Source organism: Bradyrhizobium sp. S69 (genome assembly GCF_009766005.1).
In the GTDB taxonomy this organism is placed as follows: domain Bacteria; phylum Pseudomonadota; class Alphaproteobacteria; order Rhizobiales; family Xanthobacteraceae; genus Bradyrhizobium.
Genome location: NZ_LMUK01000060.1, coordinates 428,512 through 485,342, shown reverse-complemented (window position 1 = coordinate 485,342; position 56,831 = coordinate 428,512). Strand labels below are relative to the sequence as shown.

Annotated in this window: 53 protein-coding genes and 2 pseudogenes (1 of these 55 running past the window's edge); 42 read left to right on the top strand and 13 right to left on the bottom strand. The window is 62.1% G+C overall.

Going from position 1 to position 56,831, the window contains the following annotated elements; all coding sequences use genetic code 11:
- The 6 genes from GSQ88_RS33960 to mtnK all read left to right on the top strand — a co-directional run.
- Positions 1–350, top strand: partial view of a biotin--[acetyl-CoA-carboxylase] ligase gene (locus GSQ88_RS33960; RefSeq protein WP_159012602.1) — the 3' portion only. The gene continues 463 nt to the left of window position 1, outside the view; 350 of the gene's 813 nt are visible here — the last part of the coding sequence; its start codon lies beyond the left edge, outside the window; the stop codon is at positions 348–350.
- Entirely contained in the window at positions 350–2,020 is a 1,671-nt protein-coding gene (locus tag GSQ88_RS33955) for a ribonuclease J (protein ID WP_159012601.1), read from the top strand. The genes GSQ88_RS33960 and GSQ88_RS33955 overlap by 1 nt, the downstream gene beginning before the upstream one ends.
- Positions 2,021–2,094: 74 nt before the next feature.
- A complete protein-coding gene (gene mce / locus GSQ88_RS33950; protein ID WP_159012600.1) occupies positions 2,095–2,499 on the top strand; it encodes a methylmalonyl-CoA epimerase in 405 nt (134 codons plus the stop codon).
- 4 nt (positions 2,500–2,503) lie between these two features.
- The gene (locus GSQ88_RS33945; protein WP_159012599.1) at positions 2,504–2,779 is read left to right on the top strand and encodes a DUF1467 family protein; all 276 of its coding nucleotides are present in this window, start codon (positions 2,504–2,506) and stop codon (positions 2,777–2,779) included.
- 38 nt (positions 2,780–2,817) lie between these two features.
- Positions 2,818–3,165, top strand: coding sequence for a hypothetical protein (locus GSQ88_RS33940; RefSeq protein WP_159012598.1), 348 nt, complete (start codon positions 2,818–2,820; stop codon positions 3,163–3,165).
- A 42-nt stretch (positions 3,166–3,207) separates the two neighbouring features.
- Positions 3,208–4,518: an S-methyl-5-thioribose kinase gene (gene mtnK / locus GSQ88_RS33935; protein ID WP_159012597.1), complete on the top strand. Its 1,311-nt coding sequence runs from the start codon at positions 3,208–3,210 to the stop codon at positions 4,516–4,518.
- Positions 4,519–4,530: 12 nt separating this feature from the next.
- On the opposite strand, the gene GSQ88_RS33930 is transcribed toward mtnK, so the two are convergent.
- The 4 genes and pseudogenes from GSQ88_RS33930 to GSQ88_RS33915 all read right to left on the bottom strand — a co-directional run bounded on the left by GSQ88_RS33930 (position 4,531) and on the right by GSQ88_RS33915 (position 8,681).
- Positions 4,531–5,556, bottom strand: coding sequence for an ABC transporter permease (locus tag GSQ88_RS33930; protein ID WP_159012596.1), 1,026 nt, complete (start codon positions 5,554–5,556; stop codon positions 4,531–4,533).
- A gap of 12 nt (positions 5,557–5,568) precedes the next feature.
- Positions 5,569–7,062 (bottom strand): sugar ABC transporter ATP-binding protein, encoded by a 1,494-nt coding sequence (locus tag GSQ88_RS33925; RefSeq protein WP_159012595.1) that lies wholly within the window; start codon positions 7,060–7,062, stop codon positions 5,569–5,571.
- A 6-nt stretch (positions 7,063–7,068) separates the two neighbouring features.
- A complete protein-coding gene (locus GSQ88_RS33920) occupies positions 7,069–8,091 on the bottom strand; it encodes a sugar ABC transporter substrate-binding protein (RefSeq protein WP_159012594.1) in 1,023 nt (340 codons plus the stop codon).
- 178 nt (positions 8,092–8,269) lie between these two features.
- Positions 8,270–8,681, bottom strand: a pseudogene (locus GSQ88_RS33915) (globin).
- Positions 8,682–9,268: 587 nt separating this feature from the next.
- On the opposite strand from GSQ88_RS33915, the gene GSQ88_RS33910 reads away from it, so the two are divergent.
- The 8 genes from GSQ88_RS33910 (at position 9,269) to GSQ88_RS33875 (ending at position 18,528) form a co-directional block, all read left to right on the top strand.
- Complete coding sequence (locus tag GSQ88_RS33910; protein WP_159012593.1) at positions 9,269–9,655, top strand: DUF2946 domain-containing protein; 387 nt, start codon at positions 9,269–9,271, stop codon at positions 9,653–9,655.
- 90 nt (positions 9,656–9,745) lie between these two features.
- On the top strand, positions 9,746–12,229 hold the full coding sequence (locus tag GSQ88_RS33905; RefSeq protein WP_159012592.1) for a TonB-dependent receptor: 2,484 nt from the start codon (positions 9,746–9,748) through the stop codon (positions 12,227–12,229).
- Between the two features lie 54 nt (positions 12,230–12,283).
- Positions 12,284–12,814: a copper chaperone PCu(A)C gene (locus tag GSQ88_RS33900; RefSeq protein WP_159012591.1), complete on the top strand. Its 531-nt coding sequence runs from the start codon at positions 12,284–12,286 to the stop codon at positions 12,812–12,814.
- 8 nt (positions 12,815–12,822) lie between these two features.
- Positions 12,823–13,359, top strand: coding sequence for a YcnI family copper-binding membrane protein (locus tag GSQ88_RS33895; RefSeq protein WP_159012590.1), 537 nt, complete (start codon positions 12,823–12,825; stop codon positions 13,357–13,359).
- A gap of 16 nt (positions 13,360–13,375) precedes the next feature.
- Entirely contained in the window at positions 13,376–14,962 is a 1,587-nt protein-coding gene (locus tag GSQ88_RS33890) for a copper resistance CopC/CopD family protein (RefSeq protein WP_159012589.1), read from the top strand.
- A 195-nt stretch (positions 14,963–15,157) separates the two neighbouring features.
- A complete protein-coding gene (proS, locus tag GSQ88_RS33885) occupies positions 15,158–16,477 on the top strand; it encodes a proline--tRNA ligase (protein ID WP_159012588.1) in 1,320 nt (439 codons plus the stop codon).
- A 64-nt stretch (positions 16,478–16,541) separates the two neighbouring features.
- Positions 16,542–17,822, top strand: coding sequence for a lipoprotein-releasing ABC transporter permease subunit (locus GSQ88_RS33880; protein ID WP_159012587.1), 1,281 nt, complete (start codon positions 16,542–16,544; stop codon positions 17,820–17,822).
- A gap of 7 nt (positions 17,823–17,829) precedes the next feature.
- Entirely contained in the window at positions 17,830–18,528 is a 699-nt protein-coding gene (locus GSQ88_RS33875) for an ABC transporter ATP-binding protein (RefSeq protein WP_159012586.1), read from the top strand.
- 113 nt (positions 18,529–18,641) lie between these two features.
- Here the strand turns inward: GSQ88_RS33875 and GSQ88_RS33870 are convergent, their stop codons facing one another.
- The gene (locus GSQ88_RS33870; protein ID WP_159012798.1) at positions 18,642–18,920 is read right to left on the bottom strand and encodes a DUF3551 domain-containing protein; all 279 of its coding nucleotides are present in this window, start codon (positions 18,918–18,920) and stop codon (positions 18,642–18,644) included.
- Between the two features lie 304 nt (positions 18,921–19,224).
- Between GSQ88_RS33870 and GSQ88_RS33865 the strand changes: the two genes are divergently transcribed.
- The 3 genes from GSQ88_RS33865 to dnaE all read left to right on the top strand — a co-directional run bounded on the left by GSQ88_RS33865 (position 19,225) and on the right by dnaE (position 24,170).
- A complete protein-coding gene (locus GSQ88_RS33865; protein WP_159012585.1) occupies positions 19,225–19,422 on the top strand; it encodes a hypothetical protein in 198 nt (65 codons plus the stop codon).
- A gap of 717 nt (positions 19,423–20,139) precedes the next feature.
- Positions 20,140–20,391: a hypothetical protein gene (locus GSQ88_RS33860; protein ID WP_159012584.1), complete on the top strand. Its 252-nt coding sequence runs from the start codon at positions 20,140–20,142 to the stop codon at positions 20,389–20,391.
- 302 nt (positions 20,392–20,693) lie between these two features.
- Positions 20,694–24,170: a DNA polymerase III subunit alpha gene (gene dnaE, locus GSQ88_RS33855; RefSeq protein ID WP_159012797.1), complete on the top strand. Its 3,477-nt coding sequence runs from the start codon at positions 20,694–20,696 to the stop codon at positions 24,168–24,170.
- Between the two features lie 35 nt (positions 24,171–24,205).
- Here the strand turns inward: dnaE and GSQ88_RS33850 are convergent, their stop codons facing one another.
- The 3 genes from GSQ88_RS33850 to GSQ88_RS33840 form a co-directional block, all read right to left on the bottom strand.
- Positions 24,206–24,634: an EVE domain-containing protein gene (locus GSQ88_RS33850; RefSeq protein WP_159012583.1), complete on the bottom strand. Its 429-nt coding sequence runs from the start codon at positions 24,632–24,634 to the stop codon at positions 24,206–24,208.
- Complete coding sequence (locus GSQ88_RS33845; protein ID WP_159012796.1) at positions 24,631–25,002, bottom strand: VOC family protein; 372 nt, start codon at positions 25,000–25,002, stop codon at positions 24,631–24,633. The genes GSQ88_RS33850 and GSQ88_RS33845 overlap by 4 nt, the downstream gene beginning before the upstream one ends.
- A gap of 106 nt (positions 25,003–25,108) precedes the next feature.
- Positions 25,109–25,798 carry a helix-turn-helix transcriptional regulator gene (locus GSQ88_RS33840; protein ID WP_159012582.1) on the bottom strand — a complete coding sequence of 230 codons (690 nt, stop codon included), beginning with the start codon at positions 25,796–25,798 and terminating at the stop codon, positions 25,109–25,111.
- Positions 25,799–26,048: 250 nt separating this feature from the next.
- On the opposite strand from GSQ88_RS33840, the gene GSQ88_RS33835 reads away from it, so the two are divergent.
- The 15 genes from GSQ88_RS33835 (at position 26,049) to lpxB (ending at position 41,646) form a co-directional block, all read left to right on the top strand.
- Positions 26,049–26,573, top strand: coding sequence for a DUF2846 domain-containing protein (locus GSQ88_RS33835; protein ID WP_159012581.1), 525 nt, complete (start codon positions 26,049–26,051; stop codon positions 26,571–26,573).
- Between the two features lie 206 nt (positions 26,574–26,779).
- Positions 26,780–27,781 (top strand): 30S ribosomal protein S2, encoded by a 1,002-nt coding sequence (locus GSQ88_RS33830; RefSeq protein ID WP_159012580.1) that lies wholly within the window; start codon positions 26,780–26,782, stop codon positions 27,779–27,781.
- Positions 27,782–27,907: 126 nt separating this feature from the next.
- Positions 27,908–28,834 (top strand): translation elongation factor Ts, encoded by a 927-nt coding sequence (gene tsf, locus GSQ88_RS33825; protein ID WP_159012579.1) that lies wholly within the window; start codon positions 27,908–27,910, stop codon positions 28,832–28,834.
- 105 nt (positions 28,835–28,939) lie between these two features.
- Positions 28,940–29,656, top strand: a complete 717-nt coding sequence (pyrH, locus tag GSQ88_RS33820) for a UMP kinase (protein ID WP_159012578.1) — start codon at positions 28,940–28,942, stop codon at positions 29,654–29,656.
- A gap of 73 nt (positions 29,657–29,729) precedes the next feature.
- Complete coding sequence (gene frr, locus GSQ88_RS33815) at positions 29,730–30,293, top strand: ribosome recycling factor (RefSeq protein ID WP_159012577.1); 564 nt, start codon at positions 29,730–29,732, stop codon at positions 30,291–30,293.
- A gap of 41 nt (positions 30,294–30,334) precedes the next feature.
- The gene (locus GSQ88_RS33810) at positions 30,335–31,093 is read left to right on the top strand and encodes an isoprenyl transferase (protein WP_159012576.1); all 759 of its coding nucleotides are present in this window, start codon (positions 30,335–30,337) and stop codon (positions 31,091–31,093) included.
- Positions 31,090–31,962, top strand: a complete 873-nt coding sequence (locus GSQ88_RS33805; protein WP_159012575.1) for a phosphatidate cytidylyltransferase — start codon at positions 31,090–31,092, stop codon at positions 31,960–31,962. Before GSQ88_RS33810 ends, GSQ88_RS33805 begins: the two co-directional genes overlap by 4 nt.
- 4 nt (positions 31,963–31,966) lie before the next feature.
- The gene (dxr, locus tag GSQ88_RS33800) at positions 31,967–33,190 is read left to right on the top strand and encodes a 1-deoxy-D-xylulose-5-phosphate reductoisomerase (protein WP_159012574.1); all 1,224 of its coding nucleotides are present in this window, start codon (positions 31,967–31,969) and stop codon (positions 33,188–33,190) included.
- A gap of 42 nt (positions 33,191–33,232) precedes the next feature.
- Positions 33,233–34,384: a M50 family metallopeptidase gene (locus tag GSQ88_RS33795; protein WP_159012573.1), complete on the top strand. Its 1,152-nt coding sequence runs from the start codon at positions 33,233–33,235 to the stop codon at positions 34,382–34,384.
- 173 nt (positions 34,385–34,557) lie between these two features.
- Entirely contained in the window at positions 34,558–37,080 is a 2,523-nt protein-coding gene (gene bamA, locus GSQ88_RS33790; protein ID WP_159012572.1) for an outer membrane protein assembly factor BamA, read from the top strand.
- Between the two features lie 32 nt (positions 37,081–37,112).
- The gene (lpxD, locus tag GSQ88_RS33785; protein WP_159012571.1) at positions 37,113–38,180 is read left to right on the top strand and encodes a UDP-3-O-(3-hydroxymyristoyl)glucosamine N-acyltransferase; all 1,068 of its coding nucleotides are present in this window, start codon (positions 37,113–37,115) and stop codon (positions 38,178–38,180) included.
- Complete coding sequence (gene fabZ / locus GSQ88_RS33780; protein WP_159012795.1) at positions 38,180–38,638, top strand: 3-hydroxyacyl-ACP dehydratase FabZ; 459 nt, start codon at positions 38,180–38,182, stop codon at positions 38,636–38,638. Before lpxD ends, fabZ begins: the two co-directional genes overlap by 1 nt.
- Before the next feature lie 140 nt (positions 38,639–38,778).
- A complete protein-coding gene (lpxA, locus tag GSQ88_RS33775) occupies positions 38,779–39,579 on the top strand; it encodes an acyl-ACP--UDP-N-acetylglucosamine O-acyltransferase (RefSeq protein WP_159012570.1) in 801 nt (266 codons plus the stop codon).
- Between the two features lie 19 nt (positions 39,580–39,598).
- Positions 39,599–40,456, top strand: a complete 858-nt coding sequence (locus GSQ88_RS33770) for an LpxI family protein (protein WP_159012569.1) — start codon at positions 39,599–39,601, stop codon at positions 40,454–40,456.
- Positions 40,456–41,646: a lipid-A-disaccharide synthase gene (lpxB, locus tag GSQ88_RS33765; protein WP_174248176.1), complete on the top strand. Its 1,191-nt coding sequence runs from the start codon at positions 40,456–40,458 to the stop codon at positions 41,644–41,646. Before GSQ88_RS33770 ends, lpxB begins: the two co-directional genes overlap by 1 nt.
- Before the next feature lie 17 nt (positions 41,647–41,663).
- On the opposite strand, the gene GSQ88_RS33760 is transcribed toward lpxB, so the two are convergent.
- The 3 genes from GSQ88_RS33760 to gltX all read right to left on the bottom strand — a co-directional run bounded on the left by GSQ88_RS33760 (position 41,664) and on the right by gltX (position 45,055).
- Positions 41,664–42,068: a GFA family protein gene (locus tag GSQ88_RS33760; protein ID WP_159012567.1), complete on the bottom strand. Its 405-nt coding sequence runs from the start codon at positions 42,066–42,068 to the stop codon at positions 41,664–41,666.
- A 77-nt stretch (positions 42,069–42,145) separates the two neighbouring features.
- Positions 42,146–43,450: a citrate synthase gene (gltA, locus tag GSQ88_RS33755; RefSeq protein WP_159012566.1), complete on the bottom strand. Its 1,305-nt coding sequence runs from the start codon at positions 43,448–43,450 to the stop codon at positions 42,146–42,148.
- 180 nt (positions 43,451–43,630) lie between these two features.
- A complete protein-coding gene (gltX, locus tag GSQ88_RS33750; RefSeq protein ID WP_159012565.1) occupies positions 43,631–45,055 on the bottom strand; it encodes a glutamate--tRNA ligase in 1,425 nt (474 codons plus the stop codon).
- Positions 45,056–45,221: 166 nt separating this feature from the next.
- On the opposite strand from gltX, the gene GSQ88_RS33745 reads away from it, so the two are divergent.
- Entirely contained in the window at positions 45,222–46,904 is a 1,683-nt protein-coding gene (locus tag GSQ88_RS33745; protein WP_159012564.1) for a glutamine--tRNA ligase/YqeY domain fusion protein, read from the top strand.
- Positions 46,905–46,941: 37 nt separating this feature from the next.
- On the opposite strand, the gene GSQ88_RS33740 is transcribed toward GSQ88_RS33745, so the two are convergent.
- Positions 46,942–47,127, bottom strand: coding sequence for a hypothetical protein (locus tag GSQ88_RS33740; protein ID WP_159012563.1), 186 nt, complete (start codon positions 47,125–47,127; stop codon positions 46,942–46,944).
- 142 nt (positions 47,128–47,269) lie between these two features.
- Positions 47,270–47,725 (bottom strand): helix-turn-helix domain-containing protein, encoded by a 456-nt coding sequence (locus GSQ88_RS33735; protein WP_246785194.1) that lies wholly within the window; start codon positions 47,723–47,725, stop codon positions 47,270–47,272.
- A 25-nt stretch (positions 47,726–47,750) separates the two neighbouring features.
- Here GSQ88_RS33735 and GSQ88_RS33730 point away from each other — a divergent pair.
- From GSQ88_RS33730 to GSQ88_RS33690, 9 genes and pseudogenes are all read left to right on the top strand, one after another.
- A pseudogene (locus tag GSQ88_RS33730) lies at positions 47,751–48,965 on the top strand (ComEC/Rec2 family competence protein); the annotation flags it as partial.
- Between the two features lie 1,098 nt (positions 48,966–50,063).
- The gene (locus tag GSQ88_RS33725; protein ID WP_159012561.1) at positions 50,064–52,352 is read left to right on the top strand and encodes a bifunctional DNA primase/polymerase; all 2,289 of its coding nucleotides are present in this window, start codon (positions 50,064–50,066) and stop codon (positions 52,350–52,352) included.
- Positions 52,353–52,597: 245 nt separating this feature from the next.
- A complete protein-coding gene (locus GSQ88_RS33720) occupies positions 52,598–52,768 on the top strand; it encodes a hypothetical protein (RefSeq protein ID WP_159012560.1) in 171 nt (56 codons plus the stop codon).
- A gap of 188 nt (positions 52,769–52,956) precedes the next feature.
- Positions 52,957–53,535, top strand: coding sequence for a hypothetical protein (locus GSQ88_RS33715; protein WP_159012559.1), 579 nt, complete (start codon positions 52,957–52,959; stop codon positions 53,533–53,535).
- Between the two features lie 169 nt (positions 53,536–53,704).
- Entirely contained in the window at positions 53,705–54,253 is a 549-nt protein-coding gene (locus GSQ88_RS33710) for a hypothetical protein (RefSeq protein WP_159012558.1), read from the top strand.
- A gap of 14 nt (positions 54,254–54,267) precedes the next feature.
- Entirely contained in the window at positions 54,268–54,525 is a 258-nt protein-coding gene (locus GSQ88_RS33705; protein WP_159012557.1) for a cold-shock protein, read from the top strand.
- A 30-nt stretch (positions 54,526–54,555) separates the two neighbouring features.
- The gene (locus GSQ88_RS33700; protein ID WP_159012556.1) at positions 54,556–55,341 is read left to right on the top strand and encodes a hypothetical protein; all 786 of its coding nucleotides are present in this window, start codon (positions 54,556–54,558) and stop codon (positions 55,339–55,341) included.
- A gap of 541 nt (positions 55,342–55,882) precedes the next feature.
- Entirely contained in the window at positions 55,883–56,212 is a 330-nt protein-coding gene (locus tag GSQ88_RS33695; protein ID WP_174248175.1) for a P27 family phage terminase small subunit, read from the top strand.
- A 244-nt stretch (positions 56,213–56,456) separates the two neighbouring features.
- Positions 56,457–56,711 (top strand): hypothetical protein, encoded by a 255-nt coding sequence (locus GSQ88_RS33690; protein WP_159012555.1) that lies wholly within the window; start codon positions 56,457–56,459, stop codon positions 56,709–56,711.
- The last annotated feature ends 120 nt before the right edge of the window (positions 56,712–56,831 follow it).

The window sequence follows — 56,831 nt, the reverse complement described above, 5'->3', positions numbered from 1 at the left end:
TCGTCGCAGCTCCTGAGGGGACGCCAACGCCCGCGACGTCGCTGGCCGCGCTCGGCGTCCAGATCGGCGCCGAAGAGCTGTTTGCGGCATTGTCGGACGCCTGGACCGAATTCCGCGGCATCTGGGACAATGGCCGGGGTTTTGGCGACATACGAAAACTCTGGCTCGAGCGCGCGGCCGGGCTCGGCGAGCGGGTTGCGGTCCAGACCGGCAACTCGCTGATCGAGGGTACTTTCGACACCCTGGATGAGACCGGCTGCATGATCGTCCGGGCACCGGACGGCAGGCGCCTGCCGGTTACCGCCGGCGACGTCTATTTTGGCGACGCAGCCTCCGCGAGGGCAGTCTGATGGCGAGGCCGGATGAATTGACCTTTGCGCCGCTCGGCGGCGTCGGCGAGATCGGCATGAACCTGTCGGTCTATGGCTTCGGCAACCGCCATCAGGGCTCGTGGCTGGCGGTCGATCTCGGGGTGTCCTTTGGCGACGAGGAGCATTTGCCCGGCATCGATCTCATCATGCCCGACATCCGCTTTCTGGAAAAAGAGCGCAAGAACCTGGTCGGCCTGGTGCTGACCCACGCTCACGAAGATCATTTCGGCGCCATCATCGATCTCTGGCCGAAGATCAAATGCCCGATCTACGCCACGAAATTCAGCGCCGCGCTGTTCGAGGCCAAATGCGCCTCCGAGCGCAATCCGCCCAAAATCCCGGTTACCGTGGTGCCGTCGGGCGGTCGGGTCCAGCTCGGCCCGTTCAATGTCGAATTCATTCCGGTCGCGCACTCGATCCCGGAATCGCACGCGCTGGCGATCCACACGCCGGCCGGCACCGTGCTGCACACCGGCGACTGGAAGATCGATCCGACGCCGATCATCGGGCCGCCGACCGACGAGCGGCGGTTGCGCGAACTCGGCGATGCCGGCGTGCTGGCGCTGATCGGCGATTCCACCAACGCGGTCAGGGAGGGGCGTTCGCCGTCCGAGACCGAGGTTGCCAAAACCATTGCCGAACTGGTGAAGGGCGCCAAAGGCCGGGTCGCCGTCACCACGTTTGCCTCCAACGTCGCACGGCTGCGCGCGGTCGCGGACGCGGCCAAGGCCGCCGGCCGCGAAGTGGTGGTGGTTGGCCGCGCGATGGAGCGCGTGGTGCAGGTGGCGCGCGAAACCGGCCATCTCGACGGCGTGCAGAATTTCCGCGGCGCCGACCTCTACGGTCATTTCCCGCCCGACAAGGTGCTGGCGCTATGCACCGGCAGCCAGGGCGAGGTGCGCGCGGCGCTGGCGCGCATCGCTAATGACGATCATCCGCAGGTGACGCTGAACAAGGGCGACTGCGTGATCTTTTCCTCGCGCACCATCCCCGGCAACGAGAAGGCGGTCGGCGGCATCATCAATGGCCTGGTGACGCAGGGCATCGAAGTCATCACCGACCGCACCCATCTCGTGCATGTCTCCGGCCATCCCCGCCGCGACGAACTGCGCGACATGATCTCCTGGGTGCGTCCGCAACTGCTGATCCCGGTTCACGGCGAGGCGCTGCATCTGTTCGAGCACGCCAAGCTCGCCCGAGCCGCCGGCGTGCCCAAGGTTCTGGTCTGCCGCAACGGCGACCTGGTCAAGCTTGGGCCTGGCGAGCCTGCGGTGATCGACGAATTGCCTGCCGGGCGGCTCTACAAGGACGGCTCGATCCTGGAGGATTCCAAATCGCGCGCGGTGGTCGAGCGGCGCAAATTGGCGTTCGCCGGCTGCGCCTTCGTGGCGATCGCGGTGACCGACAAGGGTGAGCTGGCCGACGATCCCGAGGTTGATCTGGTCGGCATTCCCGAGAAGAATACCGCCGGTGAGGTCATCGACGAGATCGTGTTCGATGTGGTGGTCTCGACCGTGGAGGGCCTGCCGCGGGCGCGGCGGCGCGATCCCGACGCCATGGCGGAGTCGGTACGCCGCGCGGTGCGCGCGACGCTGAACGAGCAGTGGGGCAAGAAGCCGCTCTGCTACGTCCACGTTCTGACGGTCTGATAGAGGCGCGTTCGGCAAAAGCGGTCGGCGGTCTTGCGATCGCAAGGCGCGCCGACGACAGGGAGGAGATGCGCATGCTGGGTCGGCTCAATCATGTGGCGATCGCGGTCAGGGATGCGGAAAAGGCCGCCAGGATCTATGGCGCGGCGTTCGATGCCGAGATCTCCGCGGCGGTGCCGTTGCCCGAGCATGGCGTCATCACCGTGTTCGTGACGCTTCCCAACACCAAGATCGAATTCATCCAGCCGCTCGGCGACAATTCACCGATCGCCAAATTCGTCGAGCGCAACGCCGACGGCGGCATCCACCACATCTGCTACGACGTGCCCGACATCATCGCGACGCGGGATAAACTGATCAAGGACGGCGCCCGGGTGCTCGGCGACGGCGCGCCGAAGATCGGCGCTCACGGCAAGCCGGTGCTGTTTTTTCATCCGAAGGATTTTTCCGGCGCGCTCGTCGAAATCGAACAGGCCTGAGCCGATGGTCTATACAATCTCGACCGGGTTCGCGATCTACTTCGTCATCTGGTGGATCGCGCTGTTCCTGACGCTGCCGTTCGGCGTGCGGAGCCAGCACGAGGACGGCGAGGGCAGTCCGGGCTCCGATCCCGGCGCGCCGGTGACGACCCATATGGGCCTCAAGCTGATCTGGACCACGGTGATCTCCGCGGTGATTTTCGCCGCCGGCTTGCTGGCGTATTATAACGGTTATCTGAATGTCGAATGGCTTTCGCGGCTGATCGGGATGCCGTTCTGACCGCCTGATTTTTTCGGGTTTCGCGGGGGGGTAAGGAAATGACGTTTCAAAGAGCGGTTATTGCGTTGCTGGTGCTGATGATCGCAGGTCTCGCCGGGGCCTTTTACGTGGAATGGAAAATGTCGGTTCAGCTCCGCACCGTCAAAGCGTTCGTCGAGGGACACGTGTTCGCCGAAGCCGTCGCGGCCTGCGAAGCGGCGCAGAGTTCGACGCCGTTCAAATGGAATGACGGTTCCCGCACCTCCATCATCGGATTGAATTCGGTCAAGCTCGACAAGTACAATGTGATCGCGAGCTACTCGCTGGTCGCCGACGGCGTCTATTGCGACTATGATCCGATCAAGAAGAAGGCTGATATCGGTTCGAGCTTCCTCGAACGCGATTGAAGCCGAAATTCGCGGGCAGCAGAAGAACCGGACGCGACAGCGATGAGTTCACAGCAGCAACCGCCGGACGTCCCTGGCCAGCACCAATACCGAATTCTGCGCGAGGCCGATCTGCGAGACTACCTCGCGCGGCTTCCCGCGATCGCCGCACAGCTCGGCGGCCCGCCTGAGGCATGGTCGATCGGCGAGGTGGGGGATGGTAACCTCAACCTGGTGTTCATCGTAAAAGGGACGAAGGGCGGCATCGCGGTCAAACAAGCGCTGCCCTATGTGCGGCTGGTGGGCGAAAGCTGGCCGCTGCCGCTCTCGCGCTCGCACTATGAATACCGGGCGCTGGTGCACCAGGCACGGCTGGCGCCCGGTTTGGTGCCGGGCATTCTTCATCACAACGAGGTTCTGGCTCTGACGGCCATGGAACTGCTCGAACCGCACATCATCATGCGCAAGGGGCTGGTTGCCGGAATCTGTTATCCGCGCTTCGTCGATCACATCACGACCTTTATGGCGCGGACGCTGTTCCTCAGCTCCGATCTGGCGATGCCGGCCGCGCAGAAGAAGCAGGATATTGCCGTTTTCTGCGGCAACCATGCGCTGTGCAAGATCACCGAGGATCTGATCTTCACCGATCCCTATCGTCAGGCCGAGCAGAACCATTGGACGTCGCCGTGGCTCGATCAGACCGCCGCCGCCTTCCGGCAAGACCTCGATTTGCACGTCGCGGTCTCGCGGCTCAAGCTTGAATTCCTGGCACGGCCGGAAGCGCTGATCCACGGCGACCTCCACACCGGGTCGATCATGGTGACCGAAAGCCAGACGCGGGTGATCGATCCCGAGTTCGCATTCTATGGCCCGATGGGATTCGACCTCGGCGCCATCATCGGCAATCTGCTCATGAGCTATCTGGCTTCGGCCGGCCACGAGCGCACGCCCGGCGACCGGCGATCGTTCGAGGCCTGGATCCTGCAGACGATCGAACATCTGTGGGCGGAGTTTTCCCGCAAATTCGTCGAGCTGTGGCGCGCCGAGGCCAATGGCGACGCCTATCCGGGAACTCTGTTTGCCGGCCAGGCCGGCGCGGCGCGACTGGAGATCGAGCGGCAGAGCTATATGGATCGGCTGTTCCGGGACGCCGTGGGATTCTCGGCAGCCAAGATCATCCGCCGCATCCTCGGCCTCGCGCACAATATCGATTTCGAGCTGATCGAGGACCCGAAGCGCCGGGCCATCTGCGAGGCGCGCAGCCTGCGCCTGGCGCGCACCATGATGCTGGAAACGCCGTCGTTCCGCACCATCGGCGCGGTGACCAAGGCGGCGCGCGAGCTGCGCGATTGGCAGCCGGATTTTGCCACGTAACGCGTGCTGGCCTTATTCCGCCGTCCTCGCCCGCAACCGCTGCGCATAAACGTTGATGACCAATGCTGCGAGCAGGATGAGACCGCGGATCAGGATCTTGAGGAAGCTGTCGATGTTGACGTGGTCCAGTCCATTGTTGAGGACGCCGAGCACGAACAGGCCGACAATGGTGTTGCCGATGCCGCCTCGACCGCCGAACAGGCTGGTGCCGCCGACCACGACGGCGGCGATCGAATCGAGCAAATAGCTGTCGAATTCATTCTGCTGCGCGCTGCCGAAATGAGCGACGCCGAGCATTCCGCCGATCCCCGAGCAGACCGCGGCGATGACCATCACGCTGCCGAGGATCAGGTTGACGTTCAGTCCCGAATATTCCGCCGCTTCGCGATTGCCGCCGACCATGTAAACGTAGCGGCCGAAGCGTGTATAGGTCAGCACCAGATGGCCGGCGAGCAGCATCAGGGCCGCGACAATCACGATCCAGGGGATACCGCCGATCGAACCCGATCCGAGCGTCGCGATAACGTCAGGCACCTTGTAGGCTATCTGTCCGCGCACCAGCAGCGCGGAGATGCCGGCAGCGATCTGCATCATCGCCAGCGTCATGATGAAGGAGGGGATGCCGATCAGGGTGAGCCCAAGCGCGTTGACCACGCCGAGCAGGGCGCAAAGCACCAGCGCGAGCAGCACAGCCACCCATCCCGGCATCGGGAAGTTGGCGATGTTGACGTAGGATTCCTGCATCGTGAAATAGGCCACCGCAATGCCGGTGACGTTGGCGATGCTGGCGATCGAGAGGTCGATTTCGGCGCAAAGGATCACGAAGGTCAGCCCGACGGCGATGATGCCGGTGACCGAAACCTGGGTCAAAATGTTGCCGAGATTGTCGAGCGTGGCGAACGAGGGGCTTGCCGCGGCGAAAAAGCCGCTCAGGAAGATCAGCGTCAGGAACGGCGCGATATTGCGCATCTGGGAGCGCAGGAAGGTGGCGAGGCCGCCTTGCTTGCGGCCGGCCGGAACTGTTTCACTACTCGCCATCGCGCTTCTCCGTCATGCGGCTTCCAGCAGCCGATCCTTGCTGACCGCCTCATTGGCGAATTCACGCACCACCGCGCCCCGCTTCATCACCACGATCCGGTCGGCGAGCGACAGCACGGTCTCCGGTTCCGTCGATAGCACGATGATGGCCAATCCCTTGGCGCGAAGGTCGCGGACGATGTTGATCACGTCGTTCTTGGCGCCGACATCCATGCCGCGCGTCGGCTCGCACAGCACCAGAAGCCGTGGCGGATAGGTCAGCCATTTCGCCAGCGCCACCTTTTGCTGGTTGCCGCCGGAGAGCATGCCGAGGTCCAGGCCGACGACCGGCGGCCTGATCTGCAATTGCTCGACCTGCCGCATCGCGATAGCCCGCTCGCGCGCCGGCTTGAGCAGCACCGACGAAATGCGCTCCAGGATGCTGATCGAGATGTTCTTGTAGACGGGCTCCTGATGGAACAGCATCGCGCGGCGGCTTTCCGGCACCAAAGCGATGCCGGCGCGCCGGGCAGAAGCGGTGCTGCCGAACGTTCTTCTTCGGCCATCCACCGCGAGCGATCCGCCGTCCGGCTTCAGCTTGCCGAACAGGATCCGCGACAGTTCCTGCTGCCCGCAGCCCATGAAGCCGTAGATGCCCAGCACCTCACCGGCGCGCGCCTCGAACGAGACGGCGCGAAGGCTGCGGGCGAAAGTGAGCTGGTCAACCTTCAAGACCACCGATCCGGCGTTGGGCGGCGGCAGCATCAGATCGTCGCTATAGCTGTGCTCGAGCGCTTTGCCGTCGCGGCCGATCATGGCTTCGATCAGCGCGCCCTTCGTGGTCGCGGCGGCGGCCGTCTCGGCGACCTTCTGGCCATTGCGAAACACCGTCACGGTGTCGGAGACGCGCAAGATGTCCTCGATGAAATGGGAAATGAAGACAATGCCGGTGCCGGCGTCGCGCAACTGGCGCAGGGTCGCGAACAGGCGCTCCACCTCCGGCGGCGAGAGCGCCGAAGTCGGCTCGTCGAGAATGACGATGCGCGCCCCGGAGAACAGCACGCGGGCGATCTCGATCAGCTGCTGCAAGCCGATCGGCAAGTCGCCGAGCCGCGAATACGGATCGACATCGATGCCGAGCCTCTTGAGTTGCTCGCCGGCTTCACGCGCCATGCGGCGCCACTGCACCAAACCGAAGCGATTGGTCGGCTGCTGACCGAGAAACACGTTCTCGGCGACCGACAGATCGGGGACGACACTGAGCTCCTGATGGACCATGGCGATCCCGGCCGCGCGCGCGTCGCGCGCCGATCGAAAATGCGCCTCGTGTCCATCGAGCAGGAAACGGCCGGAGAATTCCGTGTGCACGCCGGCGATGACCTTCATCAACGTGCTCTTCCCCGCGCCGTTTTCGCCGACGAGACCATGAATCTCGCCGGCGCAAAGCGCGAAGTCGACCCCGCGGAGCGCCTCGACACCGCCGAAGGCCTTGGTGATCCCTTGCAGTTCCAGGATGGGCGAGCGCATAACGGCTCAGATCAGGAAGTGATCCTCCATCCACTGCATGCCCGCCGCATTGCTCTTGGTCACCACCGGACCGTCGGTCACGACGCTCTTCGGAATGCCCTGTCCGCTCTTTTCGCCTCCGGTCACGGCGGCGACGCCGGCGACGATGGCGCCGCCGTGGATACGGCAGGACGGATTGCGCACGGTTGCAAACATGCGGCCTTCGCTGACCGCCTGTATGGCCGGCGGCATCGCGTCAACGCCGCCGATCAGGATGTTGGTGCGGTTGTGGGCCTTCATGATGTTGTAGGCCGCCAATGCCATGTCGTCATTGTGGAAGAACGCCGCATCGATCTGCGGATATTTGGTGAGATAGGTTTCCCACAGCCGCGCCGTCTTCGATACGTCCCAATCGCCGGGCTGGGTATCGAGCACCTCGACGTTCGGATACTGCTTGATGACGCTGTTGAAGCCCTTGGCGCGGCCTTGCGCGCCGGTATGGCCGAGTGCGCCCTGCGTCATGATGACCTTGCCCTTGCCGCCGATCGCGGTGACCAGCGCCTGCGTCACCGAGGCGCCCATGAATTCGTTGTCGGGCGCGAGAAACGAGTGGACGTTGAGCTGGTCGAGCGGTGCGATCAGGGTGTCCATGTCGATGACCGGCGTGCCGGCGTCGATCATCTTCTGCACCGGCTGGGTCAGCGTACCGATGCCGAACGCCTGGATCGCGACGAAGTCCCATTTCTGCGAGGCCATATTGTCGATCGCCGTGCGCTGCTTGACGGCGTCGAGCTGGCCGTCGAACCACGTGACCTCGACGTTGAACAGCTTGCCCCAGGCTTCGGCCGCCTGCTTGCCCTGGGCGCACCAGGTCGCCTGTAACCCTGCGTTGGAGAAAGCGGCCTTGAGCGGCTTCTCCGAGCGTGCCATTTCCGCCGCCAGTGCGGAGCTTACGGGCAATCCGCCGAACAGGGCGGTTGCGGCGCCAGCGGTTGCCGCTGCCTGAAGCAGATCGCGCCTGGTCGTTGAGGAATTGTCGGTCCCGGACATTGCATTCTCCCTCTCACTGTTTGTAACCGACAGCGTCATTGCACGCGCTGCGGATGCCGGCAGTCTTCCACATCCGGGAGGCTTGCGCTACCCGCCAGCCAATCGTCGAAAATTATTCGTCGAAATTGATCGATAGCGCGGTTCGCCAAATCTTTTTGGCGTTACCGCAGCGCGGCAATTATCCGGCGCTCTGGTTCTGTTCCGCGACCACGCCATCGATTTCCGCCAGCAATCGCCGCCACGCCGTGTCCATCTCAGGTGACCAGTCGGAACCGAGAAGCTCGCGCAACGTCGCCGCGATGACCGCGAAGAATTCGACGAACAAATCGCGCGGCGTGCCATAGGCATCGTGCGAGCACACCTCGCATTCGATCAGGCGAAAACGCCCGCGCCGGTCGCCTGCGAAATCCAGCAACGCCACGATGGTCAGCGCCAGCATCGAGCCCTTGACGGGATCGCTGCCCTCGCTGCGGAACATCATCTGCGCCTCGGGGTGTTCGTTGAACAGCCGGCGAGACCAGCGGGGTCAAATCCTCGCAGCGTTCGGCGGCAAGTTCGAAACTGCGTTCGATCGGGTTGGTGGGCGGCATGATGTCTGTTCTGCCCGTCATTGCGAGCGATCCAGAGCGACAGCTAAGAAGTGGATTGCGTCGTCGCGAGAGCTCTTCGCAACGACGCGCAAAGAGCATCCGCGAATCATCTCGAAAAAAAATATCTCAAAAAAAAGAGCAGGGCCCTAGCCCTGCTCAAAAATTGTGTCGACCCTATTTCCCCGAAAAATTTGGATTTGATCTTGATTGACGGGGCGACGCCGCTTGTGCGCGTCAGGGCTCCTCCCGAGACTTGGACCACCAGACTTCGACCTCGCGGCCAGCCTGAGGTTGTAGTGGTAGACTATCTTTTTTGACTTGTCATCAATTTCAGCAACGATTGTTCAAAATTCATGCATTTGGCGAAATGATCGGGATTCGACCACTCGGAGTTGCGTTTCTGGCGGGCAGTCGGCGGTCGAGGCAGGGCAAGGGGCCGCGCAACTGGACGAGAAGCGGCGGCATTCGGCGACACCGGAACGGGCCGGTTATTTCGCGCGGACGCCCAAGATATCGCCGGTGGGATGCTCTCGACTTCGGACCAAGCGGGTGATTAAGGTAGCGTCATCGGGAAGGTGGGCTGGTTGATGCGCCGACGGTTGCGGAAATTTCTTCCGATCGTCTTGATCGCTCTGATGGTGCAGATTTTGGCACCAATCGGCGCTTGCTGGGCTGCCAGCATTGCCGCCTCCGATCCCCTGGCTGCCGCGACCATCTGCCGGGACGGCGCCGCCGCAACCGCAGGGCAGGCCGATAGTTCGACCGGCCAGACCGGCGGCCATCATATGCATGATGGCGCATGCTGCATGGCCTGCGGTTCCCACGCGCCGGCCTCGATCGATACGCCTCATACGGCCATCGCTGTGCCCTATCGGCATGCCTTGCGGGTGGTCTGGCACGCCGCCGCGCTGAGCCCGCCGGTTTTCCGGTCCGGCGCACACGCCCAGGCCCGGGCGCCCCCTTCCATTTCCTGACCGTCAAAGACCTCACGATCGGTGCGGCTGGGGCCAAGCCGGTATCGCCATTGGGTAGGCTGGTCGTTGCGCCAGTGCCAGGAATTACAGATGTTTCGTATCTCAGCCTTCAGTGGCGCCAGCACCCTTGTGCTGTGCGGTGCCATGTTCGCTTCATGTCCTCCCGCGATCGCCCAGACTTCCGGTAGCGCGCTGCCTGCGATCACCGTGGACGCTCCAAAACAACGGCTGGTGGCCCGCCGTGCGAAAAAGCCGCAACGTCAGGCGACCACCGTCGCCAGCCGCAAGAAACCGGTGGCAACGGCGGCGGCCAATCCAGCGGCCCCGCAGAGCGACAGCAGCGGCGTTATCGCCTCGCTGGGGACGCCGCCGGTCAAGCAGCGATTCGCGCTGCCGCAGGAAAGCTACAGCATCACCGCCAAGCAGATCGACGAGACCATCAACCTGAAGGACCCCGAAGACGCGGTCAAATACATGCCGAGCCTGTTCGTCCGCAAACGCAACGACGGCGACAACCAGGCGGTGCTCGCGACCCGGACCTGGGGGCTGGCTTCCAGCGCGCGAACGCTGATCTATTACGACGATCTCTTGATTTCGGCGCTGATCGGCAACAACAATTCGGGCGCCTCGCCGCACTGGAACCTGATCCCGACGGAAGGCATCGCGCGGATCGACTTCCTCGACGGCCCGTTTGCCGCCGCCTATCCCGGCAATTCCATCGGCGGCGTGCTGCTGATCACCTCAAAAATGCCGGACCACGCCTTTGCCACGGTGAAGGAAACGGTCTCGGTGATGCCGTGGAACCAATACGGCACCAAGGACACTTATGCGAGCAGCGTCACCAGCGCTGCGGCGGGCAATCGTGAGGGCAAGCTTTCCTGGTTGCTCAGCGTCAACTACCAGGACAGCTATCAGCAGCCGCTGACCTACACGACCAATGCCACGATCCCGGGTGGAACCAGCGGTACGTTTCCGGCGCTGACCAAGCAGGGAACGCCGGCCGATGTCGTCGGCACCGGGGCGCTGGCGCATTCGCAGCAGACCTCGGCGAACCTCAGACTGGCCTACGACATCACGCCACTGGTGCAGGCCACGTACTCAGTGGGCATCTGGAACAACGTCCAGACCTCCAATCCGCAGACCTATCTGACCTCAACCGCGACAGGCGCTCCGACCTTTGCCGGAATCTCCGGCTTTGCGAGCAACAAGTACACCTGGGACCAGACCCATCTCAGCAATGCCGTTTCGCTCAAGAGCGACACCAAGGGCGTCTACGATTTCGATCTATCGCTATCGAGCTACAATTATCTGCAAGATATCATGCTCAATCCGTACACCGTGACGCAGACAGGCGTCGGCTACTCCCAGAACGGCAAGATCACCCGCAACGACGGGACCAATTGGCAAAATGGCGATGCCAAGGGCATCTGGCGTCCGTTTGGCTACGACGGCCCGCAGGAGATCAGCTTCGGCGTCCATGGTGACCGCTATTATCTGGATAACCCGGGCTACCTCTCGTCGACCTGGAACGTGACGTCGGCAACGGGTACCGGCCAGCTTTTCTCCGATAGCATCGGCGAAACCCGGACCGGGGCGTTGTGGGTACAGGATGCCTGGAAGATCGTCCCCAATCTGAAGCTGACGCTTGGCGGTCGGCTGGAAAGCTGGGAGGCGGTTGATGGATTCAATCTCAACAGCGTCGCCAAGTCCGGCACCGGAACCACGAGCGCGCCAGTTCCGACGCTGCTGGCGAATTCGGTCAACCAACCGGGCCTCAACTCGACGAATTTTTCGCCGAAGGCATCGCTGTCCTACGATCTCAACAAGGACTGGAACATCACGACAAGTTTTGGCGAGGCCTATCGCTATCCGACCGTCACCGAGCTTTACCAGAACATCAGCGTCAACGGGGTCGCGACCTTCGCCAATCCCAACCTGACGCCGGAGCAGGATTTCAACGGTGAGTTCGTGGTCGAGCGCAAATGGACCGACGGCCGCGTCAGGCTGACGCTGTTCGAGGAGTACGTTTACAACGCGATCATCTCGCAAACCACCAACGTCAACCAGACGCCCACCACGACCATCGGCAATGTCAATGCGATCCGGATGCAGGGCGTCGAGCTTTCCGCGGAAAGGGACAATGTGGCGATCAAAGGTCTGCAGCTGTTCGGCAGCGTGACCTATGTCGACTCCCGCATTTTGTCGGATCCGACCTGGGCGGGCGTCAACCCGATAACCCTTCAGCCGGACAACGCGGTCGGCAATCGGGTGCCCTATGTTCCGGACTGGCGCGCCAAATTCGGCGCCACCTACCGGCCGAACGAAAGCTGGGCCTACACGGTGGCTGCCCGTTACAGCGGCAAGCAATACTCGACGCTCGATAACACCGACATCATTTCCCATGTCTATGGCGCCTTCGACAACTACATCGTCGTCGACATGAAGGTCCATTACAACACGACGCCAAACCTCTCGTTCGATTTCGGCATCGATAATTTGTTCAACGAGCAGTATTTCCTGTTCCACCCGTTCCCCGGAAGGACCTATGTCCTCGCCGGGAAATACACCTTCTGAAACGCAAAACTTGCTGAAACGCAAAACTCGAGAACAAGAAACAAGGAAGTTCCCATGAGAAAAATCGCAGCGAGAAAAATCGCAGCCGGACTTGTCGCCTTGTCCGTGTTCGCTAGCCTGATCGCGGCGCCGGCGCGCGCCGAGGAGATCAAGGCCGGTGATCTCGCGATCACGCAGGCCTGGAGCCGTGCTACGCCGAACGGTGCGAAAATCGGCAGCGGATATTTCACCATCGAGAACAAGGGCACGACGCCGGATCGGCTGGTCGGCGTTTCGGCCGATGTCGCCGGCAAGGTCGAGGTGCACGAAATGGCCATGAAGGACGGCGTGATGACGATGCGTCCACTGCCGGAGGGTCTCGCGATCGATCCCGGCAAGACTGTAAAACTGGCGCCGGGCGGCTACCATCTGATGATGTTCGATCTCAAGAGCCCACTGAAGCAGGGCGATGCACTGCCGGTGACGCTGGAATTCGAAAAAGCCGGCAAAGTGAAGGTTTCGCTCGACGTGCAGGGCATTGGCGCGCAGGGACCCGCTGCGGCCGATGGCATGCAGAAGAAGATGCCCGACGGCGCGAAGATGTGAGGCGAGAAATGTCCAATAGCCCTTATTGCCGTTTTCTCACCGCCGGCGCTGTCGCGGTCATGCTCATCGCGGCGTCCGCGGCCAGCGCCCATATCACCCTGGAAAGCAAGGAGGCTACGATCGGCGCGCCGTTCAAGGCGGTGTTTGTCGTGCCGCATGGCTGCGCTGGCTCGGCAACGATCAAGATCCGCGTGCAAATTCCAGATGGCGTGATCGCTGTGAAGCCGATGTCGAAGCCCCGCTGGAATATCGAGACCATCAAAGGCAAATACGCCGCCGAATACGACTTTCACGGCACCAAATTGTCTGAGGGCGTCAAGGAAGTGGTGTGGAGCGACGGCAAACTGCCTGACGATTTCTACGACGAATTCGTCCTCACGATGTATCTGACCGACACCCTCAAGCCCGGCAGCATGCTGTATTTTCCGACGGTGCAGGAATGCGAGCAAGGGGTTAGCCGCTGGATCGATATTCCCGTCGATCCGGCCCACGCTCATGACAGCAAATCGCCGGCACCGGGCGTGAAGCTGTTGGCAAAACCTTAAAAAGGCAGTCCGGACGATGCGCCTGATCGCGGGCCTGGCAACGCTTTTGTGGGTGGTCTGCTTTGCCACCGGCGTGTCGGCGCACGCCTCGCTGGTCGGAGCCGAGCCGGCCGACGGCAGCGTGCTCGCGACGGCGCCAAAAACGGTGCAACTGCGTTTCAACGAGCCCGTGACCCCGGCGGTGATCAGCCTGATCGATGCCTCGGGCAAAAGCCGTGACGACGTCGTCGTGCGCGCGGTCGATCAGATCGTCACCCTGGTGCTGCCGGAGACGCTGCCGCGCGGCACCCAGATCGTCAGCTATCGCATCATCTCCGCGGACGGGCATCCGGTCGCGGGTTCGCTGGTGTTTTCGATCGGCGAGGTGACGGGAGCCGCCGCTGCGCCGGCCACCGACGGCGCCCGCGCCATCCTGATCTGGCTGGCGCGGATTGGCGTCTACCTCGGGCTGTTTGTCGGCGTCGGCGGGGCCTTCTTCGCGTGCTGGATCGGGCTGGGCGCCGGCAGAACCGGCGCGACGGTCGGCGCGCTCTGGACAGGTCTCGCCAGCGCGGTGGCATCGCTCGGCCTCCAGGGGCTCGATCTATTGAACCTGCCGTTCGCCGGCATCGTGACGCCGGCACCGTGGACCAGCGCGCTTGCCACCAGCCTCGGGACATCGCTGCTGATCGCGATCGCGGCGATGGTCGCCGCCTATTTTGCCTCGCGCGGTCCGACCATGACGCTGCCCCGGCTACTCGCGTCGGCGGCAATGGCGGGCGTCGGGCTTTCGCTGGCCGCGACCGGCCATGCCGCGACGGCGCCGCCGCAATGGCTGACCCGGTCCTCCCTGTTCCTGCATGGCATTGGCGTGGCCTATTGGGTCGGCGCGCTGGCGCCATTGGCCGACATGGTCCGGCGGCGGGCGGACGCGCTGCCCGCGGCGCTGCATCGCTTCTCCACGCTGGCGCTGCCGGTGGTCGGCGTGCTGGTGCTGACCGGCCTTGGGCTTTCGGTGATCCAGCTCGAAAGCTTTGGCGCGCTGTTCGAAACCGGATACGGCATCCTGCTGTCGATCAAGCTTGTGCTCGTCGTCCTGCTGCTCGGGCTTGCCGCGCTGAACCGGTTTTATCTGACGCCGGCGATCGCGACGGATGCCGGCAAGACGCGCCCCCTGCGGCGCTCGATCATGCTCGAATGCGTCCTGGTGCTCGGCATTCTCGCCGTCGTCGCCGGCTGGCGCTTCACCCCGCCGCCGCGCGCGCAGGCGGCGGCCCGGACTTCGGCGGTGGTGACGCCGCTGGCGATCCATATCCATACCGAGCAGGCGATGTTCCAGGTGCTGGTGTCGCCGGGCAAGGCCGGTGGCAACGGCTTCGTGCTGCAATTGATGAACGGCGATGCCAGCCCGCTCGCGGCCAAGGAAGCCACACTCGTCCTCAGTCTGCCCGAGCGCGGCATCGAACCGCTGGAGCGCGCGGCGACCTTGGGCGCCGACGGCTACTGGCATGTTCGCGATGTGTTGCTGCCCTATCCCGGGCACTGGCACATCCGGATCGAAGCCCTGGTGACCGACTTCAAGAAAGTTACGCTGGAAGATGAGCTTGATATTCCGTCGCATTAGAATGGCGTCATAAGCTTTTCTTCCAAAAGCTGGTTTGTGACGCGCTCGTGCCTTAATCGCACGCTCAATGTGACAGGCGAAATAGCCGGAAATCAGCCACCGGAGCCGCTTTTGCGGCTCCCGCCCTTGTGTTTTCCCGCACGATCCGGTTTCACTGCGGGCCTTCCGTGTTTCACCGATTCTTTGAGTGTACCTATGCGACTGTCGCGATTTTTTCTGCCGATCCTTAAGGAAAATCCGAAGGAGGCCGAGATCGTTTCGCATCGGCTGATGCTGCGCGCGGGCATGATGCGGCAGGAGGCGGCCGGCATCTATGCCTGGCTGCCGCTGGGCTTGCGGGTGCTGAGAAAGATCGAGCAGATCGTGCGCGAGGAACAGGACCGCGCCGGCGCGCTCGAGCTGTTGATGCCGACGCTGCAATTGGCCGACCTCTGGCGCGAAAGCGGCCGCTATGACGCCTACGGTCCGGAGATGCTGCGCATCACCGATCGCCACAAGCGCGAATTGCTGTATGGGCCGACCAACGAGGAAATGATCACCGAGATTTTCCGCAGTTACGTCAAATCCTACCGCAGCCTGCCGCTCAATCTCTACCACATCCAGTGGAAGTTTCGTGACGAGCAGCGTCCGCGGTTCGGCGTGATGCGCGGCCGCGAATTCCTGATGAAGGACGCCTATTCGTTCGACATCGACGAGGCGGCGGCGCGCCGCTCCTACAACCGGATGTTCGTCGCGTACTTGCGGACCTTTGCGCGGATGGGATTGAAGGCGATCCCGATGCGCGCGGAAACCGGCCCGATCGGCGGCGACCTCAGCCACGAATTCATCGTGCTCGCCGAGACCGGCGAGTCCGGGGTGTATTGCGACAGCGACGTGCTCAATTTGCCGGTGCCCGGCGACAATGTCGACTATGAAGGCGATTTGACACCGATCATCCAGCAATGGACCTCGGTCTATGCCGCGACCGAAGACGTCCACGACGCCGAGCGGTTCGATCGCGAAGTGCCGGCTGAGAAGAAGCTGCACACCAGAGGCATTGAGGTCGGGCAGATCTTCTATTTCGGCACCAAATATTCCGACACCATGAAGGCTTTTGTTGCGGGTGCCGATGGCGCCGACGTCCCGATCCATGGCGGTTCCTATGGCGTCGGCGTGTCGCGGCTGGTCGGCGCGATCATCGAGGCCTGCCATGACGACGCCGGCATCAAATGGCCGGAGGCGGTCGCTCCCTTCAAAGTGGCGATCCTCAACCTCAAGCAGGGCGCCGAAGATACCGATGCGGCATCCGAAAAGCTTTATCGCGAACTCACGGCCAGTGGCGTCGATGTGCTCTATGACGACACCGACCAGCGTGCCGGCGCCAAGTTCGCCGCCGCCGACCTGATCGGTATTCCCTGGCAGGTCTTGATCGGCCCGAAGGGGCTCGCCGAAGGCAAGGTCGAACTCAAGCAGCGCAGCGACGGGGCGCGCGAGAATCTGAGCCCGGCTGAAGTGCTGGCAAAGCTGACCTCGTGACGAATTATCCACCGGTGCTGGCGGGATCGGTCACAATCAGCCCGAATCGTGTGAAAATCGACCTATGGATGAACCCATGAGCGAGCCAGTCCGGACCCCACCTTTCGCGGCCTTCGAATGGCTGCTGTCGGGACGCTATTTGCGCGCCCGCCGCAAGGAAGGTTTCATCTCGGTGATCGCCGGCTTCTCGTTTCTCGGCATCATGCTCGGCGTCGCCACGCTGATCATCGTGATGGCTGTCATGAACGGCTTCCGCAAGGAACTGCTCGACAAGATCCTCGGCCTCAACGGGCATCTTCTAGTGCAGCCGCTGGAATCGCCGCTGACCGACTGGAAGGATGTCGCCGACCGGATCAGCCAGGTGAAGGGCATCCGGCTTGCCGCGCCCGTGGTCGACGGCCAGGGGCTCGGATCGTCGCCGTTCAACGCGGCCGGTGTGTTCATTCGCGGCATCCGCGCCGACGATCTCAACAACCTCACCTCGATCGCCAAGCACATCACGCAGGGCACGCTCGAGGGATTTGATGACGGGCAGGGCGTTGCGATCGGCCGCAGGCTCGCCGATCAATTGTCGCTGCATGCCGGCGACAGCATCACGCTGGTCTCGCCGAAGGGCGCGGTGACCCCGATGGGCACCACGCCGCGCATCAAGCCGTACAAGATCAATGCGGTGTTCGAGATCGGCATGTCGGAATATGATTCGACCTTCGTGTTCATGCCGCTGGCGGAGGCGCAGGCCTATTTCAACCGCAACAACGACGTCACCGCGATCGAGGTGTTCACCGACAACCCCGACAACATCGTCGCCTACCGCAAGGCGGTGACCGAAGCCGCGGGGCGGCCGGTATTTCTGGTCGACTGGCGACAGCGCAACTCGACCTTCTTCAATGCGCTTCAGGTCGAGCGCAACGTGATGTTCCTGATTCTCACCATGATCGTGCTGGTCGCGGCGCTCAATATCGTCTCCGGCCTGATCATGCTGGTGAAGGACAAGGGCAGTGACATCGCGATCCTGCGCACCATGGGCGCCTCGCAGGGCTCGATCATGCGGATCTTCCTGATCACCGGTGCCGCGATCGGGGTGGTCGGTACGCTGACCGGTCTTCTGGTCGGGCTGTTGGTTTGCTTCAACATCGAATCGATCCGGCAATTCCTGTCCTGGCTGACCAGCACCGAATTGTTCGATCCGACGCTCTACTTCCTTTCCAAGCTACCGGCCGAGATCGATTTCGGCGAGACCAGCGCGGTCGTGATCATGGCGCTGACCCTGTCCTTTCTCGCGACCCTCTATCCATCCTGGCGTGCCGCGCGCCTCGATCCCGTCGAAGCGCTCCGCTATGAGTGAGGTGCCGATGGCGCACGGGGCGGAAGATGTGCCGGCCGTCTATCTCCACGAGATAAAACGCCAGTACGTGCAAGGCGAAACCACGCTGACGATTCTCGACGGCGCCAAGCTTGCGTTGTGGGCGGGGCAGTCGGTGGCGCTGGTGGCGCCGTCAGGCTCGGGCAAATCGACCTTGCTGCATATCGCGGGCCTGCTCGAAAGCCCCGATGACGGCGAGGTCTATGTCGGGGGCACCGCGACCTCAGGGTTATCGGACGTCGACCGGACCCAGATCCGGCGCACCGATATCGGCTTCGTCTATCAATCGCACCGGCTGCTGCCGGAATTCACCGCGCTTGAAAACGTCATGCTGCCGCAGATGATTCGCGGCCTCAAGCGCGGCGAAACCGTCAAGCGCGCCACCGAAATTCTGGCCTATCTAGGCCTCGGCGATCGCATCAAGCATCGTCCGGCCGAGCTATCCGGCGGCGAGCAGCAACGGGTCGCGATCGCGCGCGCGGTCGCCAATGCACCGCGGGTCCTGTTCGCCGACGAGCCGACCGGCAACCTTGATCCCGGCACCGCCGATCACGTCTTCAAGGCGCTGATGCAACTCGTCAAGGCAACGCGCGTGAGCATGCTGATCGCGACCCACAACATGGAACTCGCCGGACGCATGGACCGGCGGGTGTCGCTCGAGGGCGGCAAGGTGATCGAACTCGAATGAGTGCGCGCGTGCCGTTCTAGAGTTCCATTCCGATTGAATCGGAATGGAGCTCTAGTTTCTTATTTGACGCGTTTTCTTCACGCGAACCGGTGCCCACTTCGCTCGAAAACGCTCTAACGCGCGTGGCGGTGCCGCCGGTGGCGTCGTACGGGCGGCGGCTCCTGAGTGGCGTTTACAAAATAGGGATTGACGATGCATTGCGCGCCGCGGCCCGACGCGGCGGGCGCGCATTGCGCCAATGATGTAAAGCGGCATTCGTTATAGTTGTACGGGCCGAACACTTGCAGGCAAACCGGGTACGCTGGATCATACGCCTGGGCTCGAGCCGGCGCGGCGGCCGACATAGCTCCAATCGCCAAACCTGCGAAAATCGCCAAAGCGGCAACGCGCATCATTTTCTCCGCCGCGAGTTGCGGCCTTTGCCTTCAAAACCGATCAAGCTCACCGCATCGCGTCTTCATCATCGATGAGATTCGAGCGGCGCTGTCGGCCGCCAGCAGAAGGTTATCGTCGGGCCCGAGTCAACCGGTCTTCGCTGGCCGATGCAACCGCCTGTGGAGGATCGCTTTAAAACCAATCCAGCCGCGGCGCCGCGCCATATTCCGGTCAATTCACGCTCGTAACGAATAGGGGTCGCTCGACTGTCATAGCCGTACACTATGCAGGACAGACGATGCACGAGCGCGTGTTCGCCACATGAAAAAATCCGATATCATCTGCCCCAACTGCAATGCCGGCTATCGGCGCGTCGAACTCGCAAGCGGCGCGCGAAGCACCGGCGAATTCCGCTGCCTGCTGTGCGATCACGTGCTTGAAGTTTTCGACGGGACGGTCGAGGTCGCCATCCGCCTCACGGTGCAGCCCGAGAAGACCTTCCAGGGCCTCAACAACTAAGATCATTCAAAACGGACGCATGCCGCCGCTTGGCTGACGAGCCGATTTGATTGGTCGCGGCGTGGCTGCCTAGTAATCGTCGGATTTTAGGGGCATATGAGCGTCATGCGAAACAGACCTGTCATCTTGCTATCCGCGATCCTTCTGGCCGGCGCCATGCTGTTGGCGTTGCGCGGGGAGTTGCATGCCCATGGATACCAACACGCGAACGGCTTGGCCGGCCCGCCCACGGAATGCGGCTTTTGGGGTCCTTCGATGGCAGAGGGAATGTCCTGCCGATAGCGGGCCACGCCGCGGCTGCTTCTGAACACCAGCCGTTCGCCGCGAAGCCTTCCACTGTACGGAGCCGATTGCGTGATCCCGGACCGAACTTGCCGTCTGGCGCGGTCCCGGTTCGTTCCGTCGGATCCCCTGGATTAACCAAGCCGTATTTTTCGAGGCCGCCTGTCGAATTGACCTGATACGACCCGCTTGACTCCTGGAACAAAAAAGGAACAATGTTCTTCTTATGTTCCAGTAGTGGGAGGGCGGATATGTTGAGGGTATTCGTGGAAGAGGCGGCAGCACTGGCGTCGATCGTGTTGTTTGTCGGGATGATCGCGGTCTGGGCGCAACTGTTCGCGCAGCTCTAAAGCCCAGGTTCTGCTGCGGCCCGGCCTGACGGCGGGCCGGCCGCTCCGGCCCGTTGAGGCCGGACCACGATCGGCGGTGAGTTGCATGGGCGAAGGTCTCGTTTGGTGCGTTCGGCTGGGTCTGGTGTTCGTCCTGATCGGCAGCATGTCCTTGGTCACGGCTTTATCGTTGCTGGTCGGCGACATCGGCGGCGGTCTGCGCCGCGTCCTCGGCGCGGTCGCCATTGGCGCCTTCGCGGCGCTGGTTTTGCTGGTCTCGGCGATGCTCGCCTTCAGGGTGGGCCATCAATGCTCGCTGCGGCTTCGTAACAGGATGAACCGCCGCGAACTGAAATAGACCCAAACATTCGAGCATGCCGAACCGCCAATAAACAGGCAGCCCCAATAAACAGGCAGCCCTCAACGGGGAGCCCTCAACAGGCAGCCCTGGGGAAAAGCAGGACGGCTGGATTTAATCGCGGGTTCGGCGTGGACAGCGCTGGCCGGAGGCTTCACCATCAGGGCGCGAGTCGGCCCTCTAGTTCCGCCTTTTTGTCGTTCTCTTGGTCGTTCTGTCGGGCTGGCGCGCGTACCCCTCGAGCCTGATATCCGATCAAGTTCAGCGCGCCCGAACCCATGACCGAGAAGCCTGTCGCGACCATGCCCAATGCCGGATTCGTCCACCTTCATGTCCATTCGGCCTATTCGCTGCTGAAAGGCTCGATCAAGATCGCGAAGCTTGCGGAACTCGCCAAGGCCGACCGGCAGCCGGCGCTGGCATTGACCGACACCGACAACATGTTCGGCGCGCTGGAGTTTTCCGACAAGCTTGCGGGCTACGGCATCCAGCCGATCGTGGGCTGTGAACTCGCGGTCGATTTCGGCGACCAGGATCCCAACGCGCGCAATGCGCTCGCCGCGGCCCCGGCGCGCATCGTGCTGTTGGCGGCGCGCGAGCGTGGCTACCGCAGCCTGATGCGGCTGAACTCGCGCGCATTCCTGGAAACACCCGTCAACCAGGCCCCGCATATCAAGTTCGATTGGCTGCAAGGCGACGCCGAGGACCTGATCGTGCTGACCGGCGGCCCCGAGGGGCCGATTTCGCTGGCGCTCACGGCCGATCAGGCTGCCTTGGCGGCGACCCGCTGTGACCGGCTGGCGAGCTTGTTCGGCGACCGGCTCTACATCGAATTGCAACGCCACAACATCGACCAGGAGCGGCGCGTCGAGGCTGGCCTGATTGATCTCGCTTATTCCAAGGGCTTGCCGCTGGTCGCGACCAACGAACCGTATTTTGCCACCGCCGACGACCACGAAGCCCATGATGCGCTGCTCTGCATCGCAGGCGGTCGCCTGGTTGCCGAGACCGACCGTTATCAGCTCACGCCGGAGCACCGCTTCAAGACGCGGGCGGAAATGGCGGTGCTGTTTGCCGACATTCCGGAGGCGCTGGCCTCCACGGTCGAGATCGCGGAGCGCTGCTCGTACCGGCCGCTGACCCGCAAGCCGATCCTGCCGCGCTTCACCGTCGGTGCCGGCGCCAACGCGGTCGACGCGCAAAGCGAAGAAACCGAGGAATTGCGCCGTCAGGCCGAGCAGGGGCTCGCCAACCGGCTCAGGGTCCATGGCCTGTCGCAAGGCACCTCGGAGGAAGACTATCGCGCGCGACTGGCGTTCGAGATCGACGTCATCACCCGGATGAATTATTCGGGCTACTTCCTGATCGTCGCGGACTTCATCAAATGGGCGAAGGCGCAGGGCATTCCGGTCGGCCCAGGCCGCGGCTCCGGCGCGGGCTCGCTGGTCGCCTACGCGCTGACCGTCACCGATCTCGATCCAATTCGGTTCGGCCTGCTGTTCGAGCGCTTCCTCAATCCGGAACGCGTCTCGATGCCCGACTTCGACATCGACTTCTGCCAGGACCGGCGCGGCGAGGTGATCGATTATGTGCAGCAGCGTTACGGCCGCGACCAGGTGGCGCAGATCATCACCTTCGGTACGCTGCAGGCGCGCGGCGTGCTGCGCGACGTCGGCCGCGTGCTGCAGATGCCCTATGGCCAGGTCGACAAGCTGACAAAACTGGTGCCGCAAAATCCCGCCGCACCGGTGACACTGGCCGCGGCGATCGAGAGCGAGCCCAAGCTGCAGGCGTTTCGCGATGAAGATCCAGTGGTGGCGCGCGCCTTCGACATCGCCCAGCGTCTCGAGGGCCTGACCCGTCACGCCTCTACCCACGCCGCCGGCATTGTGATCGGCGACCGCCCGCTCAGTGAACTGGTGCCGCTCTATCGCGATCCGAAATCGGACATGCCGGTGACCCAGTTCAACATGAAATGGGTTGAACCGGCCGGCCTCGTCAAGTTCGACTTCCTCGGCTTGAAGACGCTGACGGTGCTCGATGTCGCGGTCAAGCTGCTCAAGCAGCGCGACGTCCACGTCGATCTGCCGACCCTGCCGCTCGACGACGCCAGAAGTTACCAGATGCTGGCCAAGGGCGATGTGGTCGGCGTGTTCCAGGTGGAAAGTCAGGGCATGCGGCGGGCGCTGGTCGACATGCGGCCCGACCGTTTCGAGGACATCATCGCGCTGGTGGCGCTCTATCGTCCTGGCCCGATGGCGAACATCCCGACCTATTGCGCCCGCAAGCACGGCGACGAGGAGCCGGAATATCTTCATCCCATGCTCGAGCCGATCCTGAAGGAGACCTTCGGCGTCATCATCTACCAGGAACAGGTGATGCAGATCGCCCAGGTGATGGCCGGCTATTCGCTCGGCGACGCCGATTTGCTGCGCCGCGCGATGGGCAAGAAGATCCGCTCCGAGATGGAAAAGCAGCGCGCGATCTTCATCGCAGGCTCGATCAAGAATGGCGTGCCCAAGGGGCAGGCCGACACGATCTTCGAATTGCTGGCAAAATTCGCCGATTACGGCTTCAACAAGAGCCACGCGGCGGCCTATGCTCTGGTGTCGTATCACACCGCCTATATGAAGGCGCATTATCCGGTTGAATTCCTGGCGGCGTCGATGACGCTCGATCTCTCCAACACCGACAAGCTCTCGGAATTTCGCGCCGAAGCGCAACGGCTCAAGATCAAGGTCGAGGCGCCGTCGGTGATTCGCTCGGGCGCCACCTTCGAAGTCAGCGACAATACTATCTATTACGCGCTGGCCGGCCTGAAGGGCGTCGGGCATCAGGCGGTCGAACTGATCGTCGAGGCCCGAAAGGCCGGGGCGTTCACCTCGCTGGCGGATTTTGCGTCGCGGGTGAATCCACGCGCGATCAACAAGCGCGTGATCGAGAGCCTGGCCGCCGCCGGCGCGTTCGATTCGCTCGATTCCAATCGCGCGCGAGTGTTTGGTGGCGCCGAGGCGATCCTGGCGGCGTGCCAACGCAGCCATGAGGCGACGACCATGGGCCAGAACGATATGTTCGGCGGCGCCGCTGATGCGCCGACCATCATGCTGCCGCAGCTCGAACCGTGGCTGCCGGCCGAACGGCTGCGGCGCGAATACGACGCGATCGGGTTCTTCCTGTCCGGCCATCCTCTGGACGACTACGCCACCGTGCTGAAACGCCTGCGGGTGCAAACCTGGGCGGAGTTTTCGCGCGCGGTGAAGACTGGTGCTACCGCGGGCAAGGTCGCCGCCACCGTGGTGTCGCGCATGGAACGGCGGACCAAGACCGGCAACAAGATGGGCATCATGGGCCTGTCCGATCCGACCGGCCATTTCGAAGCCGTGCTGTTTTCCGAAGGTCTGGCGCAATATCGCGACGTGCTGGAGCCTGGCGCTGCGGTGCTATTGCAACTCGGCGCGGAATTGCAGGGCGAAGACGTCCGCGCGCGGGTGCTGCACGCCGAGCCGCTCGATGCCGCGGCGGCCAAAACCCAGAAGGGGCTGCGGATCTTCGTTCGCGACACCAAGCCGCTGGAGTCGATTGCCAAGCGCCTGCAGATGCCCGATGTCGCGGGCGCTCCGGCGGTGCCGGCCGCCGCCAATGGCGACGTCTCGCTGGTGATGATGCTCGACCTCGAAACCGAGGTGGAAATGAAGCTGCCGGGCCGCTTCAAGGTCTCCCCGCAGATCGCCGGCGCGATCAAGGCGGTGTCGGGCGTGGTCGACGTGCAGACGCTATAGAGCGTTTTCGAGCGAAGTGGGTACGGCGCTCGCCGTCACGCCAGTGACGACGATGCGCCCATCGCTGCCGCAATCATTGCCATGTCGTGTTCGGAAATTTCGAACAGCCCGAAGCGCAGCTGAAACCCCCAATTGCTCTTGGCCGTCGTGAACTGGAGCCTCTCGATAAGCGGCTTGATCGGTATCTCTTCAGCGCTGCGCCAATTGACGTCACGGCGGAACGGACAAAAGCCGCCCTTCGTTGCCTGATATGGGCTGCCATCCTTCACGACGCCTATCGCCGTAAACGACTGTAGCTTGTCCTTGCCTTGGAAGGCGCTGGTCGGCGAGTAGTAGACGACCCCGTCGCCAGGGTGGACGCGCCTGAGCGGCGCTGCCTTGCCGTGACAGACCTGCATGAACCCTTTGCTTCGGCCGATACGGACGTGTTCGGCCGAGGCAACTGCAACCCAGTTCTTGCTCATGCGGCCCCCGGGACAAACACGCGCAGGCGATGGCCATCGGGATCGGTCGCCACGAAGGTGAAACCAAAATCCATTTGCGCCGGTTCCTGGATGATATCCAGTCCGCGCTCCTTCCAATCGGCAAACATCGTTCTGACGGTCGCGGCATCTTCGACCGTGAACGCGACTTCGCTGCCTCCAGCCTGCGCGACGGCTGCGGGCTCAACCGTTTTGCGCGACCACAACCCCAGCATCACCCCGCCTGACAACGGCAGCATGGCAAAGGTGGGCGAGGTCTCGACGGCCGGCCGGCCTAACAGATCCGCGTAGAAGGCGGCGCTGGCCGGCGGGTTCTCGACATAGAGCAGGACAAAACTGAAGTTTGGCATCTGGAGGGTTCCTGTTTGAACGTCGCTGCCGAACCGCATTGGCGTTCGGTGTGAGTTCAATCTAGGCGATGGCACTGCCAAAAACTGTCAGTAGTGAAATCTGACCTTATTGCTCCGGGATTCCTTCAGCCGCGCGCCACTCCTTCAGCAGGACTTGACGACGGCGAGGATAGCGCTTGTCGACGACTTGCACCTTGCTGATGCGGTCAGTCCGGAAATGGCGAAAGCCCTCGCGTAACTCGCACCACGCCACGACGACGCGCACCCGGTCGAAAAAGCCGACAGCGAAGGGCCAGATGGTACGTTTTGAAGCGCGCTTATTGCCGTCCAAATAGCCAATGCGCAACTTGCGTTCGGTTCGAATGGCCGAGCGAATGACCGGAAGCTCGGCGTCACCGGCGGCAACGGCATCGCCGGGCCCGACGAGAAGGCTCGAAGTATCGAGACTGGTTTTCAGGTCTTGCGGGAGCACGGCGGCGATTTTGGCAAGCGCGTTGCGCGCGGCAGCGCTCAATGCTGCGTCGGCACGGTCCGCCACCCAGCGTGAGCCGAGCACGATCGCCTCGATCTCCTCTTCCGAAAACATCAGTGGAGGCAGCATGAAGCCCGGGCGCAGGACGTAGCCGACACCGGGCTCGCCATCGATATGCGCACCCTGTGCATTCAATGTCTCGATGTCGCGGTAGAGCGTCCGGAGTGAAATCCCGAGCGCCTCGGCCAGCACCGCGCCACTGACGGGGCGACGATAGCCACGAAGCACTTGAATGAGATCGAGTAGACGTTGCGCGCGTGACATCGGACCCACCGTGCAAGGAGCGGGCAGAGGTTATCAGGAAATGCTGCCATTTTGTGTCAGCATACGCGAAGGGCTGCGTTGTCGCGCGTGTCGATGGGCTTCGGAAAGGCAGGAATTCGGCGCTGTTGCCACGGCATCCCGCCAATATGACCGTCGACTGCGAGAATGATGCTCGCCGAACTAGCGGAGTTGCAACCATCCCAAATTATTCGCTATTCGTTGCCTCGGGGAAAAATGCTTTGGGGACGAGATGTTTTTACGTGGCTTGGCGTTGTTGGGCGTTGCAGTACTTTTATGCGGATGTGAGACCGCGCGAAGCGGGCTTGATTACTCGGAGATGATGCACAAACTGGGATCGCCGAAGCCGGGGCAAGCCCGAATCATCGTGCTGCGCGAGAAAGCCTACGGCGGCATTGGCGACGTAGCGTGGGACGTTCAGCTCGACGGTACGCCGATGAATGGCTTAAGGACTGGAACCTATGTCTTTGCGGATCGTCCAGCCGGCCAGCATCAATTGACGGCGACCGAGCCCGCGTTTCCGGGGACGACCCATCGCGACGTCGCATTTCAGGCGGGCCAAACCTATTTCTTTGTCGCCCGAACCAGCGAAAGGAGGGACGCTATTCTCGCATCTACCGCGGGAGTAGGGTTGCTGGGTATGGCGGTTAGCTCGGCGGTAACGGCCGGTTACAGCAATCCTGGACCGTTCGACCTGCTACCCCTGGAAGAGACTGCCGCCAGGACGACGATCGCTGAACTTCGGCTCGGGGAGTAGATCGGGCTTTGGGCGGACGGTTTGGCGCTATCGACTGCCCAAATAGGCCCAGAAACCGGCCGGAATGCCTTGCTTCCTGGTAGAATCCCGCTATATAGCGGCCCATCTCACACGGAAACATGGCTCAAAAGGCCGTCCGGTGGCAACCGGGCCATAAGGCTCGTTTGCTCACACGTTTCCGGAGGAACCAACCGGAGAATTGAACAATGGCGCTACCCGATTTCTCTATGCGTCAGCTGCTTGAAGCTGGCGTTCACTTTGGCCACCAATCGCACCGCTGGAATCCGAAAATGGCGGATTACATTTTCGGTGCCCGCAACAACATCCACATCATCGATCTCGCCCAGACCGTGCCGCTGTTGCATCGCGCGCTACAGGCGGTCAGCGATACGGTTGCCAAGGGCGGCCGTATCCTGTTCGTCGGCACCAAGCGGCAGGCGCAGGACGGCGTCGCCGAGGCGGCCAAGCGTTCGGCGCAGTATTTCGTCAATTCGCGCTGGCTCGGCGGCACGCTGACCAACTGGAAGACGGTGTCCGGCTCGATCAAGCGTCTGCGCCAGCTCGAAGAGATGCTGTCTACCGGCGAAGGCGCGCAATACACCAAGAAAGAGCGCCTGACCCTGCAGCGCGAGCGCGACAAGCTCGACCGCTCGCTGGGCGGCATCAAGGACATGGGCGGTCTTCCCGACATGATCTTCGTGATCGACACCAACAAGGAAGACATCGCGATCGCCGAAGCGCAGCGGCTCAACATTCCCGTGGCCGCGATCGTCGATACCAATTCCGATCCCAAGGGCATCACCTTTGTCGTGCCCGGCAATGACGACGCCGGCCGCGCCATCTCGATGTATTGCGACCTGATCGCGCGTGCCGCGATCGACGGTATTTCGCGGGCGCAGGGCGATTCCGGCATCGATGTCGGCGCCTCGGCTCATCCGGTCCGGGAAGCTATCCCGGCGGCAGCGCCGCAGCCCGTCGGCTTCCAGGGTCTCGCCGGTCCGCGCGGCACCGCCGACGATCTCAAGAAGCTCACCGGCGTGTCAGGTGCGATCGAGAAGAAGTTCAACGACCTCGGCATCTTCCATTACTGGCAGCTCGCCGAACTCGATCACGACACCGCGCACAAGATCGGTGAAGATGTCGGGCTTCCGACCCGCGCCGATGGCTGGGTTGCCCAGGCCAAGGCGATGACCGCCGACGCCGAGTAACGACGAGCGGGTTGACCGGATCGATCCGGTCACCACTTCTCATTTGACCTAATTCCTGGTGGTGGGAGGCGGCGCGGCGTGAAGCCGCGCCGCGACCGCCCTGACAGGCAAAAAGGATATCTAGCGATGACGACGATCACAGCCGCGATGGTCAAGGAACTGCGCGAGTCGACCGGCGCAGGCATGATGGATTGCAAGGCCGCGCTGACCGAAAGCAGCGGCGACATGCAGACCGCGCAGGACTGGCTGCGCAAGAAGGGCCTGTCCAAGGCCGCCAAGAAGGCCGGCCGCGTCGCGGCGGAAGGCCTGATCGGCGCGCTGACGTCGGGCACCAAGGGCGTGGTGGTCGAGGTCAATTCCGAGACCGACTTCGTGGCGCGTAACGAGCAGTTCCAGGGGCTGGTCAAGATGATCGCCCAGGTTGCGCTCAAGGTCGGCGCCGATGTCGCGGCCATCAACGCCGCCAAGGTTGGCGACGTCAACGTGGAGCGGGCGATCTCCGACGCCATCGCCACCATCGGCGAAAACATGACGCTGCGCCGCGCGGCTTCGCTCGAAGTCGGCAAGGGTGTGGTGTCGAGCTATGTCCATGGCGCGGTGATCGACGGCGCCGGCAAGATGGGCGTACTGGTCGCACTGGAATCCACCGGCAAAACCGATGAGCTGGCCCATCTCGGCCGCCAGTTGGCGATGCATGTCGCGGCGGCCAATCCGCAGGCGCTGGACCCGGCTGGGCTGGATCCGGAAGTGGTGCGCCGCGAAAAGGACGTGCTTGCCGATAAATATCGCCAGCAGGGCAAGCCGGAGAATGTGATCGAAAAGATCGTCGAGTCCGGCCTCAAGACTTACTACAAGGAAGTCTGTCTGCTGGAACAGGCGTTTATTCATGACGAAAAGGGCAAGTCGGTCGCCCAGGCGCTGAAGGAAGCTGAGGGCAAGATCGGCGCGCCGGTGAAGATTACCGGATTTGTGCGCTATGCTCTCGGCGAGGGAATCGAAAAGCAGGAATCCGATTTCGCAGCCGAGGTCGCGGCGGCCAGCGGCAAGAAATAACTGCCGGAACAATCCTTCCGGCGTCAATCCTCCAAGTGATTCAATCCCTTGGAGGAAGACGGCGCCGGGATTAGGCCGCCCGGGCTGACAGGAAGCGATCGCATCATGGCTGAGCCGGTCTATCGTCGCGTGGTGATCAAGCTCTCCGGGGAATACCTTGCCGGTGAGAAATCCTTCGGCATCGACCAGCCCACCATCGACCGCATCGCCGGCGATCTGATCGCGGCGCGCCAGCTTGGCGGCGAGATTGCGGTCGTGGTCGGCGGCGGAAACATCTTCCGCGGCGTCGAAGTCTCTGCGCAGGGCGTCTCCCGCCCGACCGGCGACACCATGGGCATGCTTGCCACGGTGATGAATTGCCTGGCGCTGGAAGCTGCGATCGAGCGCAAGGGAACACCCGCCCGGACGCTGTCAGCGCAGGTGATGCCTCAGATTTGCGAGCTGTTTACCCGCGGCGCCGCGCATAAATACCTCGCCGAGGGACGAATTGTGCTGCTCGGCGGCGGTACCGGCAATCCGTTTTTTACCACCGATACCACGGCGGTGCTGCGGGCCGCCGAAATCGGCGCGGAGGCCGTGCTCAAGGCCACCAATGTCGACGGCGTCTACAGCGCCGATCCCAAAAAGGACCCGTCCGCCAAGCGATTTGACCGCCTGACCCATTCGCAGGCGATCGAGGGCGGCTACAAGGTCATGGATGCGACCGCTTTCGCGCTTGCCCGCGAGACGTCGCTGCCTATCATCGTATTCTCGATTGCCGAGCCGGGATCGATCAGCGCGATCCTGCGCGGTACCGGTCACGGTACCATCGTCGCCGGTTGACGGGCTTGCCAAGCAACAGGACCGCACGCTGGTAAAGGGCGGCGCGGTTGGTCTTTTAGGAGGGGAGAGCGTTATGCCCACACCTGGTTTTGACATCAACGAATTGAAACGCCGCATGCAGGGCGCCACCCAATCGCTCAAGCATGAACTGGGTGGTTTGCGCACCGGGCGCGCTGCGGCTTCGATGCTGGAGCCGGTGCAGGTCGAGGCCTATGGCAGCCATATGCCGCTTAATCAGGTAGCGACCATCAGCGTGCCGGAACCGCGTCTGCTCTCCGTGCAGGTATGGGACAAATCGATGGTCAAGGCGGTGGAAAAGGCGATCGTCGATTCCAATCTCGGTTTGAGCCCGGCCACCGAAGGGCAGGTGCTGCGGCTCCGGATTCCGGAACTCAATGAAGAGCGCCGCAAGGAATTGGTAAAGGTTGCGCATAAATATGCCGAGGCGGCCAAGGTCGCGGTGCGGCATGTTCGCCGCGACGGCCTCGATACCATCAAGAAGCTGGAGAAGAATCACGAGATCTCCGAGGATGATCAGGAGCGCCTGGCCACCGATGTGCAAAAGGCGACCGATGGGACGATTTCGGAGATCGATCAGTTGCTAGCGGCCAAGGAAAAGGAAATCCTCACCGTTTAGCGCCTCGCGGTCGAGGTTTGGGCGAGGTTTGGGATTGAACGATGTCTAACGCCGCGGCTCCCGCCACTGAAGGACCGGATCGATCGGACGGTCCGTCGCATGTGGCTATCATCATGGACGGGAATGGCCGCTGGGCGGCCGCCCGGGGACTGCCGCGCGCGGAGGGCCATCGCCGTGGCGTCGAGGCGTTGCGCCGCGTGGTTCGCGCGGCTTCCGAACTTGGCATTCTTCATCTGACGATCTTCTCCTTCAGCTCCGAGAATTGGTCGCGCCCGGCGACCGAGATCGGCGATCTGTTCGGCCTGCTGCGCCGTTTCATCCGCAACGATCTGGCGACCCTGCATCGCGATGGCGTGCGGGTCCGGGTGATCGGCGTGCGCGACGGGCTCGAGCCCGACATCTGCGCGCTCTTGAACGAAGCCGAAGAGCTGACCAAGGCCAACACCAAGCTCACGCTTGTCGTCGCCTTCAACTACGGCTCGCGTCAGGAAATCGCCAACGCGGCGCAGCGGTTGGCGCGCGAGGTCGCGGATGGCAAGCGCGAGCCGTCGTCGATCGACGTCGATGCGCTTGGGCAGTACCTCGATGCGCCCGATATTCCCGATCCCGATTTGATCATCCGCACCAGCGGCGAGCAGCGTCTTTCGAATTTCCTGATGTGGCAGGCGGCCTACAGCGAGCTGGTGTTCGTGCCGATCCACTGGCCGGATTTCGACAAGGCGGCGCTTGAGGGGGCGATCGCCGAATATGCCCGACGGGAACGCCGCTTCGGCGGCCTGGTTGCGAAAACCGGATCGTGACCGAGGGCGAAGCCGCGCCGGCGGCGGCCGCAGAGCTGGGCGCGCGCAATCTTCTGACCCGCGTGATCGTAGCCCTGGTGCTGGCCCCCGCCGCGATTGCGATCGCCTATGCCGGCGGATGGCTGTGGACCGCGCTGGTGAGCCTGGCCGCGATCGGCCTTTATGTCGAATGGCTGGCGATCGTGGGGAACGCGCGTTCGACGCGTGTGGTGGGTGCGGGTACGGCAGCGCTTGCCATCGCCGGGTTGTGTCTCGCGCTCGGACGCATTGAGGCTTCGCTCGTCGTGTTGATGCTCGGCCTCGTGGCGGTGGGAGCGGTGACGCCGGAACGCCGCATCTGGGCGATCGCTGGGTTCGGCTATGCCGCGACCGCGGAGCTGGCGTCTACGCTGCTGCGGTTCGATCCGAAGATGGGATTTACGGCGCTGATGTTGGTCTTTCTCGTCGTGTGGGTGACCGATATCGGCGGATATTTTGCCGGCCGCGGCATCGGCGGGCCGAAACTCTGGCCTCGGGTCAGCCCGAAAAAGACCTGGGCGGGCGCGCTTGGTGGCTTCGTGGCGAGCCTGGTCGTCGCCGCGGGTTTTGCCGCGCTGGATCCCAATAAAGCGGATCCGCAGTTGATGCTGAAAATGACATCCCTGCTGCTACTCGGCGCTACTTTATCGATCGCCTCGCAACTCGGCGACCTCTTCGAGTCGGCGGTGAAACGGCAGTTCGGGGTCAAGGATTCCAGCCATATCATCCCCGGCCATGGCGGGTTATTGGATCGGCTGGACGGATTCGTCGCCGCGGTGGCGTTGGCGGGGATTTTCGGGCTTTTGCATGGCGGCGTGGATGGCGTCGGCCGCGGTCTTATGGTTTGGTGAAAATATGAGCGCAGTTCCGTTGCGTAGCAGCAAAACGGTGGCGTCGGCCGCCCGTAGCGTCACCGTGCTGGGGGCCACCGGCTCGATCGGCGACAGCACGATGGATTTGCTGCGGGCGTCCCCCGATCGCTACCAAGTCGAGGCCCTGACCGCCAACTCCAACGTCGCGGCGCTGGCAAAGCTGGCGCGGGAGTTCGATGCCCGCTTTGCGGCCATCGCCGACCCAAATCTCCTGGAGGATTTGCAGGACGCGCTGGCGGGCACCGGGACCGAATGCGGGGCGGGCGAAAGCGCCGTTATCGAAGCTGCGAGCCGGCCGGCCGATTGGGTCATGGCCGCGGTGAGCGGCGCCGCCGGACTGAAGCCGGCGCTCGCGGCGGTGGATCGCGGCGCCACGGTGGCGCTGGCGAACAAGGAATGTCTGGTTTGCGCGGGTGATTTTTTCATGCAGCGCGCGGCCAAGGCCGGCGCCTGCATCCTGCCGGCCGATTCCGAGCATAATGCGCTGTTTCAGGCGCTGGGTTCCGGCAATCGCGAGGAACTGATCCGCGTCATCATCACCGCATCAGGCGGGCCGTTCCGGACCTGGGCCAGCGCCGATATCGAGCAGGCGACGCTGGCGCAGGCGCTGAAACATCCGAACTGGAGCATGGGGCAGAAGATCACCATCGATTCGGCATCGATGATGAACAAGGGGCTGGAGGTGATCGAAGCCTCCTATTTGTTTGCGTTGAAGCCGGATGAGATCGACGTGCTGGTTCATCCGCAGTCGATCGTGCACGGCATGGTCGAATTCTCGGATCGTTCGGTGGTTGCCCAATTGGGCGTGCCCGACATGCGGATCCCGATCGCGCATTGTCTGGGATGGCCGGACCGCATCGTCGGACCATCCGCCAAGCTCGATCTTGCCAAGATCGGACAGCTCACCTTCGAGGTGCCGGATTTCAAGCGGTTCCCCGGACTTCGGCTGGCTTACGATGCGCTGCGGACCGGGAATGGCGCGACAGCGGTTTACAACGCCGCCAACGAGGTCGCTGTGGCGGCGTTCATTGCCGGCAAGATCAGATTCGGTGCGATTGCCGGGCTGGTCGAGGCGACGCTGGAAGACTGGATGCGCTCCGGCAATCAAGCGCCGTTGACGTCCGCCGATGACGCCATCGTCGTTGACCATATTGCCAGAAATAAAGCTGCCACCCTCTTGCCTCAAATTGCCGCAAAGGCATCCTAGAAGGTCGGGGGCAGAGCTTCGGCTCTGGACGAGGGGAATTGAATGTCTGAGTTTTTCCTGCATAGTTTCAATACGTTGAGCCATGGGCTCGTCGGTTACCTCATTCCCTTCCTGTTCGTTCTGACCATCGTCGTATTCTTCCACGAACTCGGCCATTTCCTGGTCGCCCGCTGGGCCGGCGTGAAGGTACTAACGTTCTCGCTCGGCTTCGGTCCGGAACTCGTCGGTTTCAACGATCGTCATGGCACCCGCTGGAAGATTTCGGCGGTTCCGCTCGGCGGCTACGTCAAGTTCTTTGGCGACGAGAGCGAGGCTTCGACGCCGTCGTCCGACGCGCTCGCCAACATGACCGAGGAAGAGCGCGCGGGCAGTTTCCACCACAAGAAAGTCGGGCCGCGTGCCGCGATCGTCGCCGCTGGACCGATCGCCAATTTCATTCTGGCGATGGTGATTTTTACGGGCCTGTTCACGTTTTACGGCAAGCCGATCATGTCGGCGCGCGTCGACAAGATTGAGGCGGGCGGTGCCGCGGCGGCAGCCGGCTTCCAGGTCGGCGATGTCGTGACGGCGATCGACAATCAGCCGATCGAGAATTTCTCCGACATGCAGTGGATTGTCGGCAGTCACGCCGGCGAGCAGCTTTCGTTCACGATCAAGCGTGGCGATGCGATCGTCCAGCTGCAAGGGACCCCTGAGCTCAAGGAACAGAAAGACGCGTTCGGTAACATCCATCGGCTCGGCGTGCTCGGAATCACCCGGGCGTCACAGCCGGGCGATGTCATGACCGAGCGCGTGAACCCGGCCACGGCGACGTGGCTTGGCGTCAAGGAAACCTGGTTGGTGATCGACCAGACGCTGACCTATATCGGCCGCATCTTTACCGGGCGCGAGCGGGCTGACCAGATCGGCGGCCCGCTGGGAATCGCCAAGATTTCGGGGCAGGTCGCCACCTTGGGCCTGGCCGCGCTGATTCGTCTGGCCGCGGTGCTCTCGGTGTCGATTGGGCTGCTGAACCTGTTTCCGGTACCGCTGCTCGATGGCGGTCATCTTTTGTTCTATGCGGTTGAGGCCGGCAGGGGCCGGCCATTGTCGGATCGCGCCCAGGAAATGGGGTTCCGGATAGGGCTGGGGCTGGTGCTGATGCTGATGGTGTTCGCGACCTATAACGACATCCTGCATCTGGCCGCGTCATGATGCCTTATTTGCGCGGCGTGGCGGATGGGCAACGTCTTGGAATGAAAATCAAATTGCACTGCAATCGGGCGTTTGCCGTCCCGGTAAAATTGTCTACAAGCAGGGCAACGAATGGGATTCTGCCGGCCCGCGGGGGTGCGAGCCGGCATTGGAATGACAAGGGCGCGTTGCGAATGAATCTTGGAATGCGAGTGCGGGGGGGCCTGCTGGCCGCTCTAGTCCTGTTCGCTGTGCCGGTAGCTGCCCCGCTGGCCGCTATGCTTGTGTCTTCGCCCGCCGCCGCCCAGACCGTGGCGACGATAGAGGTTCAAGGTAACCGTCGCGTCGAGGTGGAGACCATCCGCTCGTATTTCAAGTCCGGTGCCGGTGGACGTCTCGACCAGGGCCAGATCGATGACGGCCTGAAAGCCTTGATCGAAACCGGCCTGTTCCAGGACGTCAAAATCAACAATATCGGCGGCCATCTGGTGGTGACCGTGGTCGAAAACCCGGTGATCGGGCGCGTCGCCTTCGAAGGCAACAAGAAGGTCAAGGACGAACAGTTGACCGCGGAAGTGCAGTCCAAGCCCCGCGGAACGTTTTCACGTCCGATGGTGCAGTCCGATGCCGAGCGCATCGCCGAAATCTATCGCCACTCCGGCCGTTATGACGTCACCGTCACGCCTGAGGTCATCGAGCAGCCGAACAATCGCGTCGATCTGATCTTTACGGTTACCGAAGGCCAGAAGACCGGCATCAAGTCGATCGAATTCGTCGGCAACGTCTTCTATTCGTCCTATCGCCTGAAGGACGTCATCAAGACTCGCGAGTCGAACCTGCTGAGCTTCCTCGGCGGTAACGATGTCTACGACCCGGACCGCATCGAATCCGATCGCGACTTGATTCGCCGATTTTACCTCAAGCATGGTTTCGCCGATGTGCAGGTGGTGGCCGCGCTGACCGAATATGATCCGGAAAAGAAGGGCTTCCTGGTTACCTTCAAGATCGAGGAAGGCCAGCAGTACCGCGTTGCCTCCGTCAACTTCCAGTCCGGCATTTCGACGCTTGACGGCAATACGCTGTCGGGTTTCTCGCGGGTCTATGTCGGATCGCTTTACAACGCCGAGGCGCTCGAGAAATCCGTCGAGGAAATGCAGATCGAGGCGTCGCGCCGCGGTTATGCCTTCGCGGTGGTGAAGCCGCGTGGCGACCGCAATTTCGAGTCGCATACCGTTTCGATCACCTTTGCCATCGACGAAGGTCCGCGAGTCTACATCGAGCGCATCAACATCAAGGGCAACACGCGCACCCGGGACTACGTGATCCGCCGCGAATTCGATATCTCCGAAGGCGATGCGTATAACCGCGCGCTGGTCGATCGCGCCGAGCGCCGGCTGAAGAACCTCGACTTCTTCAAGACCGTGAAGATCACGACCGAACCTGGCTCATCGAGCGATCGGGTGGTTCTCATTGTCGATCTCGAGGAAAAATCCACCGGCGACTTCTCGGTATCCGGCGGTTACTCGACCACCGACGGCCCGCTGGCTGAAGTCAGTATTTCAGAGCGCAACTTCCTCGGCCGCGGCCTGTTCGCGAAAGCATCCGTGACCTACGGCGAATACGCGCGCGGCGTGTCGCTGTCGTTCGTCGAGCCGTATCTGTTGGACTATCGGGTCGCCGCCGGCCTCGACGTGTTCTATCGCCAGCAGCTCGCCAACACCTATATTTCGTATGGCACCACGACCATCGGCTTCTCTCCGCGACTGGGATTTGCGCTGCGCGAAGATCTGTCGTTGCAACTGCGCTATTCGCTCTATCAGCAGTCCATCACGCTGCCGTCCTCGCTCGACAATTGTAACAATTTGAGCGGGAACCTGTTCACGCCGGCCTATATCCAGGCCAAGTATGGCAGCCTGCTCAACGATCCAAGCGGCAATTTCCAGTCAGGTTTCCTGCCGGGCTGTTTGGCGGACGGCGAATCGTCCTTGCCGGTTCGTGAGGAACTGGCGAACGGCGCGGAATGGGTTTCGTCGGTCGGCTATTCGCTCAACTACAACACGCTCGACAACAACAAGAACCCGACTGACGGCTTGCTGCTCGACTTCAAACAGGACTTCGCCGGCGTCGGTGGCGACGTCAGCTACCTGAAGTCCGCGATCGATGCGAAGTACTACACGCCGCTGGTGGCTGACCTGGTGGGCTTGATCCACTTGCAGACCGGCATGCTGAACCAGGTCGGCAGCGACTCGATCCGCATGCTCGACAACTTCCAGATGGGACCCAACCTGGTTCGCGGCTTTGCGCCCAACGGCATTGGCCCGCGCGATCTGACCTTCTATCCGTTTACTGGGTCTGGCGACGCGCTCGGCGGTACCAAATATTGGGGCGCGTCAGCCGAATTGCAGATGCCGTTCTGGTTCCTGCCGAAGGAAGTGGGCCTGAAGGGCGCGGTCTATGCCGACGCGGGATCGCTGTGGGATTACCAGGGGCCGACATCGTATGCCACCACGGGTGAAGTCAACGGCGTCGTCAATGGCGTCGCCTGTAAGTGCGCCATGGTGTACGACGATACCAACGTCATCCGCACATCGGTCGGTGTCGGCTTGATCTGGGCGTCTCCATTCGGTCCGCTGCGCTTCGATTATGCGATCCCGATCACACAGGGTAAGTATGACGTCGTGCAGCAGTTCAAATTCGGCGGCGGAACCTCGTTCTGAGTTTGACCGCGGGCCGGACCGCGACAGGTGGAATGGCGCAGCCGAGATTTTTTGAGCAACCCCCTTCGTCGACGTTGGCTGAACTGGCCGCGTTGACGAAGGCGCATCTGGTCGACGCGTCCCGCGGCGGCCTGAAGGTCAAGGGGCTGGCCTCGCTCGACGAAGCCGGCCCGTTGCATCTGACTTTTTTCGACAATCTGAAATATGCCGGTCAGCTTGCCTCGACCAAAGCGGGGGCGTGTCTGGTCAGCCCGCGTTTCGAGGCGACCGTTCCCGCCCATGTGACGGTGTTGCGGGCGGCCCATCCTTTCCGCGATTTCGTGCAGATCGCGCGCGAGCTTTACGGCGATACCCTTCGGCCGCAATCATGGTCCGGCAATACGGGGATCGCGCCGTCCGCGATTATCGATCCGACCGCCCATCTGGAAGACGGCGTGATCGTCGAACCGCTTGTGGTGATCGGCCCCGGCGTCGAGATCGGTGCCGGGACGGTGATCGGCGCCGGCGTCGTGATCGGGCCCAATGTCCGGATCGGCAGGAATTGCAATGTCGGCGCGCGGTGCGCGATTCAATGCGCCCTGATCGGCAATGATGTGTTGATCCATCCCGGTTGCAGCATCGGTCAGGATGGCTACGGCTTCATCTTCTTCGGGCCCAGCGGCCATACAAAGGTGCCCCAGATCGGTCGCGTCCTGATCCAGAACAACGTTGAGGTTGGCGCCGGAACCACGATCGATCGGGGCAGTCTGCGGGATACCGTGATCGGCGAGGGCACCAAAATCGACAACCAGGTCCAAATCGGCCACAATGTGACCATCGGCAGGCATTGTTTGCTGGCGGCCCAGATTGGGCTGGCGGGCAGCCTGACGATTGGCGACAATGTCGCGCTGGGGGCCAAGGTCGGAATCAACAATCACCTTCATATCGGTGATGGCGCGCAGGTTACGGCCATGAGCGCGGTGAAGGATGATATTCCGGCCAACGGCCGCTGGGGTGGTTATTTTGCAAAACCCACCAAGCAGTGGTTCCGGGAGATCGTTGCGGTCGAGCGTCTGGTGCGTGACGGCGCGCAAAATCCAAAGGGGGAGGGGCGGGAGTGATGGAGGAGGCTGCGGTTAAATTTGAACTCGTTGATATCAACGAGATCCTCAAGACGTTGCCGCACCGTTTTCCGATGTTGTTGATCGACCGCGTTATCAATATCCGCGCCGACTACAGCGGCATCGGTATCAAGAACGTCACCTTCAACGAGCCGCCGTTCCAGGGACATTTCCCGGACCGCCCGGTATATCCCGGCGTGATGATGATCGAAGCCATGGCGCAGACCGCCGGCGTGATCGGCATCAAGTCGGTTGAAGGCACCGAGAAACCGCGCGCGGTTTATTTTCTGACCATCGACAAGTGCAAATTCCGCAAGCCGGTGATGCCCGGCGATACCATCGAATATCACATGAAGAGCATTGGCCGGCGCAAGGCCATGTGGTGGTTTCACGGCGACGCCCGGGTGAATGGCGTTACTGTCGCCGAGGCCGACGTTGGCGCGATGCTGACGGACTGACGGGGTGCCGCGAGGTCTTCGTCGGAGAAGCTCGATCCGGGAATGCCGGACGTCACTGGACAGTATTCTTGCGTCGCGCTAACCACCCGAAAACCCCACATTTTATCGCCAGACGACAGTAACGGATTGCGGACCATTCGATGAGCATGATCGACCCCACCGCGCGGATCGAAGATGGCGCTGTGATCGGCGAGGGGACCAGCGTCGGGCCCTATTGCATCATCGGCCCCAACGTCGTGATCGGCGCGAACTGCAGGTTGATCGCGCATGTCAACGTCACCGGGCAGACCACGATCGGGGCGGGTTGCACGATCTATCCATTCGCCTCGCTCGGCGCGCCGCCACAGATACTCAATTTACACGACACCGGCCGACTCCGGATCGGCGATGGCTGCACCATCCGCGAGTCCGTGACCATGAACAGCGGCAGCCCGAAGGGCGGCGGGCTCACGACCGTCGGCGACCGCGGTTATTTCATGAATTGCGCCCATGTCGGTCACGACTGCCATGTCGGCAATGATGTGATCTTCGCGACCTCGGCGACGCTGGGCGGTCACTGCGAGATCGGCGATTTCGTCTTCATCGGCGGGTTGTCGGCGGTGCATCAGTTCACGCGGATCGGACCGCAGGTGATGGTCGGCGGCGTCTGCGGCGTGCGCGGCGACGTGATTCCGTTCGGCCTCGTCAACGGCCAGTATGCCAGCCTCGAAGGCCTCAACATCATCGGCATGAAGCGGCGCCAGTTCACCAAAGCGCGGCTGGCGGCGGTTCGCTCGTTTTACCAGAAGCTGTTTCACGGCCCCGGCATTTTCGCCGAACGGCTCGCCGCGGTGCAGCCGCTGGCAGCCTCGGATCCCGCGATCGGCGAAATCCTGACCTTCATCGGCAATGGCGCGCATCGTGCGCTGTGCCTTCCGGCTGGCGATCGCGACAAACATTGACGATGAGGTAGCCAGAGCCATGACCCATGAGGCGTTGGATATTTCATCGCCGATTGGCGTGGTCGCGGGAGGCGGCGCGATGCCGTTCGCGGTCGCGGATTCGCTGATCGCCCGCGGCTTCGATCCGGTGCTGTTTGCGCTGCGCGGCGCCTGCGATCCGGAGCGGGTGAAGCGGTTTCGCCACCACTGGATAGCGGTCGGCCAGCTCGGCCGGGCGGTGCGGCTGTTTCGCAGCGAGAACTGCCGGGATATCGTCTTCATCGGCAGCCTGGTGCGCCCGGCGTTTTCAGAAATTCGCCTCGATTGGGCCACGGTTCTCGAGCTCGGCCGCGTGCTGACCGCGTTCCGAGGCGGTGACGATCATCTCTTGTCCAGGGTCGGTGGCATTTTCGAGCGGCACGGCTTCCGGCTGGTCGGGATCAAAGACGTCGCGCCCGATCTTTTGATGCCCGAGGGCTGCCTGACCCGCGCCGTTCCGGATGAAAACGCCGCTGCCGACATCGCGAAGGGGCGGCAGTTGCTGGATGTACTGAGCCCCTACGACGTCGGACAGGCCGTCATCGTGATCGATGGCCATGTGGTGGGGATCGAAGACATTGAGGGCACCGACGGGCTGCTGGCGCGCGTGGCGCGGCTGCGCGGCGAGGGGCGTGTCCGGGCGAAGGCCGGCCGCGGCGTGCTGGTGAAGGCCCCCAAGACCAATCAGGACCTGCGCTTCGATCTGCCGACCATGGGGCCGCGAACCGTTGCGGGCGCTGCCGCCGCCGGGCTGGCCGGGATTGCGATCGCCGCCGGCAACACCCTGCTGGCCGAGCCGCAGGCCACGATCGAGACGGCTGACGCCGCCGGGCTGTTCGTCACGGGGTTGCCCGCTTGATGCCGCCGCGAAACCCCGCCGACGTCGAGCGAAAAATATTCCTGATCGCCACGGAAGAGTCCGGCGATCGGCTTGGCGCCAATCTGATGAAGGTGCTGCGCCAGCGCCTCGGCGGCGCGGTCCGGTTCGAGGGCGTCGGCGGCCGGGCGATGACGCAGGAAGGTCTCGCCTCGCTGTTTCCGATCGAACAGCTCTCGATCATGGGGTTTGCCGCGGTGATCAAGCAGTTGCCGCGGATTTTGCGGCTGATCCGGCTGACCGCCGACGCGGTCACGGAAGCTTCACCCGACATGCTCGTGATTATCGACAGTCCCGATTTTACCCATCGGGTGGCCAAACGCGTTCGCGCCCGAGATGCGACGATCCCGATCGTCGATTACGTCTCGCCGTCGGTGTGGGCGTGGCGGCCGGGCCGGGCGCGCGCGATGCGCCGCTATGTCGATCATGTCCTCGGGCTGCTGCCGTTCGAGCCGGAGGCCTATCGGACGCTGCAGGGTCCGCCCTGCAGCTATGTCGGGCATCCCCTGCTCGAGCAGATCGCGACGCTGCGGCCTGACATCGCCGAGCAACAGCGCCGGGACCAGGCGCCGCCGGTGCTGCTGGTGCTGCCGGGAAGCCGCCGCAGCGAAATCAGGCATCACATGGCGGTCTTTGGCGAGACGTTGAGCCGGCTGCAAGCGGAAGGCGTGGCCTTTGAATTGATCCTTCCGACCATGCCGCATTTGTTGGAGGCGGTCCAAGCGGGCGTCGCAGGCTGGCCGGTGCAGCCGCGCGTCGTCGTCGGCGAGCAGGAAAAGAAGGCGGCTTTCCGGATCGCGCACGCGGCGTTGGTCAAGTCGGGCACCGTGACGCTCGAACTCGCGGTGGCCGGCGTGCCGATGGTCGCCGCCTACAGGGCCGGCAGCGCCGAGGTCTGGATCGCGCTGCGCCTGATCCGTGTCAGTTCGGTGATCCTCGCCAATCTGGTGGTCGGCGAGAATGTGGTGCCGGAATTCATCCAGCAGGATTGCACACCGGAAAAGCTGGTTCCGGCATTGCACGAAGTCCTCGGCGATACACCGCAGCGGCGGCGCCAGCGCGAAGCCTTTGCCCGGCTGGATACGGTGATGTCGACCGGCAACCAGCCGCCCAGCGTGCGCGCCGCCGACATCGTGCTGGCGACGATGCGTAAATCGCGGCGGGCGGGTTAGCTTTTTGTTTTGGTGCGCTACGGCTTTGGCGGCGTAGCTTCCTGCCATTCGGGCACGGCGTCCTTGGGGTCGAACCACGAGGCGCCATCCGAGCGCCAAATGTGCATTTTCGGCCGCTCGGCAATCGGCGTGTCGAGGCAGCCCATCCGCAGCAGGATGGTGCTTTTGCCTTCGCGCTCGGCGACAATGTGCGAGCCGCATCGCGAGCAGAAATATCGGGTCTTGCCGGGCGAGGACTCAAAACCCCGCAGCAGGCTTTCACCCTTGATCCAGCGGAACCGGTCGCGCGGTACGTTGGCCACGGTCGAGAAGGCCGAACCGTGGGTCTTGCGGCAGGTATTGCAGTGGCAATGAACGATCGGTCCGGGATCGGAATCGACTTCGTAGGCGACATCGCCGCACAGGCAGCTTCCGCTAAGCATGGCTTCTCCGATTCAAATAAAAATCCCGCCCAGGATAATCTCCGGGGCGGGACTTTCGAACTCAGGGATTGCGTCGCTTACTTGCGGCCGGCGATATCGACGTAGTCGCGACGGGGAACGCCGGTATAGAGCTGGCGCGGCCGGCCGATCTTCTGCTGCGGATCCTCGATCATCTCGCTCCACTGGCTGATCCAGCCGACGGTGCGCGCCACGGCAAACAGCACGGTGAACATCGAGGTCGGGAAGCCCATCGCCTTCAGCGTGATACCCGAATAGAAGTCGACGTTCGGATACAGCTTGCGCTCGATGAAATAGGGATCATTCAGCGCGATCTTTTCGAGTTCGAGCGCGACCTTCAGCATCTGGTCGTCGCCATGGCCGGTCTCGGCCAGCACGGCGTGACACATCTTCTGCATGATCTTGGCGCGCGGATCGTAGTTCTTGTAGACGCGATGCCCAAAACCCATCAGGCGGACTTCGCTGTTCTTGTCTTTCACCTTCTTGATGAATTCGGGAATCTTGTCGACCGTGCCGATGTCGGCGAGCATCGCCAATGCGGCTTCGTTGGCGCCGCCATGGGCGGGTCCCCACAGGCAGGCGATGCCGGCGGCGATACAGGCAAACGGATTGGCGCCGGACGAGCCGGCGATGCGAACCGTCGAGGTCGAGGCGTTCTGCTCGTGGTCGGCGTGCAGGATGAAGATCTTGTCGAGCGCGTCGGCCAGCACCGGGTTGATCTTGTACTCCTCGCACGGCACGGCAAAGCACATGTGCAGGAAATTCTCGGCGAAGCTCAGCGAATTCTTCGGATAAACAAAGGGCTGGCCGACGGTGTACTTGTAGGCCATTGCCGCCAGCGTCGGGATTTTTGCGATCATCCTGATCGAGGCGATATTGCGCTGCTTCGGATCGTTGATGTCGGTGGAGTCGTGGTAGAATGCGGCCAGCGCGCCGACGGCCGCTACCATGATCGCCATCGGGTGCGCGTCACGGCGGAAGCCCTGGAAGAAGCGGGCCATCTGCTCGTGAACCATGGTGTGATGGATCACGAGCTGGTCGAAATCCCGCTTCTGGGTCGCGGTCGGAAGCTCCCCGTACAGCAGCAAATAGCAGGCCTCGAGGAAATCGCCGTGCTCGGCGAGCTGTTCGATCGGATAGCCGCGGTATTCGAGGATGCCGGCGTCACCGTCGATATAGGTGATCTTGGACTGGCAGCTGCCGGTTGAGGTAAAGCCGGGGTCGTAGGTGAACATCCCGGCCTGGCCGTAGAGCTTGGCGATGTCGATCACATCGGGCCCGATGGTGCCGCTCAGAATTGGGAAATCGTAGGTCTTGTTGCCGACCGTCAGTGTTGCGGTTTTGGAGCTGGATTTTGCGTCCATCGTGAGGTCCCCGATGAAATCGTTGTGAAAACCGGACTTGCCGCGGCGTTCTCCTAGGAGATAGCGCGGCAACTCGGATTGTCTAGAAGTGTCGGCCAAATGGGTATCGTATTGCCGTGTGCACTGCAAGACGGCGCCCGGGGCATGGCCGCCTTGCGCGGCCGCGGGGCCTCCAAAGGGCTATGTGGCGGCTTGATCCGCAAGCCTGGCCAGGCATTCCTCCCGCCCCAGCACCGCCAGGACGTCGAATATTCCAGGCGAGGTGGTGCGCCCGGTTAGCGCGGCGCGTAACGGCTGCGCGACGGCGCCAAGCTTGAGGTTATTGGCTTCGGCGAGGCTGCGCATGGCGGCTTCAGTGGTTTCGGCGGTCCAGGGTGTGACGGTTTCGAGGGCGGCGCGAAGCCTGCCGATCAGTTCGCGGTTTTCGGCGCTCAACAGCGCGGCGGCCTTCGGCTCGATCTGAAGCGGCCGGTCGGCGAAGATGAAATAGGCGCTGTCGACCAGTTCGATCAGCGTCTTGGCGCGCTCTTTCAGGTTCGGCATCGCCTGCAGCAATTGCGCCCGCGTGGTGTCGTTGAGTTTCGCCTTGAGGTCGGAGCGATCCGGCACGTAGTTCAGCACGTCCTCGAACATGGTCACGAGAGATTGATCGTCGGCGTGACGGATGTAGTGGCCGTTGAGGTTTTCCAGTTTGGCGAAATCAAAGCGCGCGGCCGAGCGGCCTATCGCTGCGAGGTCGAAGGCGTCGATCATTTCCTGGGTCGAAAAGATCTCCTGGTCGCCATGGCTCCAGCCGAGCCGCACCAGATAATTGCGCAGCGCCGCCGGCAAATATCCCATGGCACGGTAGGCATCCACGCCCAGCGCCCCGTGGCGCTTGGAGAGCTTTGAGCCGTCGGGCCCATGGATCAGGGGAATGTGGGACATGCTGGGCACGCCCCAGCCGAGCGCGTCGTAGATCTGGCTCTGGCGCGCGGCGTTGATCAGATGGTCGTCGCCGCGAATAATGTGGGTGACGCCCATGTCGTGATCGTCGACCACCACCGCGAGCATGTAGGTCGGATTGCCGTCGCCCCGCAGCAGCACGAGGTCGTCGAGGTTCTCGTTCTGCCAGACCACGCGGCCCTGCACCTGGTCCTCGATCACGGTTTCGCCGGACAGCGGCGCCTTGAGCCGGATGGTCGGCTTGATTCCATCAGGCGCCTGCGAGGGGTCGCGGTCGCGCCACAGGCCGTCATAGAGCCGGGTGCGGCCCTCCGCGCGGGCCTTTTCGCGCATCGCGGTCAGTTCCTCCGGGCTCGCGTAGCAACGATAGGCCTTGCCGCTGGCGAGCAATGCTTCCGCGACCTCGCGGTGGCGCGCGGCGCGGTCGAACTGGTAGATCACCTCGCCGTCCCAATCGAGCTCGAGCCATTTCAGCCCGTCCAGAATGGCGGCGATGGCCTCCTTGGTCGAACGCTGGCGATCGGTATCCTCGATCCGCAACAGCATCTTGCCGCCGAATTTGCGCGCATAGAGCCAGTTGAACAGCGCCGTGCGGGCGCCTCCGATATGGAGGAAGCCGGTCGGCGAGGGGGCAAATCGGGTGACGATGGAATCGGTCATGGTGGGAAACGGGGCCTATGCGTGAACGGCCGTGGTGTATAGCAGGTGCCGTGCATAACTAAAGCCTTGCCATAAAAGCCTTCGGATCGGCCATAGGGGCGCTCCGGGCTTGGCTGGGAGCGGCGAATTTGGCAGAAGGTCGGCTGATCCCGAACAGGAAACCCGAATGACGACAGAACCGGTGGCGACGGCAGAGGCGGGGCGCGATTTCATTCGCGACATCATCCAGGCCGATCTCGACTCGAAGAAGCACAGCCGGATCGTGACGCGGTTTCCGCCCGAGCCGAACGGCTATCTGCATCTCGGCCATGCCAAGTCGATTGCGCTCAATTTCGGCATCGCGCAGGAGTTTTCCGGCCGCTGCCACCTGCGGTTCGACGACACCAATCCGACCAAGGAAGAGCAGGAATATATCGATTCAATCCAGGCCGACGTGCGCTGGCTCGGCTACGATTGGGGCTCCGATCTGTTTTATGCGTCGGACTATTTCGACCGGCTCTATGAATGGGCGGAAACCCTGATTCGTGATGGCCACGCCTATGTCGACGATCAGTCCCAGGCCGAGATCCGCCACAACCGCGGCACCTTGACCGAGCCGGGCCAGAACAGCCCGTTCCGCGACCGTTCGGTGGAGGAAAACCTCGACCTGTTTCGGCGCATGAAGGCGGGCGAGTTCCAAAACGGCGCGCGCGTACTGCGTGCCAAAATCGACATGGCGTCCGGCAACATCAACCTGCGCGACCCCGTGCTCTATCGCATCCTGCACGCCCATCATCCGCGCACCGGAACCACATGGTCGATCTATCCAAGCTATGACTACGCCCATGGCCAGTCGGATGCGATCGAGGGCATCACGCATTCGATCTGCACGCTGGAATTCGAGGATCACCGGCCGCTTTACGAATGGCTGCTCGACAGACTGCCGGTGCCGTCAAAACCGCACCAGTACGAATTCGCCCGGCTCAATCTGACCTACACGCTGCTGTCGAAGCGCGTACTGACGATGCTGGTGCGCGACGGCCATGTCGCCGGCTGGGACGATCCGCGTATGCCGACCATTGCCGGGTTGAAGCGCCGCGGCGTGCCGCCGGAGGCGGTGCGCGAATTCATCAAGCGCATCGGCGTCGCCAAGTCGAACAGCGTGGTCGATCTCGGCATGCTGGAATTCTCGATCCGCGAATGCCTCAACCACACCGCGCTGCGGCGCATGGCGGTCTTGAAGCCCCTCAAGGTCGTGATCACGAATTATCCGGAAGGCCAGGTCGAGGAGCTGGAGGCGATCAACCATCCGGACGATCCCGCCGCCGGCACGCGCCGCATCGCGTTCAGCCGCGAGCTCTATATCGAGCAGGACGACTTCATGGAAAATCCGCCGAAGAAGTTCTTTCGGCTATCGCCGGGCAACGAAGTGCGGCTGCGTTATGCCTATTTCATCAAGTGCACCGACGTCGTGAAGAATGCCGCCGGCGAGATCACGGAATTGCGCTGCACTTATGATCCCGCGACCAAGGGCGGCAATGCGCCGGACGGACGCAAGGTCAAGGCGACCATGCATTGGCTATCGGCGGCGCAGTCGGTGCCGGCTGAAATCCGCATCTACAATCAGTTGTTCCAGAACCCGGCGCCGGACGCCGCCAATTTCGCCGGCGATATCAACCCGCAATCGCTCGAGATTCTCAGCGATGCGCGGGTCGAGCCCGCGATCGCCGAAACCAATTCACCCGATGCGATACAGTTCGAGCGTCAGGGCTATTTCGTGCGCGACCGCGATTCGACGCCGGACCATCCGGTGTTCAACCGCACCATCGGTCTGCGCGACACGTTTGCCAAGGAAGTCGGCAAGGGTTGAAGCGACAAGATCTGAAGCGATAAGATCCCGGAGTTTGTCAGTCCCGAGGCTTGGTCAGTCCCATCCCCGCGAGCGTGGTGCGGAGCGCTTGTCGCGCGAGACTGTCCCTGGCTTTCTCTTCGACCAAGATGTTGATGAGGGCGAGCCGCTTCGGTTCGTCGTCCGCTTCCGCCAGCAATTTGCGATAACGGTCGTAGTCAAATCCCGCGTCCGATTTACTCATGGTCCCGATCTCACTCAACCCATCCGAAAGCGACTGTCGCGCAACCCGTCAACGCAAGCAAGCATTCGACGCGGGAATCTACGTTGCGCTGCGCTCAGGGCTGAGAATGATTAACCATGACCGGCGCGCATGAGGCGCCGGATCAGCCGAGGCGTTGACGAACCTCGTTGCGCATCTTTTCGCGGAACTCTGTCCGGCGCGCCGGGCGTTCTTGTTCGGGGATGTTGAAGCGGTCGAACACGTTGAAATTGTCGAGGATCGGATAGCTGTCGCAGGCCATCGCCAGGATGCGCAGCAGCTCGCCGGCCGGACCAGAGGGGCCGGATATCTCCCATCGCCGGATGGTGTCGCCGCCATTGGCGGGGGTGAGGCCGCACAGCTTTGCCATGTCGGCGGGCGTCAGCGATCTGCCGATGGCTTCGCCGAGGTCGTTGCGGAGTTGTCTGAGTTCCGGGCCGGTCACTTGGGATATTCCTTGGAATCTTGCTGGGCAGGACGGATGGCGAACCAATGCCTGATTCTGCATCTGTTCCGCTATTCGCAGCAGCAGGCCGTACGATAGCATTGTGGTCCAAAGTTGGACCCAGGCTTGGATCATTGGGTCGCGTACGGGGCGTAGCCGCATGGCAGAGCGGGGCAGGGCTCAAGGCCGTAGCCAGGCCGGAACCTGGCCCGGAGGCGGCGCCGCGCAGGCCGGCGGTTTCGCACCGTCGGGCTTTGGAACCTGGTCTTCGCTCGCGGCCAAGCTGCGGGAATGGATCGCGGCCGAGGCCGGCGCCGGCCGGCTGATGCCGTGGGTGCCGGTCGCGTTCGGCGCCGGCATCGCGTTCTACTTCACCGCCGATCATGAGCCCGTGAAATGGGTCACCACGATCACCGCGACGCTGCTTGGCGCGGCGGCCTTCGGGCTGCGGCGGCACAAGATGTTTGCGGTGACGGTGATGATCGCGGCGATCGCGGCCGGTTTTGCGGTGGCGACGTGGCGAACCGCCTTGATCGGGCACGGCGTATTGGCGCGGCCGATGTATTCGGTGTCGCTGTCGGGTTTTGTCGAGGCCCGCGACATCCGCGAGCGCACTGATCGCTTCGTGCTGCGGGTCTCCCAGATGGACGCGCCGCATTCCCCCACCAAACTGGAGCGGGTGCGGCTGTCGGTGCGAAAAGGCACCGCGCCCGACGTCGGCAGCTTTGTCGAATTGAAAGCGCGGTTGCAGCCGCCGCTGGCACCGATGCGGCCCGGCAGCTACGATTTCGCGCGCGATATGTTTTTCCAGGGCATCGGCGCTTCCGGTTTTGTCACCGGCGCGATCAAGACAATTGAGCCGCCGGTCCCAGGCGGGCTGTCGTTGCGCTATGCGGCCGTGATGCAAGGCTTACGCGACGCGATCGACGCCCGCATCCGGACCACGCTCGACGGCGACAAGCGCGCCATCGCCACCGCGTTGCTGACCGGACGCCGCGACGCCATCACCACGCCGGTCAACGATGCGATGTTCATTTCAGGGCTCGGGCACGTGCTGTCGATATCAGGGTATCACATGGCGGTGGTGGCCGGCGTGGTGTTCTTTGCGGTGCGCGCGCTGCTGGCGCTGTTGCCGGCGCTGACAGTCGGCTTTCCGATCAAGAAATGGGCGGCGGCCGCAGCTCTTGCCGCCGCCGCCTTCTATCTGCTGCTGTCCGGCTGCGACGTCGCGACCCAGCGTTCGTTCTTCATGACGGCGGTGGTGTTGATCGCGGTTCTGGTCGACCGTCGCGCGGTGACGTTCCGTACGCTGGCGGTCGCTGCGATGATCGTGCTGGTGTTGGCGCCGGAGGCGCTGCTGCATCCGAGTTTTCAGAGCTTGGATACGCCTCTGGCATAAGCGTACTTTCGGCCCATAAGCCCATTGAATTGTTTAGCGTTTCCGGCTCTGCCAGAATGACGGACGTGAACAAAAACCGCTCAAAACAAAGCGAAAACCCCCGACTGACGGCGTAGAGTCCCGGAAAAAGTCCCGGAATGGTTTGGCGTGTTCACGGGGCGTTCGGGGCGCCCGCGCAGGCAAGCCAGCGGGGGCCATTACAGGGTCGCGCCGTGGTCGGCGACCGAATATCGCCCCTATGGAATTGACCGCACAGGGCGGCGCGGCTGGGCGGCGACGGGCGTTTGCCGTGGCCGGTGGGGGCCGAGGTCACTGGCCTTGGGGTCAGCCTGCTGGCCTATTTTGCGGGAGCGGTCTTGCCTAGCTCACCGGCAAGCCAGCCAATTGCGTGAGGACTTTTGAGGGGGTCGGGGCCCTCGCAATCCAAGCACTGAAACGCGCGTGGACCTCTGCCGCCTGGCGGCAGTGCCAAGGTAAGAAACGCCCCGCAATCAGGGCAAGTCGGTCGCTGTGCTTGTCCCATGTGCCCATCCTGGAACCGGGTCTCAATCGCGTCAATCAAAAACAGCATGGCGGGGCGACCGTTCCAACCGGTGGCCGCATTTTCTCAGCCTTTGGGATTCGCAGCCTGGACTGTGGCCATTCGCGGCCTTTTTCTTCGGTAGCGCCCTGTGTTTGGGGATGCCGGGCCGTATTTAGTTTCGTCCTGCCTTTAGTGCGCAGGCCACGGAGCCGTACTAACCCTGTATAACCACCAACCAACCCGCCTAGAGCGCTCCGGCCGCGTGCCGACGCGAGATACCAGCGAAACCCCAAAGATGGGGACTCCCAAAGTGAAAATCCTATCAATCAGACCGTCCCCACCGGGCGGCAATACGCTTGCGCATGTCGATGTCGAGTTAATCGACGGCGCGAAGTTATTCGGCCTGCGAGTATCCCGCGCGGACGACGGCTCATATCGCGTGTTCGGTCAGAACTCCGACCGTGGACGTACCTGCTCATTTTCTCCGGCGATCGTCGCAGATATCGCAGCAGCAACCATTTCCCAACTCCATATGGACGGGCCTTCGCAACATGACCGCACTCCGCGCAGTTAAAAACGACATCGATAGCGGTGGTATTGCAGACATCCGCAGTATCCTGATTGAGAACGGCTACTGGCCAATCCCGGTGAAGGGCAAGCGTCCTCACATTAAGGGATGGTCGAAGCTACGGGCAACAACTGCCATCATAGCCTCGTGGGATCGCGGATATCTCGACCACACCAATACAGGCATTCTCTGCGGCAACGATCTAGTTGCCATCGATATCGACGCGCCAACGCAAACGGCCTGCGATAAGTTGATCGCGCGGTTGATGAAGATTCCGGCTGCCGAAAACGCTCCGCGGCGAACGGGCAGGGCGCCGAAATGTATGTTCCTGTTCCGCGCGATAGAGCCCGGTAAGAAGGGCATTACACCAGAATTCACCGTTGACGGCCAAAAGCACCAGGTTGAGATCTTGCGCGATGGGCAACAATTCGTTGCCTTTGGCGATCACGTGGAAACGTGCAAGCCCTATCTTTGGGAGAACGGTTCGCCACTGGACATCGAAGCAACCGATCTGCCTATCATCACGTCAGAACAGATCTCCGCATTTCTTGTCGACTCTGAAGCCATCCTCGCCAGCATGGGAGAACGCGTAAAGGAAGAGCCAAAATCGAAGCGAAACGCTGCGGGCGGCAAATCGTTTTGGCAGCAAGTCAACAGCGCGGCGCTCGCCGATCTAAACAAATGGGTGCCGGCGTTGTTCTCAGGTTCGCAATACCAGAGCGGGACCGGCGCATGGCGTGTGTCCAGCGATGAACTTGGCCGCGCCCTTCAAGAAGATATCAGCATCCACCCAGATGGTGTTCAAGACTTTGGACGAGAGAAACCGGCAACGCCGATTGACTTAGTTGAGGAGTTCGGCGGCGCACCCAATCCGAAGGCTGCCGCGGACTGGTTGTGTGAGCATATCGGCATCCTGCCGGCAGACCTTGGATGGGAGCACCGTCAAGCTGTTGCGATCATCACCGGCCGCAGCGCTTTGCCGAAGCCGGCGAACGACGACGTCAAATCCCCTGTGGCCGTTTTCGAAGATCCATTTACGCCGGCAGCGTGCGGTGGCCTCATGGCGGATATTTCGCAGTGGATTCTTGATACGTCGCGCCGCCGTTCGCCCGAGTTTGCCGTCATGGCATCTATTGCATTCATGTCTGTGTTCTACGGACGGCGCGTGGTCGGTCCAACTGGATGTGGCGTGAATCTGTACCTTGCTGGCATCGCCGGGCCTGGGTTTGGCAAGGAGGCACCACTGCAGCGGTTGGTTAAGTTGCTGCAAGATTCGGACATGTCGTATCTCGTTGGCGCTGGGGAAGTCTCCAGTGCAAGTGCGATCGAAAAGATACTTCGCCGTAAGCCGGTGGTGGTCATGCCATGGGACGAGGTGGGAGACGTGCTGGAGGCGATCAACGCAAAAGGGACCGGAAATTGGGCCGCGACGATCCGCAAGGCCATGTTGGAACTTTACTCGAAATCAACCGGCGTTTGGTTCGGTAAGGAGACCATGGACGACGAGCGGATCGGAGCGCCGATCCATTGCCCGTCTCTAACGGTCGTCGGTACATCGACTCCGACGCGTTTTTATGGCGGCCTGTCGGAGAAGAACCTGTCGGATGGCTTCGCTGCGCGTATGATCTTCATTGCGCCGACCAAGCGACCCGAGCGCGGCAATCCTCGCGATAACGGCCTTGCTGTTCCCGAACCGTTGCGGAGCGCAATCAAGGACGCGCAAAAGTGTTTCCCCTGGCCATCCATGAATTCGCAGGGAAACTGGCGGGCGGCTGACGTGCAGCCGAGCCTTTATGAAGTGGCATGGAAAGATGCCGCGGCGGAAAAAGCGTGGCTGGCAATCGAGGATTGGCAGGAATCCGAGATCGAGCGAGATGAAACCAGGGACGGTCTGGTTGGGCGGTTGGCTGAGAACGCAATCCGATTGGCAACCCTACGCGCATTAAGCCGCGATCCCTCGCAGCCTTCAGTCAATGTCGGGGATATGCGTTGGGCACACGCCATCATGTTGGCCTCCGTTCGATCGCTCGATGATGGCGTCGCGAAGTATATGTCTAGCAGCCAGTTTGAGCAGCTATGCCAGGCCATTCTGTCTTCGCTTCGCTGCAGTCGCGGTGGTTCTATGTATCGAGCAGAATTGCTGAAGCGGCGCGGCATCAGTGGGTCAGACACTCGGACATTTGATGCCGCGATCGTGCGCCTTCAAGAGACCGGCGATATCGAGAAAACAGACGGCAAGCGGTTCGTTCTTTCACGCGCCAGCGGAGGGTGAGGGATTTGCAGAATCCTTGGAAAAGCTCCGCAATTGCATCGTGCTGGTACGGAAAATTGTGCCACCTACTTGCAAATTGCAAGAAAACTGCAAGTGGAGTGGTGGGTGTAAGTATATGATATATATAAATATTATTAATTTACTTGCAGATTTGCAGGATTTGCAAGGACTCTCGATCTTTCTCGGTCATTCCGAAGATACCCATGACTTGCAAATCTGCAAATCGGTTTCAAAGGAGAAGATTGATGGTTGATCCGTATACAATCGACGATGCAGACGAGTGCGACGGCGAAGCGCTGCACGTCTATGGCCGAGATGCCGCAACCGGCGAATGGTGCTGGCAGTGGGTGTCGGTTGAAACGCTCGTTGAGGCTGGCCGCGGCGATCTCACGCCATGGCTGTTCGATGAGGCATAGCAATGCCCACAGGCGTTCGGGTACCTCCGAACTACCCAGCTATAGCGTCGGAAACCGGCCATCTAAATTTACAACCATATTCGCCCTCATTTTTCCCTTCTGCATTTTCGGCGGCGCAAGCCGTAGCAACCCAGAGAGCGGCGAAAGGCTGCCAGATCCAGCACCATCACGGAACGAGACAGACCAACATGACCCCAGCCAACGACAATGACCAGCCCATCGCAGCGGACCGAGTTATAGAGGTCCGCCCGCGCCCTGACGAGCTAAACAGGATTCTCCACCTCCGCTTTCCTGGCATGGGGCCAGCGTACGGCGCACAGCTCGACGCCGCTGCGCGCAAGACCTTCAACACTGACATGACGCAGTGGTTCGGCTTGGATGGCCGATGGCACTCGACGGGCGAGCAATATCGACAGAGCAAGGGGAAGCGGCGGCAGCAAAAAGCAAATCGTGCGCCAGCGCACGATTTGGACGAAGCCGAAGCCACCACCGAGCCCGTGCGCGATGGGTGGATGTTCACCGAGGCTGTGGCCTGCCGCTGGCGAGAATACGCGCCAGTTGTAGCGGAAGGCGCGGAATTCCTGGCCGGCCGTACGACTCCCTCAGTCGGTGGCCGCCAGATCAGGTTCGATGCGGTGGAGGATGCAATGATCGCACTGATCGACGCCCAGCGAGCATCGCCTGTCACGGCCAACGAAAATGAACCCGCAGGCCGACGCCGAAGATCGCGACGAAATTATTCGCGGAATTTTGCCATAGCAGCCTGAACTGCACATTTTAAACTTAGTTCGGAACGTATCGCACTGAGGGCATCGACGATGCACGTCAGGGGCAATTTTCGCCCCGCACGTCTTTGCTCCGAGAAACTTCGACTCCGCTCACTGCGGAGTCCATTTTCTCCATCAATCCCATAATTTTGAGAATGCAGGAACCACAATGCGGAAATCGCAGATCGTCGATCTGTTGTCGCGCCGTCTCGGTGTGCGCACGACACGGCTGACGAATTTAGTTCAACGTCTGGCCGAGGCCGGTCTTTTGCCGATCGCAAAAGGACCGCCGTACCCAGATCTAACGCCCGTCGAGATTGCCCGGACGCTGATCCTGGCGGTCACGGACGAGGGGTTGGGCGCCGCCCAAGCCACGATCATGAAGTACGGTGGGTTACCCGGGCCGGGAGCCAGCCTTGAGGAAGTATTGGGCCACGCGCTCAGTCGGCGGGAGTCGCTGGTGCCGACCCGTAGTTGTCTCGAAATTCACACAGGCGACGCGCCGTACGCGGTCTTCACGGTCATCAGCGCGGACGGCGCTCGGACCCTTGTCTTCGGCGATATGCCGGACGTCGAATCTGTCGATCGCACCGTTCTTATCAGCGGTGCTGCACTTTTCGCGGTTGCCCAGGAGATCAACGGCATGTCCGGCGCAGATGTCGACAAGCTGTTGGCAGGTGCAACCGAGATGAAACCGGCCGTTTCGGCGGTCAATTAAGGAGCAAAAGCTACATGCCGATAGGGACACTATTTTCCTGGTTAACGGAAAAAGGTTACGGATTTTTACAGCCTGATAGCGGGAATCGCGAGCGCGCGTTCGTCCACGCCACCGAAATGAATCGCTTGGGCATCAGGCGCCCGATCGTTGGAACGCCTTTCGAGTGGGAGCTAATCCAGCGAAACGGCAAGCCCTACGCCGTAAACGTCGAACTCCTAAAACCCTTCGGACCCAAAGTCGAAGCCGACACCGACGATAGCGACGACGAATAAGCCGTAACAAAACACCGGAGCAACACCACAGTGGCCAAACTACCGCAGACTAAAACCGAACCTAAGACGCGGCTAGAGCGCATCGCCAGCGTCAGCCCGCGATATGTCAGCCTACTCACAAAGCACGCCGAATTGAGGGCGCGATTTGAGGAAATAGTTGAAGAGGCTAACGGTCCCCGAGGCCGTGTTGATGGCGTGATTGACGGCAAAACCGGCGCTGTCAGATACAATGCGGTGCCGTTGGCAGAGCAGGCACGACGAAGCCAAGTGGCTTGGGTATCGCAATTGCCGAAACCCAAGCCAAAGCCGATTGTTCGCCACGCGGGTGCGGTTGCTCTGCTCGACGATCTATTGCCCGAGCAGGTGCCTGAAGAACTGAGCCCGCCACCGCCGCGCGCTTCATGGCCCGGCGAACAGCGACTTGCAGAACTAGGTGCCGAGGCAGAGTCGATCACGGAGGCTCTGAAGCTGATTGCTCCTGAGATCACGAAAGAGCGCAAGCAGTACAGCCGGCTTGTGGTTGCGCAACAATCCGCGGAATATCAACAACTGGTCTTGAATATAGTCGACATCGTTCGGGAACTTGGTGGCGCAATCCTCGCGCATCACGAGTTCATCAATCAACAGCGGCTCGACGGAGTTGCGTATAGCGTGTTCAAGCCAATCAACTTGAATGCCTACGGTAACCTCAACGAACCACATACGCCGTTGCTGGCCGTGCTCATCGATGCTGCCGAGAAGGGGCATATTCGTCCGGCCGATCTGCCGCAGTTTAAGATGCCGGTTGATATTTCTTACCTCCAAGGCGGTGAATGATATGGCTACTATGCGAGATGGTAAGTTGGTGTCCCGCAAGGAACTGCGCGCCGAAGTCGATGCGCTGTTGACGCGGACGAAGGCTGCGGTGGCCAAGCGCAAGCCTAAGGCTAGCGTTAGCGTTGCTAAGCCTGCGCCGAAGCCTGTACCTAGCGCTGTTGCGAATCCCGCCGCGCCGGCACCGAAGCCCGCGTCTCGCAGCGCCAGATTACGTGCCGCCGAAGGCCAGGTGAAGGCCGCGCGTCCCAAGGATGCACGACTCGTATGGAAAGACATGACTACAAAGTAAATTTGCACGGCGTTCGGTCCTTGCGACGTGCGATCGGCGGGCGCTGTATGGAGCAGCGGCGCCCGCTAACCAACCACAGCTGGCCGCGCGGAAGTAATGCCGCTTGGTGGGTACGGGTATCTCCGAACTAGCCAGTTTACGTTTTTAAGAAACCTGTGCCAATACCACAACGCGCGCGTGGACTGCCCCGGTTCAACTGGTTGCGACCCATCCTCGACCTACCAGCGACCTATCTTTCAAGGGAATTTAGATTTGAAGCACGTCATTCCGACCCACTTGTCACCCCCTTCGAAGCGATGGGTGAAGCAAATTATTGGCGATTTTGACCTGGAAAGTTTCCATTTTCGCCTCCTCGTTAAGGCCGCCGACGCCTGGGATCGTAGCGAGCAGGCGCGAGAGCAGATTGTTCGCGACGGCATCACCACGCCCGATCGTTATGGCGTTCTGAAAGCGCATCCTGCTGTTGCGATCGAGCGCGATAGCCGTCTGGCCTTCGCGCGGCTATTGCGTGAGCTTGCGTTGGATGCTGCTGCGCCAGATACCCGGCCGCCGCGGACCGCCGACTATGGATCGCGCCGGTAATGCCCGTTCGCAAGCGGAAGAATCGGCGCAGCCCATCGGCCGGCCTTGATGCATGGGAGACGGTCTTCTCATCCGAGTTCGATTTCTTTGGCGAACTGGCTGACGCTGGAATTGCTACAGATGCCTACGGCCGACCGGACCGGGACGAGGCCCGTGCAGCGTGGCAGCGGTATGGCGCGGAGTTTCTGTCGACGTTCAGAGAACCGCACGTGCCCTGGGCGCTCGAACAGTTCGGAGAACCTTGATGCCCGCGCGATTGATACGAGATAGGCGGCGCCGCTCAGTGCGCCTCACGCCGGAGGCAATCGCGTTATTCCGGCGCGGCATGGCCGATCCACACGACCAGTACATCAGGATCGCGCTTGCTGCCGCACTTGGACGGAGCAAGTTTGCAGCAAGTCCGTTGGATCCCGAGCCACGCTCGTTGATCGGCTGCGACCGTGAGCCGGTGACCGACGTGCTGGATTTGCGCGCGCAACTTCTGAAATCCATAATCTGAACCACCGCGGCGACGCCGGATGAACGCGCGCCGTAAACTTAAATAAAGGAAAACTAAATGGCATTTCTAGGAGTAGGCGCCGCCATAGCTGGGGCGTTGTTCGAAGGCAGCGCAGTCGCT

Bases quoted from the DNA above. Each gene is read 5' to 3' on its own strand.
- GSQ88_RS33955 (WP_159012601.1), top strand. From the start codon at position 350: ATGGCGAGGCCGGATGAATTGACCTTTGCGCCGCTCGGCGGCGTCGGC.
- mce (WP_159012600.1), top strand. From the start codon at position 2,095: ATGCTGGGTCGGCTCAATCATGTGGCGATCGCGGTCAGGGATGCGGAA.
- GSQ88_RS33945 (WP_159012599.1), top strand. From the start codon at position 2,504: ATGGTCTATACAATCTCGACCGGGTTCGCGATCTACTTCGTCATCTGG.
- GSQ88_RS33940 (WP_159012598.1), top strand. From the start codon at position 2,818: ATGACGTTTCAAAGAGCGGTTATTGCGTTGCTGGTGCTGATGATCGCA.
- mtnK (WP_159012597.1), top strand. From the start codon at position 3,208: ATGAGTTCACAGCAGCAACCGCCGGACGTCCCTGGCCAGCACCAATAC.
- GSQ88_RS33930 (WP_159012596.1), bottom strand. From the start codon at position 5,556: ATGGCGAGTAGTGAAACAGTTCCGGCCGGCCGCAAGCAAGGCGGCCTC.
- GSQ88_RS33925 (WP_159012595.1), bottom strand. From the start codon at position 7,062: ATGCGCTCGCCCATCCTGGAACTGCAAGGGATCACCAAGGCCTTCGGC.
- GSQ88_RS33920 (WP_159012594.1), bottom strand. From the start codon at position 8,091: ATGTCCGGGACCGACAATTCCTCAACGACCAGGCGCGATCTGCTTCAG.
- GSQ88_RS33910 (WP_159012593.1), top strand. From the start codon at position 9,269: ATGCGCCGACGGTTGCGGAAATTTCTTCCGATCGTCTTGATCGCTCTG.
- GSQ88_RS33905 (WP_159012592.1), top strand. From the start codon at position 9,746: ATGTTTCGTATCTCAGCCTTCAGTGGCGCCAGCACCCTTGTGCTGTGC.
- GSQ88_RS33900 (WP_159012591.1), top strand. From the start codon at position 12,284: ATGAGAAAAATCGCAGCGAGAAAAATCGCAGCCGGACTTGTCGCCTTG.
- GSQ88_RS33895 (WP_159012590.1), top strand. From the start codon at position 12,823: ATGTCCAATAGCCCTTATTGCCGTTTTCTCACCGCCGGCGCTGTCGCG.
- GSQ88_RS33890 (WP_159012589.1), top strand. From the start codon at position 13,376: ATGCGCCTGATCGCGGGCCTGGCAACGCTTTTGTGGGTGGTCTGCTTT.
- proS (WP_159012588.1), top strand. From the start codon at position 15,158: ATGCGACTGTCGCGATTTTTTCTGCCGATCCTTAAGGAAAATCCGAAG.
- GSQ88_RS33880 (WP_159012587.1), top strand. From the start codon at position 16,542: ATGGATGAACCCATGAGCGAGCCAGTCCGGACCCCACCTTTCGCGGCC.
- GSQ88_RS33875 (WP_159012586.1), top strand. From the start codon at position 17,830: ATGGCGCACGGGGCGGAAGATGTGCCGGCCGTCTATCTCCACGAGATA.
- GSQ88_RS33870 (WP_159012798.1), bottom strand. From the start codon at position 18,920: ATGCGCGTTGCCGCTTTGGCGATTTTCGCAGGTTTGGCGATTGGAGCT.
- GSQ88_RS33865 (WP_159012585.1), top strand. From the start codon at position 19,225: ATGAAAAAATCCGATATCATCTGCCCCAACTGCAATGCCGGCTATCGG.
- GSQ88_RS33860 (WP_159012584.1), top strand. From the start codon at position 20,140: ATGGGCGAAGGTCTCGTTTGGTGCGTTCGGCTGGGTCTGGTGTTCGTC.
- dnaE (WP_159012797.1), top strand. From the start codon at position 20,694: ATGCCCAATGCCGGATTCGTCCACCTTCATGTCCATTCGGCCTATTCG.
- GSQ88_RS33850 (WP_159012583.1), bottom strand. From the start codon at position 24,634: ATGAGCAAGAACTGGGTTGCAGTTGCCTCGGCCGAACACGTCCGTATC.
- GSQ88_RS33845 (WP_159012796.1), bottom strand. From the start codon at position 25,002: ATGCCAAACTTCAGTTTTGTCCTGCTCTATGTCGAGAACCCGCCGGCC.
- GSQ88_RS33840 (WP_159012582.1), bottom strand. From the start codon at position 25,798: ATGTCACGCGCGCAACGTCTACTCGATCTCATTCAAGTGCTTCGTGGC.
- GSQ88_RS33835 (WP_159012581.1), top strand. From the start codon at position 26,049: ATGTTTTTACGTGGCTTGGCGTTGTTGGGCGTTGCAGTACTTTTATGC.
- GSQ88_RS33830 (WP_159012580.1), top strand. From the start codon at position 26,780: ATGGCGCTACCCGATTTCTCTATGCGTCAGCTGCTTGAAGCTGGCGTT.
- tsf (WP_159012579.1), top strand. From the start codon at position 27,908: ATGACGACGATCACAGCCGCGATGGTCAAGGAACTGCGCGAGTCGACC.
- pyrH (WP_159012578.1), top strand. From the start codon at position 28,940: ATGGCTGAGCCGGTCTATCGTCGCGTGGTGATCAAGCTCTCCGGGGAA.
- frr (WP_159012577.1), top strand. From the start codon at position 29,730: ATGCCCACACCTGGTTTTGACATCAACGAATTGAAACGCCGCATGCAG.
- GSQ88_RS33810 (WP_159012576.1), top strand. From the start codon at position 30,335: ATGTCTAACGCCGCGGCTCCCGCCACTGAAGGACCGGATCGATCGGAC.
- dxr (WP_159012574.1), top strand. From the start codon at position 31,967: ATGAGCGCAGTTCCGTTGCGTAGCAGCAAAACGGTGGCGTCGGCCGCC.
- GSQ88_RS33795 (WP_159012573.1), top strand. From the start codon at position 33,233: ATGTCTGAGTTTTTCCTGCATAGTTTCAATACGTTGAGCCATGGGCTC.
- bamA (WP_159012572.1), top strand. From the start codon at position 34,558: ATGAATCTTGGAATGCGAGTGCGGGGGGGCCTGCTGGCCGCTCTAGTC.
- lpxD (WP_159012571.1), top strand. From the start codon at position 37,113: ATGGCGCAGCCGAGATTTTTTGAGCAACCCCCTTCGTCGACGTTGGCT.
- fabZ (WP_159012795.1), top strand. From the start codon at position 38,180: ATGGAGGAGGCTGCGGTTAAATTTGAACTCGTTGATATCAACGAGATC.
- lpxA (WP_159012570.1), top strand. From the start codon at position 38,779: ATGAGCATGATCGACCCCACCGCGCGGATCGAAGATGGCGCTGTGATC.
- GSQ88_RS33770 (WP_159012569.1), top strand. From the start codon at position 39,599: ATGACCCATGAGGCGTTGGATATTTCATCGCCGATTGGCGTGGTCGCG.
- lpxB (WP_174248176.1), top strand. From the start codon at position 40,456: ATGCCGCCGCGAAACCCCGCCGACGTCGAGCGAAAAATATTCCTGATC.
- GSQ88_RS33760 (WP_159012567.1), bottom strand. From the start codon at position 42,068: ATGCTTAGCGGAAGCTGCCTGTGCGGCGATGTCGCCTACGAAGTCGAT.
- gltA (WP_159012566.1), bottom strand. From the start codon at position 43,450: ATGGACGCAAAATCCAGCTCCAAAACCGCAACACTGACGGTCGGCAAC.
- gltX (WP_159012565.1), bottom strand. From the start codon at position 45,055: ATGACCGATTCCATCGTCACCCGATTTGCCCCCTCGCCGACCGGCTTC.
- GSQ88_RS33745 (WP_159012564.1), top strand. From the start codon at position 45,222: ATGACGACAGAACCGGTGGCGACGGCAGAGGCGGGGCGCGATTTCATT.
- GSQ88_RS33740 (WP_159012563.1), bottom strand. From the start codon at position 47,127: ATGAGTAAATCGGACGCGGGATTTGACTACGACCGTTATCGCAAATTG.
- GSQ88_RS33735 (WP_246785194.1), bottom strand. From the start codon at position 47,725: ATGATCCAAGCCTGGGTCCAACTTTGGACCACAATGCTATCGTACGGC.
- GSQ88_RS33725 (WP_159012561.1), top strand. From the start codon at position 50,064: ATGACCGCACTCCGCGCAGTTAAAAACGACATCGATAGCGGTGGTATT.
- GSQ88_RS33720 (WP_159012560.1), top strand. From the start codon at position 52,598: ATGGTTGATCCGTATACAATCGACGATGCAGACGAGTGCGACGGCGAA.
- GSQ88_RS33715 (WP_159012559.1), top strand. From the start codon at position 52,957: ATGACCCCAGCCAACGACAATGACCAGCCCATCGCAGCGGACCGAGTT.
- GSQ88_RS33710 (WP_159012558.1), top strand. From the start codon at position 53,705: ATGCGGAAATCGCAGATCGTCGATCTGTTGTCGCGCCGTCTCGGTGTG.
- GSQ88_RS33705 (WP_159012557.1), top strand. From the start codon at position 54,268: ATGCCGATAGGGACACTATTTTCCTGGTTAACGGAAAAAGGTTACGGA.
- GSQ88_RS33690 (WP_159012555.1), top strand. From the start codon at position 56,457: ATGCCCGCGCGATTGATACGAGATAGGCGGCGCCGCTCAGTGCGCCTC.